The organism is Siccirubricoccus deserti, assembly GCF_014283215.1.
In the GTDB taxonomy this organism is placed as follows: Bacteria; Pseudomonadota; Alphaproteobacteria; order Acetobacterales; family Acetobacteraceae; genus Siccirubricoccus; species Siccirubricoccus deserti.
In genome coordinates this window covers 1-56,312 of the sequence record NZ_JACOMF010000010.1, presented here as the reverse complement: position 1 = coordinate 56,312, position 56,312 = coordinate 1, and the positions used below count along the sequence as shown (strand labels likewise).

Annotated in this window: 52 protein-coding genes (1 of these 52 running past the window's edge); 24 read left to right on the top strand and 28 right to left on the bottom strand. The window is 70.0% G+C overall.

Annotated elements, in window-relative coordinates:
- The 4 genes in view from rpoZ to H7965_RS10900 are tightly spaced (at most 28 nt apart) and all read left to right on the top strand, a layout consistent with a single transcriptional unit that may run on beyond the window.
- On the top strand, positions 1 to 177 hold the end of the coding sequence (gene rpoZ, locus H7965_RS10915; protein WP_186770609.1) for a DNA-directed RNA polymerase subunit omega. The gene continues 225 nt to the left of window position 1, outside the view; the window shows 177 of its 402 coding nt (coding positions 226-402); its start codon lies beyond the left edge, outside the window; its stop codon occupies positions 175 to 177.
- Between the two features lie 10 nt (positions 178 to 187).
- Positions 188 to 2,494, top strand: a complete 2,307-nt coding sequence (locus H7965_RS10910; RefSeq protein ID WP_390624561.1) for a RelA/SpoT family protein — start codon at positions 188 to 190, stop codon at positions 2,492 to 2,494.
- A complete protein-coding gene (gene acpS / locus H7965_RS10905; protein ID WP_186770607.1) occupies positions 2,491 to 2,916 on the top strand; it encodes a holo-ACP synthase in 426 nt (141 codons plus the stop codon). The genes H7965_RS10910 and acpS overlap by 4 nt, the downstream gene beginning before the upstream one ends.
- A 28-nt stretch (positions 2,917 to 2,944) precedes the next feature.
- Complete coding sequence (locus H7965_RS10900; RefSeq protein ID WP_186770606.1) at positions 2,945 to 3,685, top strand: SDR family oxidoreductase; 741 nt, start codon at positions 2,945 to 2,947, stop codon at positions 3,683 to 3,685.
- 113 nt (positions 3,686 to 3,798) lie between these two features.
- Here H7965_RS10900 and H7965_RS10895 read toward each other — a convergent pair whose 3' ends face one another.
- The gene (locus H7965_RS10895) at positions 3,799 to 4,557 is read right to left on the bottom strand and encodes a DsbA family oxidoreductase (RefSeq protein ID WP_222440564.1); all 759 of its coding nucleotides are present in this window, start codon (positions 4,555 to 4,557) and stop codon (positions 3,799 to 3,801) included.
- A gap of 20 nt (positions 4,558 to 4,577) precedes the next feature.
- Positions 4,578 to 5,273 (bottom strand): glutathione S-transferase family protein, encoded by a 696-nt coding sequence (locus tag H7965_RS10890; protein ID WP_186770605.1) that lies wholly within the window; start codon positions 5,271 to 5,273, stop codon positions 4,578 to 4,580.
- Between the two features lie 106 nt (positions 5,274 to 5,379).
- On the opposite strand from H7965_RS10890, the gene pobA reads away from it, so the two are divergent.
- Positions 5,380 to 6,576: a 4-hydroxybenzoate 3-monooxygenase gene (pobA, locus tag H7965_RS10885; protein ID WP_186770604.1), complete on the top strand. Its 1,197-nt coding sequence runs from the start codon at positions 5,380 to 5,382 to the stop codon at positions 6,574 to 6,576.
- On the opposite strand, the gene H7965_RS10880 is transcribed toward pobA, so the two are convergent.
- From H7965_RS10880 to H7965_RS10865, 4 genes are all read right to left on the bottom strand, one after another.
- Positions 6,531 to 7,595 (bottom strand): glycosyltransferase family 2 protein, encoded by a 1,065-nt coding sequence (locus H7965_RS10880; protein ID WP_186770603.1) that lies wholly within the window; start codon positions 7,593 to 7,595, stop codon positions 6,531 to 6,533. The two genes, pobA and H7965_RS10880, sit on opposite strands and share 46 nt — an antisense overlap.
- Positions 7,592 to 8,590 (bottom strand): glycosyltransferase family 2 protein, encoded by a 999-nt coding sequence (locus tag H7965_RS10875; RefSeq protein WP_229682577.1) that lies wholly within the window; start codon positions 8,588 to 8,590, stop codon positions 7,592 to 7,594. The genes H7965_RS10880 and H7965_RS10875 overlap by 4 nt, the downstream gene beginning before the upstream one ends.
- 24 nt (positions 8,591 to 8,614) lie before the next feature.
- The gene (locus H7965_RS10870; protein WP_186770602.1) at positions 8,615 to 10,123 is read right to left on the bottom strand and encodes an exopolysaccharide biosynthesis polyprenyl glycosylphosphotransferase; all 1,509 of its coding nucleotides are present in this window, start codon (positions 10,121 to 10,123) and stop codon (positions 8,615 to 8,617) included.
- A gap of 112 nt (positions 10,124 to 10,235) precedes the next feature.
- Positions 10,236 to 10,697, bottom strand: coding sequence for a GtrA family protein (locus H7965_RS10865; protein ID WP_186770601.1), 462 nt, complete (start codon positions 10,695 to 10,697; stop codon positions 10,236 to 10,238).
- A 346-nt stretch (positions 10,698 to 11,043) separates the two neighbouring features.
- Between H7965_RS10865 and H7965_RS10860 the strand changes: the two genes are divergently transcribed.
- The 17 genes from H7965_RS10860 (at position 11,044) to H7965_RS10780 (ending at position 33,222) form a co-directional block, all read left to right on the top strand.
- Positions 11,044 to 12,633, top strand: coding sequence for an ABC transporter substrate-binding protein (locus tag H7965_RS10860; protein ID WP_186770600.1), 1,590 nt, complete (start codon positions 11,044 to 11,046; stop codon positions 12,631 to 12,633).
- A 105-nt stretch (positions 12,634 to 12,738) separates the two neighbouring features.
- Positions 12,739 to 14,331 (top strand): ABC transporter substrate-binding protein, encoded by a 1,593-nt coding sequence (locus H7965_RS10855; RefSeq protein ID WP_186770599.1) that lies wholly within the window; start codon positions 12,739 to 12,741, stop codon positions 14,329 to 14,331.
- A gap of 7 nt (positions 14,332 to 14,338) precedes the next feature.
- Positions 14,339 to 15,919, top strand: a complete 1,581-nt coding sequence (locus H7965_RS10850; protein WP_186770598.1) for an ABC transporter substrate-binding protein — start codon at positions 14,339 to 14,341, stop codon at positions 15,917 to 15,919.
- Positions 15,919 to 17,496, top strand: coding sequence for an ABC transporter substrate-binding protein (locus H7965_RS10845; protein ID WP_315898686.1), 1,578 nt, complete (start codon positions 15,919 to 15,921; stop codon positions 17,494 to 17,496). Before H7965_RS10850 ends, H7965_RS10845 begins: the two co-directional genes overlap by 1 nt.
- Before the next feature lie 84 nt (positions 17,497 to 17,580).
- Entirely contained in the window at positions 17,581 to 19,155 is a 1,575-nt protein-coding gene (locus H7965_RS10840; protein WP_186770596.1) for an ABC transporter substrate-binding protein, read from the top strand.
- Between the two features lie 130 nt (positions 19,156 to 19,285).
- Positions 19,286 to 20,860 carry an ABC transporter substrate-binding protein gene (locus H7965_RS10835; protein WP_186770595.1) on the top strand — a complete coding sequence of 525 codons (1,575 nt, stop codon included), beginning with the start codon at positions 19,286 to 19,288 and terminating at the stop codon, positions 20,858 to 20,860.
- 179 nt (positions 20,861 to 21,039) lie between these two features.
- Entirely contained in the window at positions 21,040 to 22,641 is a 1,602-nt protein-coding gene (locus tag H7965_RS10830; protein ID WP_186770594.1) for an ABC transporter substrate-binding protein, read from the top strand.
- A 95-nt stretch (positions 22,642 to 22,736) separates the two neighbouring features.
- Positions 22,737 to 23,678: an ABC transporter permease gene (locus H7965_RS10825; RefSeq protein ID WP_186770593.1), complete on the top strand. Its 942-nt coding sequence runs from the start codon at positions 22,737 to 22,739 to the stop codon at positions 23,676 to 23,678.
- A complete protein-coding gene (locus H7965_RS10820; RefSeq protein WP_186770592.1) occupies positions 23,678 to 24,607 on the top strand; it encodes an ABC transporter permease in 930 nt (309 codons plus the stop codon). Before H7965_RS10825 ends, H7965_RS10820 begins: the two co-directional genes overlap by 1 nt.
- Positions 24,608 to 24,611: 4 nt before the next feature.
- The gene (locus H7965_RS10815) at positions 24,612 to 25,604 is read left to right on the top strand and encodes an ABC transporter ATP-binding protein (protein WP_186770591.1); all 993 of its coding nucleotides are present in this window, start codon (positions 24,612 to 24,614) and stop codon (positions 25,602 to 25,604) included.
- Positions 25,601 to 26,638, top strand: coding sequence for an ABC transporter ATP-binding protein (locus H7965_RS10810; RefSeq protein ID WP_186770590.1), 1,038 nt, complete (start codon positions 25,601 to 25,603; stop codon positions 26,636 to 26,638). The genes H7965_RS10815 and H7965_RS10810 overlap by 4 nt, the downstream gene beginning before the upstream one ends.
- A 95-nt stretch (positions 26,639 to 26,733) precedes the next feature.
- Positions 26,734 to 27,099, top strand: coding sequence for a hypothetical protein (locus H7965_RS10805; RefSeq protein WP_186770589.1), 366 nt, complete (start codon positions 26,734 to 26,736; stop codon positions 27,097 to 27,099).
- Positions 27,100 to 27,211: 112 nt separating this feature from the next.
- A complete protein-coding gene (locus tag H7965_RS10800) occupies positions 27,212 to 27,715 on the top strand; it encodes a (2Fe-2S)-binding protein (RefSeq protein WP_186770588.1) in 504 nt (167 codons plus the stop codon).
- Between the two features lie 123 nt (positions 27,716 to 27,838).
- A complete protein-coding gene (locus tag H7965_RS10795; protein WP_186770587.1) occupies positions 27,839 to 30,223 on the top strand; it encodes a xanthine dehydrogenase family protein molybdopterin-binding subunit in 2,385 nt (794 codons plus the stop codon).
- Positions 30,224 to 30,304: 81 nt separating this feature from the next.
- Positions 30,305 to 31,099, top strand: a complete 795-nt coding sequence (locus H7965_RS10790) for an FAD binding domain-containing protein (RefSeq protein ID WP_186770586.1) — start codon at positions 30,305 to 30,307, stop codon at positions 31,097 to 31,099.
- A 123-nt stretch (positions 31,100 to 31,222) separates the two neighbouring features.
- Positions 31,223 to 32,263: a TauD/TfdA family dioxygenase gene (locus H7965_RS10785; RefSeq protein ID WP_186770585.1), complete on the top strand. Its 1,041-nt coding sequence runs from the start codon at positions 31,223 to 31,225 to the stop codon at positions 32,261 to 32,263.
- Positions 32,263 to 33,222 (top strand): Bug family tripartite tricarboxylate transporter substrate binding protein, encoded by a 960-nt coding sequence (locus tag H7965_RS10780; protein ID WP_186770584.1) that lies wholly within the window; start codon positions 32,263 to 32,265, stop codon positions 33,220 to 33,222. The genes H7965_RS10785 and H7965_RS10780 overlap by 1 nt, the downstream gene beginning before the upstream one ends.
- Positions 33,223 to 33,242: 20 nt before the next feature.
- Here the strand turns inward: H7965_RS10780 and H7965_RS10775 are convergent, their stop codons facing one another.
- From H7965_RS10775 to H7965_RS10725, 11 genes are all read right to left on the bottom strand, one after another.
- A complete protein-coding gene (locus H7965_RS10775) occupies positions 33,243 to 35,231 on the bottom strand; it encodes a putative bifunctional diguanylate cyclase/phosphodiesterase (RefSeq protein WP_186770583.1) in 1,989 nt (662 codons plus the stop codon).
- Positions 35,232 to 35,694: 463 nt separating this feature from the next.
- On the bottom strand, positions 35,695 to 37,041 hold the full coding sequence (locus tag H7965_RS10770) for a class-II fumarase/aspartase family protein (RefSeq protein WP_186770582.1): 1,347 nt from the start codon (positions 37,039 to 37,041) through the stop codon (positions 35,695 to 35,697).
- Between the two features lie 5 nt (positions 37,042 to 37,046).
- The gene (pcaG, locus tag H7965_RS10765; protein WP_229682576.1) at positions 37,047 to 37,607 is read right to left on the bottom strand and encodes a protocatechuate 3,4-dioxygenase subunit alpha; all 561 of its coding nucleotides are present in this window, start codon (positions 37,605 to 37,607) and stop codon (positions 37,047 to 37,049) included.
- On the bottom strand, positions 37,604 to 38,317 hold the full coding sequence (gene pcaH, locus H7965_RS10760; protein WP_186770581.1) for a protocatechuate 3,4-dioxygenase subunit beta: 714 nt from the start codon (positions 38,315 to 38,317) through the stop codon (positions 37,604 to 37,606). The genes pcaG and pcaH overlap by 4 nt, the downstream gene beginning before the upstream one ends.
- Positions 38,314 to 39,471 carry a bifunctional 3-oxoadipate enol-lactonase/4-carboxymuconolactone decarboxylase PcaDC gene (pcaDC, locus tag H7965_RS10755; RefSeq protein ID WP_186770580.1) on the bottom strand — a complete coding sequence of 386 codons (1,158 nt, stop codon included), beginning with the start codon at positions 39,469 to 39,471 and terminating at the stop codon, positions 38,314 to 38,316. The genes pcaH and pcaDC overlap by 4 nt, the downstream gene beginning before the upstream one ends.
- A gap of 30 nt (positions 39,472 to 39,501) precedes the next feature.
- Entirely contained in the window at positions 39,502 to 40,710 is a 1,209-nt protein-coding gene (gene pcaF / locus H7965_RS10750) for a 3-oxoadipyl-CoA thiolase (protein WP_186770579.1), read from the bottom strand.
- Between the two features lie 63 nt (positions 40,711 to 40,773).
- Entirely contained in the window at positions 40,774 to 42,099 is a 1,326-nt protein-coding gene (locus H7965_RS10745) for a TRAP transporter large permease (RefSeq protein ID WP_186770578.1), read from the bottom strand.
- Positions 42,099 to 42,602 (bottom strand): TRAP transporter small permease, encoded by a 504-nt coding sequence (locus tag H7965_RS10740; RefSeq protein WP_186770577.1) that lies wholly within the window; start codon positions 42,600 to 42,602, stop codon positions 42,099 to 42,101. The genes H7965_RS10745 and H7965_RS10740 overlap by 1 nt, the downstream gene beginning before the upstream one ends.
- 10 nt (positions 42,603 to 42,612) lie before the next feature.
- Positions 42,613 to 43,659 (bottom strand): TRAP transporter substrate-binding protein, encoded by a 1,047-nt coding sequence (locus H7965_RS10735; RefSeq protein WP_186770576.1) that lies wholly within the window; start codon positions 43,657 to 43,659, stop codon positions 42,613 to 42,615.
- Between the two features lie 124 nt (positions 43,660 to 43,783).
- On the bottom strand, positions 43,784 to 44,410 hold the full coding sequence (locus tag H7965_RS10730) for a 2-dehydro-3-deoxy-6-phosphogalactonate aldolase (protein ID WP_186770575.1): 627 nt from the start codon (positions 44,408 to 44,410) through the stop codon (positions 43,784 to 43,786).
- A complete protein-coding gene (locus H7965_RS10725; RefSeq protein ID WP_186770574.1) occupies positions 44,407 to 45,291 on the bottom strand; it encodes a 2-dehydro-3-deoxygalactonokinase in 885 nt (294 codons plus the stop codon). The genes H7965_RS10730 and H7965_RS10725 overlap by 4 nt, the downstream gene beginning before the upstream one ends.
- A 200-nt stretch (positions 45,292 to 45,491) precedes the next feature.
- Between H7965_RS10725 and H7965_RS10720 the strand changes: the two genes are divergently transcribed.
- Positions 45,492 to 46,646, top strand: coding sequence for a lactonase family protein (locus H7965_RS10720; RefSeq protein WP_186770573.1), 1,155 nt, complete (start codon positions 45,492 to 45,494; stop codon positions 46,644 to 46,646).
- A 4-nt stretch (positions 46,647 to 46,650) separates the two neighbouring features.
- On the opposite strand, the gene H7965_RS10715 is transcribed toward H7965_RS10720, so the two are convergent.
- The gene (locus H7965_RS10715; RefSeq protein WP_186770572.1) at positions 46,651 to 46,815 is read right to left on the bottom strand and encodes a hypothetical protein; all 165 of its coding nucleotides are present in this window, start codon (positions 46,813 to 46,815) and stop codon (positions 46,651 to 46,653) included.
- 216 nt (positions 46,816 to 47,031) lie between these two features.
- Here H7965_RS10715 and H7965_RS10710 point away from each other — a divergent pair, with 216 nt between their 5' ends.
- A complete protein-coding gene (locus H7965_RS10710) occupies positions 47,032 to 48,228 on the top strand; it encodes an LLM class flavin-dependent oxidoreductase (RefSeq protein ID WP_186770571.1) in 1,197 nt (398 codons plus the stop codon).
- A gap of 350 nt (positions 48,229 to 48,578) precedes the next feature.
- Here the strand turns inward: H7965_RS10710 and H7965_RS10705 are convergent, their stop codons facing one another.
- From H7965_RS10705 to H7965_RS10665, 10 genes are all read right to left on the bottom strand, one after another.
- The gene (locus tag H7965_RS10705; protein WP_186770570.1) at positions 48,579 to 48,824 is read right to left on the bottom strand and encodes a hypothetical protein; all 246 of its coding nucleotides are present in this window, start codon (positions 48,822 to 48,824) and stop codon (positions 48,579 to 48,581) included.
- Positions 48,825 to 49,017: 193 nt separating this feature from the next.
- Complete coding sequence (locus H7965_RS10700) at positions 49,018 to 49,632, bottom strand: HAD hydrolase-like protein (RefSeq protein WP_186770569.1); 615 nt, start codon at positions 49,630 to 49,632, stop codon at positions 49,018 to 49,020.
- A gap of 131 nt (positions 49,633 to 49,763) precedes the next feature.
- Entirely contained in the window at positions 49,764 to 51,566 is a 1,803-nt protein-coding gene (locus tag H7965_RS10695) for an ABC transporter ATP-binding protein/permease (protein ID WP_186770568.1), read from the bottom strand.
- Positions 51,567 to 51,967: 401 nt separating this feature from the next.
- Positions 51,968 to 52,900, bottom strand: a complete 933-nt coding sequence (arsB, locus tag H7965_RS10690) for an ACR3 family arsenite efflux transporter (RefSeq protein WP_456308146.1) — start codon at positions 52,898 to 52,900, stop codon at positions 51,968 to 51,970.
- Entirely contained in the window at positions 52,858 to 53,052 is a 195-nt protein-coding gene (locus H7965_RS32265) for a hypothetical protein (protein WP_456308145.1), read from the bottom strand. The genes arsB and H7965_RS32265 overlap by 43 nt, the downstream gene beginning before the upstream one ends.
- Positions 53,049 to 53,441: an arsenate reductase (glutaredoxin) gene (gene arsC, locus H7965_RS10685; RefSeq protein ID WP_186770567.1), complete on the bottom strand. Its 393-nt coding sequence runs from the start codon at positions 53,439 to 53,441 to the stop codon at positions 53,049 to 53,051. The genes H7965_RS32265 and arsC overlap by 4 nt, the downstream gene beginning before the upstream one ends.
- Complete coding sequence (locus tag H7965_RS10680) at positions 53,438 to 53,785, bottom strand: ArsR/SmtB family transcription factor (RefSeq protein ID WP_186770566.1); 348 nt, start codon at positions 53,783 to 53,785, stop codon at positions 53,438 to 53,440. Before H7965_RS10680 ends, arsC begins: the two co-directional genes overlap by 4 nt.
- Before the next feature lie 76 nt (positions 53,786 to 53,861).
- Positions 53,862 to 54,833, bottom strand: a complete 972-nt coding sequence (locus H7965_RS10675) for a 2-hydroxyacid dehydrogenase (protein WP_222440562.1) — start codon at positions 54,831 to 54,833, stop codon at positions 53,862 to 53,864.
- 294 nt (positions 54,834 to 55,127) lie between these two features.
- The gene (locus tag H7965_RS10670; RefSeq protein ID WP_186770565.1) at positions 55,128 to 55,289 is read right to left on the bottom strand and encodes a hypothetical protein; all 162 of its coding nucleotides are present in this window, start codon (positions 55,287 to 55,289) and stop codon (positions 55,128 to 55,130) included.
- Positions 55,290 to 55,447: 158 nt separating this feature from the next.
- Positions 55,448 to 56,182, bottom strand: coding sequence for a response regulator (locus H7965_RS10665; RefSeq protein ID WP_315898687.1), 735 nt, complete (start codon positions 56,180 to 56,182; stop codon positions 55,448 to 55,450).
- Positions 56,183 to 56,312 lie beyond the last annotated feature (130 nt).

Genomic DNA, 56,312 nt, shown 5'->3' with positions numbered 1-56,312 from the left:
GAGCCGGAGCCGGCGGAGGAAGAGGTACTCGACCTCATCGCCACCGACGAGAACATCTTTGGCGTTATGGATGTGAATGAGGAGCTGCCGGCCGAGGCCGGCGGCCTCGACGACATGTCGCCCGACGATATCGAGGCGGCGATCGCCGCAGAGCTGGGCGGCGGCGCGCGTCGCTGAGGAGGGCGGATTGACCTCGCGCGACACCGGGCCGCTGCAGGCGCCGGTGCCGCGCGCACCGGAAGGAGTTGCCGCCGGGCTGGCGCCGCCACCTGTTCCCGGCATTGCCGAGGCGGGCGCGCTTGCCCAGCGCGTGAGGGCCTACGATCCGCGCGTCGATATCGCATTGATCGAGCGCGCCGGCATATTCGCCGCCGAGGCGCATGCCTCCATCGGGCAGACGCGCGAGAACGGCGAGCCCTATATCACCCACCCCCTCGCCGTTGCCGGCATCCTGGCCGATTACCGGCTGGACAGCGCCACCATCATCACCGCGCTGCTGCATGACGTGGCCGAGGACACCGCCGTCGGCCTCAAGGAGATCGAGCGGCAATTCGGCGCCGAGGTGGCGCGGCTGGTTGACGGCGTCACCAAGCTGACCCGGATCGAGCTGCAATCGGAAGGCACCAAGCAGGCGGAGAACCTCCGCAAGCTGGTGCTGGCGATGAGCGAGGACATCCGCGTCCTGCTGGTCAAGCTGGCCGACCGGCTGCACAACATGCGCACCCTGCATTTCGTGCCGAAGCCGGAGAAGCGACGGAAGACGGCGCGCGAGACGCTGGAGATCTTCACCCCGCTGGCCGAGCGCATCGGCATGGATGCGCTGAAAACCGAGCTGGAAACCCTCTCCTTCCAGGAGCTGCACCCGGAGGCGCGGCAGACCATCGCGGCGCGGCTGACCTTCCTGCGCGGCCAGGGTGCGGATCTGATCCGCGAGATCGAGCAGGATCTGAAGCGGGTGCTGGCGGCGCATGGCATCCAGGCGCTGGACGTGACGGGGCGGGAGAAGTCGCCCTATTCCATCTGGCGCAAGATGCAGAAGAAGAACGTGGCCTTCGAGGCGCTCTCGGACGTCATGGCCTTCCGCGTCCTGGTCGAGGACCGTGCCTCCTGCTACGCCGCGCTCGGCGCGGTGCACGATGCCTATCGGGTAGTTCCCGGCCGGTTCAAGGACTACATCAGCACGCCGAAGACCAACGGCTACCAATCCCTGCACACCGGGGTGACGGTGCCGGAACGGCGCAACGCCAAGATCGAGGTGCAGATCCGCACGCGGGAGATGCATGAGGTCGCCGAATACGGCGTCGCCGCGCACTGGATCTACAAGCAGGGGCCGGAGGTCGCCGCCGGCGGCAGCGCGCGGCGCTACCCGTGGGTGCGGGCGCTGCTCGACATCCTGGAGAATGCCGAGGGCGCGCAGGAATTCCTCGACCACACCAAGCTCGAGCTGCATCGCGACCTGGTCTTCTGCTTCTCGCCCAAGGGCGACCTGATCGAGCTGCCGCGCGGCGCGACGCCGGTGGATTTCGCCTATGAGGTCCACAGTCAGGTCGGCGACACCTGTGTCGGCGCCAGGGTCAACGGCAAGATCGTCCCGCTGCGCCACCAGCTGGAGAATGGCGATCAGGTCGAGATCATCACCGCCCGCGGCGGCCAGCCGAACCCGGGCTGGGAACGCTTTGTCGTCACCGGCAAGGCGCGCGCCCGCATCCGCCGCTTCGTTCATGCAAGGCAGCGCGAGGAGCATCAGCAATCCGGCCGCGCCGCCATCGCCAAGGCGTTCCGCCAGGAAGGGCTGGACTTCACCGAGAAGCTGCTGGAAGGCGCGCTGAAAGCTCTGAAGCAGCCGGGTTTGGACGAGCTGTTCCTGGCGGTCGGCTCCGGCTCCCTGGCGCCGCGCGAGGTGGTGCATGCGGCGGTGCCGGAGTTGCGCATCCCGCCACGCGCCAGCGATGCGCTGCCGCTGGCCCGGCCGCGCGGCCGGATCGGCGCCGGCCCGCTGCTCGGCAGGCTGGACCGGCCGGGCGACCGGTCGCGGTCGCTCGGCCACGGCGGCATTCCGATCACCGGCCTGGTCAGCGGCATGCCGTATCATTTCGCCGGCTGCTGCCATCCGCTGCCGGGCGAGCGGATCATCGGCATCGTCACCACTGGCAAGGGCGTGACCATCCACGCCGCGAATTGCCACACATTGGAGAATTTCGCGGCGACGCCGGAACGCTTTCTGGACGTCGACTGGGACGAGACGGTGGGCGGCGGCCGCATAGGCCGGATCCTGGTCGAGACCCGCACCCGCCAATCGGCGCTGGCGGCGCTGACCGAATCCGTGGCGCAGCAGGATGGCATCGTGACCGGGCTGAAAGTGCAGAACCGCGACGCGGAGTCTTTGGAGGTGGCGTTGGATGTGGAGGTCACCGACCTCCGCCACCTGGAGCGCATCATGGCCGCGCTGCGCGCCCCGGCCGACAATCTTCGGGTGGAACGCGCACGCGGATGATCCTTGGCATCGGCAACGACACGGTCGACATCCGCCGCATCGAGCAGACCATCGCCCGCCACGGCGAGCGGTTCATCAGCCGCGTCTTCACCCCGCTGGAGCGCGCCAAGGCGGAGCGACGGACCGAACGCATCCGCGCCGCCACCTACGCCAAGCGCTTCGCGGCGAAGGAGGCGGCGTCAAAGGCGCTCGGCACCGGCTTCCGGGCCGGCGTCTTCTTCCGCGACCTCGGCGTGGTAAACCTGAAGAGCGGCCAGCCGACCCTGCAACTCACCGGCGGCGCCGCGGCACGGCTGGCCCGGCTGGTGCCTGCGGGGTATGAAGCGCGCATCGATCTGACGATGACCGATGAATACCCCTATGCCAGCGCAGTGGTGATCATCTCCGCGGTGCCGCTGGCCGCGGCTTCGGACGCCGCCTAATCTCCTCCCGGAACACGGGAGGCATGCCATGAACGCACTCGATCTCAGGGGCCGCGTCGCGGTCGTCACCGGTGGCGCCCGCGGCATCGGCCTCGCCATTGCCGAGCGCGCCACCGCCAGCGGTGCCCGGGTCGCCCTCTGGGATGTGGACCTCGCCGAGGCGCAAGCCGTCGCCGCCCGGCTCGGCGGCTTCGCCGCCAGGGTGGACGTGACCGATGAGGAGGCGATCGCCGCCGCCCTCGGTGCCACCGAGGCGGCGCTCGGGCCGGTCGACATATTGGTGGCGAATGCCGGCATCACCGGGCCGAACGCGCCGGTCGAAGCCTATCCGGTCGCCGCCTGGAAGCAGGTGATCGACATCGACCTGACCGGCGTCTTTCTCTGCTGCCGCGCCGTGGTGCCGGGGATGCGGGCGCGCAATTACGGCCGGATCGTCAACATCGCCTCCATCGCCGGCAAGGAGGGCAACCCCAATGCGGCGGCCTATTCCGCGGCCAAGGCGGGGGTGATCGGCCTGACCAAGTCGCTGGGCAAGGAATTGGCGACGACCGATGTGCGGGTGAATTGCGTGACCCCGGCGGCGGCCAGGACCGACATCTTCAAGCAGATGACCGAGCAGCAGATCAGCTACATGCTGTCGAAGATCCCGGCCGGCCGCTTCGCCCAGGTGGAGGAGATCGCCGCCCTGGTCTGCTGGCTGGCCAGCGCCGATTGCAGCTTCTCGACGGGCGGCGTCTTCGACGTCTCGGGCGGCCGGGCGACGTATTAGGCCCCTCCTCGTCATGGCCGGAGTTGATCCAGACATCCCCCAACGCCCGCTTTCGCTGGTTATCCGGATGCACGGGCCAAGCCCGTGCACGACGGGGAGGGGAGAGGCGTAGCCTACGCCGCCTTGGCGCGCTCCCGCAGGATCGCCAGGCCGCGGCGGAAAGCCTCAGCCATCTGCTCGGGTGGCATGGCGCCGCTGAACACCACATGGCCTTCCAGTGCGAAGGTCGGTACGCCGGAGAGGCCCGCGCGGCGGAAGCCGGCATCCTCCTGCCGGACCTCGGCCTCGCCGGCGTCGGTGGCGAGGACGCTGGCGGCCTCGGCCGCATCCAGCCCGGCCCCGCCGGCGATCTCCGCCAGCACGGCGTGGCTGCCGATGTCGCGGCCATTGTGGAAATAGGCCTGGAACAGCGCCTCCACCACCGCATCCTGCATCGCCGGGCCGTGCTCTCCGGCAAGGCGGATCAGCCGGTGGGCATCGATGGTGTTCGGCGTGCGCAGCATCAGCGCATGGCGGAACTCCAGCCCCGCGGCCTGGCCGGCGGCGGCGACCCGGGCATCCGCCTCCGCCGAGCGCTCGGCGCTGCCGAACTTCGCCGCGCGGTAGGACGCCCGCTCCACCCCCTCGCGGGGCATGTCGGGGTTGAGCTGGAACGGCCGCCAATGGATCTCGAACCGCTCGCCCTCCACCGCCAGCAGGGCCAGCGCGCCCTCCAGGTTACGCTTGCCGACCCAGCACCAGGGGCAGATGGCGTCGGAGATGATGTCGATGCGGGACGGCGCCCGCGCCAGCGGCAGCGCCATCGTGGTCTCCGCCGGCACCGCGCAGCCGTCCGGGCCGCATGCCGCGCCCGCTTCCGTCCGGTCGTCCATCGCCGTTCTCCTGCTTTGCGTCAAACCTCGTGCCCCGGGGCGCGGCCCGCAAGCCCGTCGAACAGATCGAGCATCCGGCCGCGCCAGCCATGCACCGGGTCATCCGCCTCCAGCAGCCGGAAAGGGCTGACGCAGCGGGCCCATTGGAAGGCGCCGAAGACGATGTAGTCGGCGTAGCCAGGGGTGGCGCCGGCCAGCCAGGGCTGGCCGCGCAGGGTCAGCCGCACCGGCTGCAGCGCCTTGCGGAACTCCGGTAGCAGCGCCTCCCGCTCCGCCACCCAGGCTTCCAGCGTGGTGCCGAAGCGCTTCTCGCGGCTTTCGCGGAAATAGGGCCGGTGCTCCGGCTTGATGACGTCGAGGATGTCGCGCACCACCATGCGGGCGATCCAGGGGTGCAGCACGCTGTCGGCCCAGGAGTTGACGAAGCGCGTCACCGCCTGGCCGGCGGCGGCGCCGAACAGGCTGGGCCGGTCCGGGTAGCGTTCCTCCAGCCAGCAGGCGATGGCCCAGGAATCCGACACCACCGTGCCGTCCTCGACCAGCACCGGCACCAGCCCCTGGCCGGAGAAGGCGATGGTCTCGGTCTCGGTGAAGCGCCAGGGGATGGTCTCCACCTCCAGCCCCTTGTGCGCCAGGGCGAGGCGAGTGCGCCAGCAGAAAGGGCTGAAGCGCAGCGCCGGATCGGCACCGGCGAGGTCGTACATCATGCGGGCCATGGCAGGGTCCTCCGGCGGCAATCCTGGCCTGCCGCCGGCAGCGGCGCAAACCCTTGCTGTCCGGTACCAAAGCGGCAGAGTGAGGCGGGAGATGGGAACCAGGGCGATGCGGACGCAGGTGGGAATCGTGGGTGCCGGCCCGGCGGGGCTGCTGCTGGCGCATCTGCTGCACCTTGCCGGGATCGAGAGCGTGGTGCTGGAGAGCCGCTCCCGCGCCTATGTCGAGGAACGGGTCCGCGCCGGGTTGCTGGAACAGGGCACGGTCGACGTGCTGACCGAGACCGGCGTCGGCGACCGGCTGCACCGGGAGGGGCTGCCGCACTCCGGGATCGAACTGCGCTTCGACGGCCAGGGCCACCGCATCGATCTGCAGGGGCTGACCGGCAGGCGGGTGACCATCTACGGCCAGCAGGAGGTGGTGAAGGACCTCATCGCCGCCCGGCTTTCCCATGGCGGGCCGTTGCTGTTCGAGGTGGCGGACACCGCGGTGCACGATGCCGATACCGAGCATCCCAGCATCTCCTTCCTGCATGACGGCCAGGCGCGGGTGCTGCGCTGCGATGTCATCGCCGGCTGCGACGGCTTCCACGGCATCTGCCGCGACAGCATCCCCGCCGGCGTGCTGCGCGCCTATGAGCGGGTCTACCCCTTCGCCTGGCTCGGCATCCTCGCCGCCGCGCGGCCGGCCTCGCATGAGCTGATCTACGCCCGGCACGAGCGCGGCTTCGCCCTCGCCACCATGCGCAGCGAGACGCTGGCGCGGCACTACCTGCAATGCCGGCCGGATGAGGATATCGCTGCCTGGTCGGATGACCGGATCTGGGCGGAGCTGCATGCGCGGATGGCCCGGCGCGACGGGGTGGCGCAGGTGCAGGAAGGTCCGATCCTGCAGAAGGGCATCACCGGCATGCGCAGCTTCGTGGTGGAGCCGATGCGCCACGGCAGGCTGTTCCTGGCCGGCGACGCGGCGCATATCGTGCCGCCGACCGGCGCCAAGGGGATGAATCTCGCGGTCGCCGACATCCGCGTCCTGGCGCGGGCGCTGGAGGCGTTCTGCCACGGCCGCGGCAGCGCGCTGCTGGATGCCTATTCGACCACCGCCCTGGCCCGGGTGTGGAAGGCGCAGCGCTTCTCCTGGTGGATGACGTCGATGCTGCACCGCTTCGACGGCGACGACGGTTTCGAGCACAGGCTGCAGCTTGCCGAACTGGATTACGTCTGCCGTTCGCCGGCCGCCTCGCTGACCCTGGCGGAGAATTACGTCGGGCTGCCGCTGTCCCTCGGTGCTTCCTGGGCAGCCTGAGCCTTGGGCAGCGCTGCCAGCACCTCCGCCCGCAGCCGGGCGCCGAGGCTGCCGCGATGCGCCGCGTCATTGCGCCGCAGGTAGTCGCGCGCCGCCGGGGTGAGGATGTCGAGGCCGCCCTGCTCGGCGCGGTATCGCCGCGCCAACCGCAGCGCCGCCGGCCCGGCCCGCAACCCCTGCGCCAGCACGCCGTTGCGGGCGCCCTTCACCTGATAGGCCAGAAAGCGCGGCAGCAGCGCCAGCGCCGCATCGCCGTACTTCAGCCCGATGTAGATCCGGTTGCGGACGAAGTGGAACCAGCGGGTGCCGGACCAGGCGAAGCGGTGCTCGCCGGAGACCTTGTGGCGCACCGTGATGTCGCCGCGGTAGCGGATGCGGCGCCCGCGGTTGATGGCGCGGAGCGCGAAGTCGAACTCCTCCCAGCAGAAGAACAGCCGGTCGTCGTAACCGCCCACCGCCTCGAAATCCTGCCGGCGGATCGCATGGCCGGCGCCGACGAAGGTGCAGGCGTCGAAGCTCTCGCCGGCGCGCGGCAGCAGGGGGGCGGGGTAGCCCCAGGAGGAGAGGTCGTCGGCCCCTGTCGCATGCACCAGGATGCGGCAGCCGATGGCGGCGAGGTCCGGCGCCGCCTCCAGCGCCCGCACCGCCTCGGCCAGGGTCGTCGTGGTGGCGAATTCGGCGTCGTTGTCGAGGGCGAAGACCACCCGGCCACGGCCGAGCGCGGTCGCCCGGTTGCGCCCGCCGGCGACGCCCCAATTGCGGTCCAGCCGCACCAGCGTGGCATCGGCGGCGCCTTCCACCGCCTGGGCCAGCAGGGCGAGGTTCTCCGGCCGGCTGCCCTGGTCGGCGATCCAGACGTGCCGGCTCACCCCCCGCTGCGCCCGCGCCGAGGCGATGGCCTCGATCGTCTCCTCCGCCCGGTCCAGCGCGAGGATCACCACATCCGCGGCGTACGCCGCGGCGGCGGGTCCGGCGGCGCCGGCGACATGGGTGGGCGGGGGGTAGGGCGGCAGGCTCATGCGGGGCTGTCGAAATCGGGGCCGGGGATGGCGAGGTAGGCAATCCGCTTGGCCTCCTGCCGGCCGCGGGTGACGGTATCGAGGATCAGCCCGCAGGCGAAGGCGAGGAAGGACAGCAGCGCCAGCCCGGTCGAGAGCACCGCGGTCGGCAGCCGCGGCACCAGCCCGGTTTCCAGGAAGGTCCGCAGCAGCGGCACCGCCAGCAGCACCGCGACCGCCAGCATCGCGGCGCCGGAGATGGAGAAGAACATCAATGGCCGCTCCCGCTGCACCAGGATGATGATGGTCCGCAGGATGCGGAAGCCGTCCCGGTAGGTGTTCAGCTTGCTGGCCGAGCCGGCCGGGCGTTCCTTGTAGATGCTCCGCACCTCGCCCACCGGCATCTTCAGCTCCAGCGCATGGACGGTGAACTCGGTCTCCGTCTCGAAGCCGGAGGCCAATGCCGGGAAGCTCTTCACGAAGCGGCGGGAGAAGACGCGGTAGCCCGAGAGCATGTCGCTGATCCGGTCGCCGAATACCCGCCGGACCATGCCGGTCAGCACCGCATTGCCGAGCTGGTGGCCGGGGCGGTAGGCGGCCGCCGCCGCCTCCTCCGGCGTGACCCGAACGCCGGTCACCATGTCCAGGCGCTCGGCGAACAGCCGGCGCAGCATCTCCGGCGCGGCGGCGGCGTCATAGGTGTCATCGCCATCGACCAGGACATAGGCATCGGCCTCGATGTCGGCGAACATGCGGCGGACCACATGGCCCTTGCCCTGCAGCTGCTCGCTGCGCACCACAGCGCCGGCCGCGCGTGCCACCGCCACCGTCTCGTCCTTCGAGTTATTGTCGTAGACATGGATCGCCGTGCCCGGCAGCGCCGCCCGGAAGGCGGCGATGACGCGCGGAATCGCCACCGCCTCGTTGTAGCAGGGGATCAGGACGGCGATTCGGGGCGAGGCCCCCAGCCCCGCGGGCAGCGGTCCAGGGCGGGCCTCGGCGTGGGTGTCGGGCACAAGTCTCTCCTGCGGGCATCCGGGTCAGCAGGCGTTGCGCATCCGCGCCACCGCCAGCAGGGTCCGCACGAGGATCGTGAAATCGAGCCAGGGCGACCAGGTCTCGATATACTCCAGATCGCTTTCGACTCGACGAATTAGTTTCTCCTCGGTCTCGGTCGGGCCGCGCCAGCCGCGAACCTGGGCGAGGCCGGTCAGCCCCGGCTTCACCTTGTGCCGGGCGGCGTAGCGGGCGACCACCTGCTCGAACGGCCGGCCGCCGGCGCGAGTGCCCGGGGCGTGCGGCCGCGGACCGATGAAGGACATCTCGCCCTTCAGCACGTTGAACACCTGCGGCAACTCATCCAGCGAGGTGCGCCGCAGGATGGCGCCGATCCGGGTCACCCGGGGATCGCCACTCACCACCTGGCGGACCGCTTCGTGATCGGTCGCCTCGACATACATTGTGCGGAATTTCAGCACGTAGAAGTCGCGGTTGTTGAAGCCGGTGCGGCGCTGGCGGAACAGCACCGGCCCCGGGCTGTCGAGCCGGATGGCCAGCGCGATCAGCGCCATCGGCAGCGCCGCGACGGCGATGGCGCCGATCGCCAGCGTATAGTCCTCGACCGCCTTCACCACCGCCGCCCAGCCGCTGATCGGCCGGTCGGCCAGCCGCAGCAGGCGTAGCCGCTCCGCCTCGCCGCCGCAACGATACGCCAGCAGGTCGGGCGCCAGCCGGACATCGACCGGATAGTCGCCGAGCACCCGCATGACTGCGGCAACCCGGTCCTCGTCGGTCCAGGGCAAGGCGAGGATCACCTGGTCCACCACGCCGCGGCGGATCAGGCTGCAGAGGGTATCCAGCCCGCCGAGATGGGGCAGGCCGCCCCAGTCACTGGCCGGCGCGGCCATGTGGGGTGCGCGATCATCGGCAAGGCCGATCAACCGTAAGGCGGCATCCGGCTGCTGCCGGACCGCCGCGGCGAAGCGGGCAGCCTGCGGTCCGCTGCCCACCAGCACGGCGCGTTGCTGGGCGCGGCCGGCGACCGCGCGCAGCCCCCAGCCGGCGGCGGCCCGTCCGGCCAGCAGCGGCGGTGCCGCCAAGCCGACCCACAGCGCTGCCATCACCGGGCGGAAATTGCTGCCGGCGCCGAGCGCGGCGGCCGCCAGGATCATCCCGCCGACGCCCACTACCAGCGCGGTCAGCGCCGCCATTCCGGCCCGGCGGCCGCCGAGCAGCCGGGCAGGGCCATAGGCGCCGATGGCGGCGCCGACGCAGGGCACCAGCAGGGCAACGAAGCCGATCAGCTCAGGCGAGGGCGGTCCGCGCCGCAGCGGCACCGTATGCAGGACCAGCCCGCCCAGCGCCGTTGCCGCCATATCGAGCGCGGCGACCAGGCTGGCGACCACGGCCGGCGGCAGGGGGCCGGCGAAGCGCCAGCCTGGCCCGCGGCGTTTCGCAGCCGTCCGCCCGCCACTGGCAAAGCCGGCCCAGCCGGCATCGCCGACGGCGGGAACCAGCTGCGCGTCCTTGCTACCGGGGTCACTGGGCATCAGACCATCCATGCGAAGTGCACCACGGAGGGACGCCGCCGGGTTGGCGTCCTGGGGATCAGGGTGAGGCTAGGGCGCAGGACGTCGGACATGGCACCCGTCGGCATGATCATCAGATGGCGAGCGGGCGGCGCTGGCCGCCCGGGGTGAAGACGTAGCGCCGGCTGAGCAGGAAATTGCCTGCCAGGCCGGCCAGCGAACCTGCGGCGACCCCGAGCACCGGGTTCGCTGCGACCAGCGGCACGGTCGTCATCAGTGCGGCGTAGGTGCCATAGTTGCAGAGGAATCCAACGAGATTCACCACGAGGAACATCGCCCAGCGCCGCGCCACCGCATCGCGCGGGGCCGCGCGATAGGTCCAGGCGCGGTTCAGCGCGAAGGTCGTGCTCGCTGCGGTGACATAGGATAAGATCCGGCCAAGCCAGGGGCCGAGGCCCAGGGCAAGGCCGGCAGTCAGCACCGCGGCATCCACCATGAAGCCAACGACACCGACCGCACCGAAGCGGCAAAATTCGCCGGCGAGCCGCGCAAGCGGCCGCTCAGGCTGGGCGGCGGGGGAGGAAACGACGGTCATGCAGGGCATCCTGGTAGGCCATTGTCTACGCGGACGCTGCGGCGCAAACAAACCACGGCGTGGTGACGACACCGCATCCGGCATGGCTCCGCGGCAGCGGCGCGGTCACGTTCCTCGGCGCATGGCGCCGCGGCATCGGAAATGCGCCCAGAGCTTCCGGAACGGATCGGTTGTGGCATGCGGCAAGGGCTCCTCTTCATGGTCATCATGCGCCGGAGTTGTGACCGTGTTGCGGCAAGCACGCCGTAAGGCAGTGCCGCCGCAGCGATCGGGCTGTCACCTCTTGCGTTTCGCGGGTGGATGGGGTTCCCCTGCGCCGGCTTCACCAACACGGGAACGGTTACCCATGCAACGTCGCAGCCTTCTCCTCGGCGCCGCCGGGGTTGCCGCAACCCCGCTGGCGTTGCCGGGCCTCGCTCAGTCGCCGGGCAGCCGGGTGCTGAAGTTCATCCCGCAGTCGGATGTCGCGGTGATCGATCCAATCATCACCACCGCCTATGTCACGCGGCACCACGCCTTCCTGCTGTACGACACGCTTTATGGCCTGGATGCCGACTTCAAGCCGCAACCGCAGATGGCCGAGGGCCATGTGGTGGAGGATGGCGGAAGGCGGGTCACCATCACCCTCCGCCCCGGCCTCCGCTTCACCGATGGCGAGCCGGTGCGGGCGAAGGATTGCGTCGCCTCGATCAAGCGCTGGGCGCAGCGCGACGCGCTTGGCCAGGCGCTGATGGCGGCGACCGACGAGATCGTGGCGAATGACGATCGCAGCTTCACCTTCCGGCTGAAGCGCCCCTTCGCCCTGTTGCTGGACGCGCTGGCCAAGCCGAGTTCGCCGGTGCCCTTCATCATGCCGGAGCGGATCGCCCGGACCGACGCCAATACGGCGATCCGCGAGATCGTCGGCTCCGGCCCCTTCCGCTTCAAGGCGGATGAGCGGATCGCCGGCAGCCGTCTGGTCTATGAGCGCAACCCGGACTATCGCCCGCGCGAATCCGGCACCCCGTCCTGGACCGCCGGGCCGAAGCAGGTGCATGTCGACCGGGTGGAATGGCAGGTGATCCCCGACGCCTCCACCGCCGCCGGCGCGCTGCAATCCGGCGAGATGGACTGGTGGGAGCAGCCGACCGCCGATCTGCTGCCGCTGCTCCGCCGCAACCGGAACCTGAATGTCGAGATCTACGACCCGACCGGGCTGCTCGGCCTCTGCCGCTTCAACCACCTGCACCCGCCCTTCAACAACCCGGCGATCCGCCGCGCCCTGCTCGGCGCGGTGCAGCAGGCGGACTACATGTCGGCGGTCATCGGCACCGACCCGTCCAACTACCGCGAGGGTGTCGGCTTCTTCCCGCCGGACACGCCGATGGCGAACACCGTCGGGCTGGAGGCGCTGACCAGTCCGCGCGACCTCGACAAGGTCAAGCGCGACCTGGCCGCCGCCGGCTACAAGGGTGAGAAGGTGGTGCTCATCGCCGCCTCCGACTTCCCCTCGCTGAACGCCATGGCGCAGGTCGGGCGCGACATGCTGGTGCGGGCCGGCATGAACGTCGACTATGTCTCGACCGACTGGGGCAGTGTTGTGCAGCGCCGGGCCAGCCGCGAGCCGCCGGAGAAGGGCGGGTGGAGCGTCTTCTTCACCTTCTTCACCGGGCTCGACTTCTTCAGTCCGGCGACGCATCTCGGCCTGCGCGGCAACGGGCTGAACAGCTGGTTCGGCTGGCCGACCATGCCGAAGCTTGAGGAATTACGGAACGCCTGGCTCGAGGCGCCCGACGTCGAGGCGCAGAAGAAGCTTGCCGCCGAGATCCAGGCCGAGGCCTTCCGCGAGGTGCCCTACCTGCCGGTTGGCCAGTATTTCCAGCCCTGGGCCTATCGCCGCAATGTCAGCAACGTGCTCGGCGGCCTGCCGCTGTTCTGGAACGTGACCAAGACATGACCGGGAGCTGACCGGCGCGCACCGGGCGCGGCTGCTTGCGGCGGCGTCCGGGCTGGGCTTCACTCCCCGCAATGGTCACCGCAGCGTGGCCTCGGGGAGAGCATCATGGACCGTCGAGACCTGCTGCGCGGCGCTGCCGCTGCCGGCACCGTCCTGGCCTTGCCGCGCGCCGCGCTGGCCCAGCCGGCGGCGGCGCGGGTCCTGCGGTTCATTCCGCAGTCCGACCTCGGCATCCTCGACCCGATCGTCACCACCGCCTATGTCAGCCGGCACCACGGCTTCATGGTGTTCGACACGCTCTACGGCATGGATGCCGATTTCCGCATCCAGCCGCAGATGGCCGGGGGGCATCGCATCGAGGAAGATGGCCGGCGTTGGACCATCACTCTGCGCCCCGGCCTGCAATTCCATGATGGCGAGCCGGTGCGGGCGAAGGATTGCATCGCCTCGATCCGCCGCTGGGCTGGGCGGCACCCGCTGGGCCAGGAACTGCTCGCCCGGCTCGACGAGATGTCGGCGGCGGACGATCGTAGCCTGGTCTTTCGGCTGAAGCGGCCGTTCCCGCTGCTGGCCGAGGCGCTCGGCAGCCTGGTCACCCCCTGCTGCTTCATCATGCCGGAACGGCTGGCGCAGACCGACCCGGCCCGACAGGTGCCGGAGATGGTCGGCAGCGGCCCGTTCCGCTTCAAGGCGGATGAGCGGGTGCAGGGCAGCCGCTTCGTCTACGAGAAATTTGCCGGCTATCTGCCGCGCGAGGAGGGCACGGCAAGCTGGACCGCCGGACCGAAGCGGGTGAACCTCGACCGGGTCGAATGGATCGTCACGCCGGATTCCTCCACCGCCGCGGCGGCGCTGCAGAATGGCGAGACGGATTGGTGGGAGGTGCCGACCTCCGATCTGCTGCCGCTGTTGCGGCGCAATCGCAACATCGCCATCGACCTGCCGAACCCGACCGGGCTGGTCGGCTGGGGCCGGTTCAACCACCTGCACCCGCCCTTCGACAATCCGCGCATCCGCCGGGCGCTGATGGGGGCGGTCAGCCAAGCCGACTACATGACCGCCGTCACCGGCACCGACCGTAGCCTGTGGCGCGAGAATGTCGGCTTCTTTCCGCCGGAGACGCCGATGGCCAGCGACGTCGGGCTCGAGGTGCTGAAGGGTCCGCGCGACTTCGACAAGGTGAAGCGGGAGATCGAGGCGGCAGGCTACAAGGGCGAGAAGGTGGTGCTGCTGGCGGCGACCGATTTCCCGACCTTGAACGCGCTCGGCCAGGTCGGCAACGACATGCTGCGGCGGGCCGGGATGAACGTCGATTTCGTGGCGACCGACTGGGGCAGCGTCGTTGCCCGCCGCGCCAGCCGGGAGCCGCCGGAGAAAGGCGGCTGGAGCATCTTCTTCAACTTCTGGACCGGGCTCGACGTCATCAACCCTGGCGTCAACCAGCCGATCCGCGGCAATGGCGGCGACGGCTGGTGGGGCTGGGCGACCTCGCCGCGGCTGGAGACGTTGCGGCAGGGTTGGTTCGACGCTGCCGATCTGCCCAGGCAACAGGCGATCGCGCGCGAGATGCAGCAGCTTGCCTTCGAGGAGGCGCCGACCCTGCCGCTCGGCCAGTATTTCCAATCGACGGCCTATCGCCGCAGTCTGGCGGATGTTCCAAAAGGGATGCCATTGTTCTGGTCCCTGAAAAAGGTGTGATGCCACCATGCAAAGACGCACCCTCCTCGCCGGCGCCACGGTCGCCGCGCTGCCAGGCATTGCCATCGGGCAACCAGCGCAGGCGCGCGTGCTGCGCATGGTGCCGCAGGCGAACCTGACCAGCATCGACCCGATCTGGACCACCGCGAACATCACGCGGAACCATGGGTTCATGGTCTATGACACGCTGTTCGGCCTGGATGCGCAGTTCCGCCCGCAGCCACAGATGGCGGCGGGGCATCTGGCGGAGGAAGACGGCCGGCGCGTCACCATCACCTTGCGCGAGGGGCTGAAATTCCATGACGGCGCGCCGGTGCGGGCGGCGGATTGCGCCGCCAGCATCCAGCGTTGGATGAAGCGCAACCCGACCGGCCAGAAGCTCGAAGCCGTGCTCGACGCGATCGAGGCGCCGGACGACCGGCGCCTGGTGTTCCGCCTGAAGCGCCCCTTCCCGATGCTGGTGCATGGGCTCGCCTCGCCGACCAACCCGGTCTGCTTCATCATGCCGGAGCGGGTGGCGAAGACCGATCCCTTCCAGCAGATCCGCGACCCCACCGGCAGCGGCCCGTTCCGCTTCAAGCAGGACGAGTTCAACTCCGGCAGCCTCATCGTCTATGAGCGCAACCCGGACTACGTGCCGGTGCCGCAGGGCGAGCCGAGCCTGACCGCCGGGCCGAAGGTGGTGCATTTCGACCGGGTGGAATGGCGCATCATCACCGATGCCGCGACCTCGGCGGCCGCCCTGCAGCAGGGCGAGATCGACTGGTTCGAGCAGCCGCCGCCGGAGATCCAGCAGCTTCTCCGCCGCAACCGGCAGGTTGTCATCGAGCCGATCGATCCTCTGCCGCTGACCGGCATCCTCCGCTTCAACCACCTGCACCCGCCCTTCAGCGACAAGCGGCTGCGCCAGGCGATCCTGCCGGCGGTCGACCAGTCCGACTACATGGCGGCGGTCGTCGGGACTGATCCGGCGATGATCCGCACCGGCGTCGGCTTCTTCACGCCGGGCACGCCGATGGCGAGCGATGTCGGCCTCGGGCCGCTGACCAGCCCGCGCAGCGTCGACCGCGCCCGCGCGCTGCTGAAGGAGGCCGGCTACACCGACCAGCCGATGCGGCTGATCGGCCCGACCGACATCCTTGCTCCCTCGGCGATGACCCAGGTGGGCGCCGACATGTTCCGCCGGCTCGGGATGAACGTCGATGTCGCGCTGAGCGACTGGGGTACCGTGGTGCAGCGCCGCACCAGCCGCGAGCCGCTGGAGAAGGGCGGCTGGAGTGTGCTCTACACCTCCTTCTCCTCTTTCGAATTCCTCGACCCTGCCGGGCATACGCCGTTGCGCGGCAACGGCACTGCGGCTTGGCCAGGTTGGCCGAGCATCCCGCGGATCGAGGAACTGCGCGATGCCTGGTTCGATGCCCCCGATGTCGCGGCGCAGCAGCGCATCTGCCGCGACATCCAGACGGTGGCGATGGAGGAACTGCCCTACATCCCGGTCGGCGCCTACATGGCGATGACCGCGCTGCGGCGGAACCTCACGGGCCGGGTGCCCGGCTTCGCCATCTATTGGGGGCTGCGGAGGGCATGATGCGACGTCGTGGATTGCTGGGCGGCGCGGCGGCTGCCGCGGCGCTGGTGCGCCTGGCTCTGGCGCAGCGCGGCCGGGTGCTGCGCTTCGTCCCGCAGGCGGATCTCTCGGCACTCGACCCGATCTGGACGACGTCCAACGTCACCCGGAACATGGGCTACATGGTCTATGACACGCTCTACGGCAGCGACGCGGAGTTCCGCCCGCGGCCGCAGATGGCGGCGGGCCATGTCGAGGAGGAGGACGGCCGCCGCGTTACCATCACCCTGCGCGAGGGCTTGCGCTTCCATGATGGCGCGCCCGTGCTGGCGCGCGATGCGGCGGCCAGCGTCACCCGCTGGATGCGCCGCCACGCCATGGGCCAGAAGCTGGCGCCGCTGGTCGAGGAGATTTCGGCGCCGGACGACCGGCGGTTGCAATTCCGCCTGAAGCGTGCCTTTCCGCTGCTGATCGAGGCGCTGGCCTCGCCGGTCGCGCCGCCCTGCTTCATCATGCCGGAGCGGCTGGCGAAGACCGATCCCTTCACCCAGCTCCGTGAGGTGATGGGCAGCGGCCCCTATCGCTTCCTGGCCGATGAGTTCGTCTCCGGCAGCGGCGCCGCCTTCGCCCGCAACGAGGTCTACAGCCCGACCCCGGTGGCCGCCAGCGGCTACACCGCAGGGCCGAAGCTGGCGCATTTCGACCGGGTGGAGTGGAAGATCATCCCGGATGCCGCCACCGCTTCGGCGGCGATGCAGGCCGGCGAGATCGACTGGTACGAGCAGCCGCCGCCGGAGATCCAGCAGCTTCTCCGCCGCAACCGCGGCATCGCCATCGAGCCGATCGACCCGCTGCCGATGATGGCGCTGATGCGCTTCAACCACCTGCAGCCGCCCTTCGACAAGGCGGCGATGCGCCGCGCCCTGCTGCCGGCGATCGATCAGGAGAGCTTCATGCAGGCGGCGGTCGGCACCGACCCTGCGCTCTACCAGACCGATGCCGGCTTCTTCACCCCCGGCGGGCCGATGGCGAGCGATGTCGGGCTGGAGCCGCTGCGCGGCCCACGCAGCCTCGACCGTGCCCGCGCCCTGCTGAAGGAGGCGGGGTACACCAACCAGCAGATCCGGCTGCTGGGGCCGACCGACATATTGGTGCCCTCGGCGCTGACCCAGATGGCGCTCGATCTGTTCCGCCGGCTCGGCGTCAACCTCGATGCGGCGCTGACCGACTGGGGCACGGTGGTGCAGCGGCGCACCAGCAAGGAGCCGTTGGAGCGCGGCGGCTGGAGTGTTTCCATGTACGCCTTCAGCTCGATGGATTTCCTGACCCCGGCGACCAACCCGACATTGCGCGCCAATGGCGCCGGCGCCTGGTTCGGCTGGCCGGACATCCCGCGCCTCGAAGCCCTGCGTGACGCCTGGTTCGAGGCGCCGACCCTCGATCAGCGGAAGGCGCTGGCGCGGGAGATGCAGGTGCTGGCGATGCAGGAACTGCCCTACATCCCGGTCGGTGCCTACCGCTCGCAGACCGCGGTGCGCCGCGACCTGGTGGACCGGGTGCGTGGGTTGGCGATCTTCTGGAACATCCGCCGGGCATGAGCGGGGCGGCATGGCGGTGCCGCGCCTGGCCCCGCCATGCCGCCGGCTTCATCCTTCGCCCGGCCATACGGAGGCTCTGAGACCATGCAGCGCCGCACCCTGTTCGGCCTCGCCGCCGCCACCGCCCTGCCGGCCCCGGCCTTTGCCCAGGGCAGTGCCGCGCGCACCCTGCGCGTGGTGCCGCAGGCCAACCTCACCAGCCTTGATCCGGTCTGGACCACCGCGGTGGTCACCCGCAACCACGCCTTCCTGATCTACGACCAGCTCTGCGCCCAGGACGCTAAGGGCGAGATCAGGCCGCAGATGGTGGAGGGCTGGACCACCGAGGCAGATGGCCTCACTTGGAATTTCACCCTGCGCCAGGGCTTGCGCTTTCATGACGGGGAGAAGGTACTGGCGAAGGATTGCGTCGCCAGCATCAAGCGATGGGCGCGGCGCGACCCCTTCATGCAGGTGCTGCAGCCCAGTGTCGCCGAGGTCGAGGCGCTGGATGACCGCCGCTTCCGCTTCCGGCTGCACAAGCCGGTGCCGCTGTTGACCATGGCGCTCGGCCAGACCCAGTTCCCCTGCTTCATCATGCCGGAGCGGATCGCCAGCACCGACGCCTTCCAGCAGGTGCGGGAGGCGGTGGGCAGCGGGCCGTTCCGCTTCCTTGCGGACGAATGGAATCCCGGTCAGCGCGCCCTCTGGGCCAAATTCGATGGCTACGTGCCGCGGCAGGAGCCGGTGGACGGTCTGGCCGGTGGCCGCGCGCCGCGTCTCGACCGGGTCGAGTGGACCATCATCCCGGATTCCGCCACCGCCGCGAATGCCATGGTCACCGGCGAGCAGGATTACTGGGAATATCCGCTGCACGATCTGCTGCCGCTGCTGCGACGGAACCGCGAGCTGGTGGTGCAGCAACGGTTGCTGGACGGCACCTATGGCATCTGCCGCTTCAACCACCTGCACCCGCCGTTCAACAACCCCGGCATCCGCCGTGCCGTCGCCATGGCGGTGGATCAGCGCGACTACATGCGCGCCGTGGCCGGCAATGAGCGCGACGGCTGGGAGGCCTGCGAGGGCGTCTTCACCTGCGGCACCGCGCTGGCGACCGAAGCCGGCAGCGACATCCTCAAGGTACGGAACATCGACCGCGCCCGCGCCGTGCTGAAGGACGTCGGCTATGCCGGCGAGAAGGTGGTGCTGGTGGCACCCGGCGACTATCCGCAGATCAACGCACTGTCGATGGTCACCGCCGACCTGCTGACCCGGCTCGGGATGAACCTGGAACTGGTCGCCGCCGACTGGGGCACGCTGGTGCAGCGGCGGGTCAGCAAGGAGCCGGTGGAACGAGGCGGCTGGAGCATCATCCACACCACCTCCTCCGGCCAGTCGCTGGCACTGCCGGTGTTTCACCTGTTCCTCCGCGCCAACGGCAGCAACGCCTGGTTCGGCTGGCCGGAGGATGCCGAGATCGAGCGGCTGCGCCAGGCCTGGATCGAGGCGCCCGACGCCGCCGGGCAGAAGCAGGTCGGCGATGCGCTGAACCGCCGCGCCATGGAGGTGCTGCCCTACATCCCGCTCGGCTTCTACTGGCAGCCCTCGGCCTGGCGGCGCAATGTCACCGGGGTGTTCCGCGCACCGGCGACGGTATTCTGGAACCTCGCCAAGGGCTGATCCGAGGCCGTCGGAGGCGCTCGTGGAGCCAAGGTCACCGTCGCGGCCGCATCCGGTTGCGCCGCGCCCCGGGCTGGGGCAAGCACGCCCCGCGCCCGGGATCTGCGGGTCGCCCGGAGGGGAAAGCCTGATGCACCGTCGGAGCCTGTTGCAGGGCAGCGCCCTGGCGCTTGCGGCACCGCGCCTTGCGGCCGCGCAGAGCAGCGCCCGCACCCTGCGCTTCGTGCCGGCGGGCAGCCTCGGCACCATCGACCCGGTCGCGGCCACCACCACCGTGACCCGCAACCACGGGCTGATGGTCTATGACACGCTGTTCGGGTTGGGAAAGGATTTCCGGCCGAAGCCGCAGATGGCGGCGCAGCACGAGGTCTCGGCCGATGGCCTGGCCCATAGCATCACCCTGCGGCCGGAACTGCGCTTCCACGACGGCGAGCCGGTGCGGGCGCGGGACTGCATCGCCTCCATCGCCCGCTGGTCGAAGCGCGACATGCTTGGCCAACGGCTGGACGCGCTGCTGCAGGAAATGCGGGCGCCGGCCGACGACCGCATCGAGATCCTCCTGAAGAAGCCCTGGCCCGGCCTGGCCTGGGCGCTGGGCAAGCCCGCCGCCAACATCTGCGCCATCATGCCGGAGCGGCTGGCGAGGACCGACCCCGTCACCCCGGTCACCGAGGCCATCGGCAGCGGGCCCTTCCGCTTCCGTCAGGCGGAGTGGGTGCCGGGCAGCTTCGTGGTCTATGAGCGTAACACGCATTACGTGCCGCGCGACGAGCCGGCGGATTTCCTGGCCGGCGGCAAGCCGGTGCATTTCGACCGCGTCGAATGGCGCATCCTGCCCGACCCGGCCGCCGCCGCCGCGGCGCTGCAGGCGAATGAGATCGACTGGTGGGAGACCCCGCTGGCGGATCTGCTGCCAGTGCTGCGAGGCAGCCGCGACATCGCCATCGAGGTGGTGAACGGCGCCGGTGCGCTCGGCATGTTGCGGTTCAACCACCTGCACCCGCCGTTCGACAACCCGGCCGTCCGCCGCGCCATCCTCCCGGCGATCGAGCAGCGCGCCTTCATGGCGGCGGCGCTCGGCGAGGACCAGGCGCAGTGGCAGGTGCCGGCCGGCGCCTTCACCCCGGGCACCCCGCTGGCGAATGATGCGGGGCTCGAGGTGCTGACCGGACCGCGCGACCCGGAGGCGGCGAAGCGGGCGCTGGCCGCTGCCGGCTACCGCAACCGGAAGGTGGTGATCCTCTCGCCGGGCGATTTCCCCACCCTCGGCGCGCTGGCCGCGGTCGCTGCCGACACGCTGCGGCGGATCGGCATGAATGTCGACCTGCAGGTGATGGACTGGGGCACGCTGGTGCAGCGCCGCGCGAAGAAGGACCCGCCGGAGCAGGGCGGCTGGAACATCTTCTGCACCACCTGGGAGGGGTTCGAGGTCTCGGTGCCCGGCAGCCACCAGCCGCTGCGCGGCAATGCGGGTTGGATCGGCTGGGCCACCAGCCCGCGCCGGGAGGCGCTGCGCGAGGCCTGGTTCGAGGCCGCCGACCTGCCCGCGGCCAAGCGCATTGCCGAGGAGATGCAGCGGCTGGTCTGGGAGGAGGTGCCCTTCGTGCCGCTAGGCCTGCTCCGGCCGCCAATGGCCTACCGGCGCAGCCTCAGCGGGCTGGTCACCGGCGGGCCGCCGTTGTTCTGGGGCGTGCGGCGGGGCTGAGGCCGGCGCGCCGCGGGCTGGCACGCTGCGTGCAAGCCCGGCGGCGAGGCCGACGCCTTGGCGGTGCCAGCCATGATGTGGAATGGTCAACGCTGGCGCAATGCTCAAGGCTGAGGCAGGTTGATGGCTAACCGGGCGCGCGGAACGCTGCCCGGCTGGGAGCTGGGGGCAAAACAACGATGGATCGCAGGAATCTCCTGAAGGCGGCGGCCGCGGCCGGCGCACTCGGCGCCACGGCGGGCATGCCGGCGCCGGCACTGTCCCAGGGCACGGCGGCACGCACCCTGCGTTTCGTTCCCCAGGCCAATCTGGCGAATTTCGACCCCATCTGGGGCACCCAGTACGTTGTCCGCAACGCCTCGGCGATGGTGTGGGACACGCTCTACGGCGTCGACGAGAAGCTCGAGCCGCAACCGCAGATGGTCGAGGGCGACACCGTTTCCTCCGACGGCCTCACCTGGACGATCAAGCTGCGCGACGGGTTGCGCTTCCATGACGGCGAGAAGGTGCTGGCGAAGGACGTGGTCGCCAGCATCACCCGCTGGATGCCGCGCGACCCGATGGGCCAGATGCTGAAGGCCATCCAGAACGAGCTGGTGGCGGCGGATGACCGCACCGTGCGCTGGGTGCTGAAGAGCCCCTATCCGAAGCTGCGCTTCGCCCTCGCCAAGGTCGGCACGCCCTGCTGCTTTATCATGCCGGAGCGGATCGCCAGGACCGACAGCTTCACCCAGATCAGCGAGTATGTCGGCAGCGGCCCGATGCGCTTCGTGCGCAACGAATGGGTGCCGGGCGCCAAGGCGGTGTTCCAGAAATTCGATGGCTACGTGCCGCGCAGCGATGCCGGCACCTGGCTGGCGGGCGCCAAGCGCATGATGGTGGACCGGGTGGAGTGGCTGATCATGCCGGATGCGGCGACGGCCTCGGCGGCGCTGCAGAACGGCGAGATCGACTGGTGGGAGAATCCGATCACCGATCTGGTGCCGACTCTGAAGCGCAACCGGAACATCGCTGTCGACATCGCCGATCCGCTCGGCAACATCGGCAGCTTCCGGATGAACCACCTCCACCCGCCGTTCAACAATGTCGGCGTCCGTCGCGCGGTGCTGATGGCGATGAGCCAGGAAGACTACATGCGGGCGCTCGTGGGCGACGACACCGACCTGTGGAAAGCGCTGCCGGGCTACTTCACCCCGGGCACGCCGCTCTACTCGGAGGAAGGCGGCGAGATCCTGAAGGGGCCGCGCAACATCGACGCGGCGAAGAAGCTGCTGGCCGAGAGCGGCTACAAGGGCGAGCCGGTGATCTGCGTGGTGGCGCAGGACCAGTCGATCACCAAGGCGTTCGGCGACGTGACTGCCGACCTGCTGAAGCGGCTCGGCATGAATGTCGATTTCATCGCCACCGACTGGGGCACGGTCGGCCAGCGCCGCGCCATGAAGAACCCGCCCGGCCAGGGCGGCTGGTCGATGTTCCACACCTGGCACGCCGGCGCCGATTGCGTAAACCCGGCGAGCTACAACGCCATCCGCGCCACAGGCGAGAATGCATGGTTCGGCTGGCCCTCCGCCCCGGCGGTGGATGCCGCCATCAGCGAATGGTTCGCCGCGCCGGACCTCGCTTCGGAGAAGGCGGCGATCGGCAAGGTCAATCGCCTGGCGCTGGAGAACGTGGTCTATGCGCCGACCGGCTTCTTCCTCGGCTACCAGGCTTGGCGGCGCAACGTTACCGGCATTCAGAAGGGCCCGCTGCCGTTCTTCTGGGGCGTCGCGAAAGCATGAGCGCGCCGCTGCGCCCCGAGCAGCATCCGTCCGAGCGGCACCGGACCATCCGGCCCGGCACCATGCATCGGCCGGCCATGTGAAGGCACATTGATATGTTCGCCTATATTGTCCGTCGCGTCCTGGCCACCATTCCGGTCATGGCCATTGTCGCGCTCTTTGTCTTCTCGCTGCTCTACATAGCGCCCGGTGATCCGGCGGCGGTGATCGCCGGCGACCAGGCGACGCCGCAGGACGTGGAGCGCATCCGCGAATCCCTCGGCCTCGACCGGCCCTTCCTGGTGCGCTTCGGCGAATGGCTGTTCCGCATCCTGCAAGGCGACATGGGCGTCTCGATTTTCACCAACCTGCCGGTGACGACGATGATCCAGCAGCGGATCGAACCGACCCTGTCGCTGATGGTCCTGACCCTCTGCCTTGCGGTCAGCATCGCCGTGCCGATGGGCGTGGTGGCGGCCTGGAAGCAGGGGACCTGGATCGACCGCGCGGTAATGGGCTTCGCGGTGCTCGGCTTCTCTGTGCCGGTCTTCGTCGTCGGCTATGTGCTGGCCTATGTCTTCGCGCTGGAACTCGACTGGCTGCCGGTGCAGGGCTACACTGCCTTCTCCAACGGCTTCTTCCCCTGGCTGGAGAACCTCATCCTGCCGGCCATCGCGCTGGGCGGCGTCTACATCGCGCTGATTGCCCGGATCACCCGGGCAACGATGCTGGAAGTGCTGCAGCAGGACTACATCCGCACCGCCCGGGCCAAGGGCGCCGGCCAGCGCAGCATCCTGTTCCTGCACGCGCTGAAGAACGCCGCGGTGCCGATCGTCACCGTCATCGGCATCGGCGTGGCGCTGCTGATCGGCGGCGCGGTCGTCACCGAAAGCGTCTTCGCCATTCCCGGCCTGGGCCGGCTGACGGTGGATGCGATCCTGCGGCGGGACTACCCGGTGATCCAGGGCGTCATCCTGCTGTTCAGCTTCGTCTACGTCCTGGTCAACCTGGCGATCGACCTGCTGTACACCCTGTTCGACCCGAGGATCCGCTACTGATGGCTTCAGCGACCGTAGTTGCCCCGGCTGCGCTGACGTCGCGGGACGTCGCCGCCGCCCCCCCGATGCCGGATGTGCTGCCGCCGGTGAAGCCGCGCCGCGGCTTCCTCGGTTTCCTCCGGCGCAACCCGACCATTGTTGCCGGCGCCGGACTGCTGCTGGTGATGCTGGCGATCGCGATCTTCGCACCGCTGCTCTTCACCACCGACCCGACCGCGCTGGCGCCGGCGCGGCGGACCCGCGAGCCTTCCGCAATGTACTGGTTCGGCACCGACATGCTGGGGCGGGACGTCTACTCCCGCGTGCTCTACGGCACCCGGGTGTCGCTGCTGGTCGGCTTCTCCGTGGCGTTGCTCTCCTCGGTCATCGGGTTGACCATCGGCCTCATCTCCGGCTTCGTCCGCTGGGCGGACAGCATCATCATGCGGATCATGGACGGGATGATGTCCATCCCGCCGATCCTGCTGGCGATCGCGCTGATGGCGCTGACCCGCGGCAGCGTGCAGAACGTCATCATCGCCATCACCATCGCGGAGATCCCCCGCGTCTCCCGGCTGGTGCGCGGCGTGGTGCTGTCGCTCAGGGAACAACCCTATGTCGATGCGGCGGTCGCAGCCGGCACCCGCACGCCGGTGATCATCTGGCGGCACATCCTGCCCAACACCCTGGCGCCGATCACCGTGCAGGCCACCTACATCTGCGCCAGCGCGATGATCGTCGAGGCCATCCTCTCCTTCATCGGCGCCGGCACGCCGCCGATCATCCCCTCCTGGGGGAACATCATGGCGGAGGGCAGGGCGCTGTGGCAGGTGAAGCCCTACATCGTCTTCTTCCCGGCGATCTTCCTGTCCATCACCGTGCTGGCGGTGAACCTGCTGGGCGACGGGCTGCGCGACGCGCTCGATCCCCGCATGGCGAAGAGGCTTTAACCGCATGGCGCTTCTCGAGGTCGACAACCTGCAGACCCATTTCCGCACGCCGGACGGGGTCAACCGCGCGGTGGACGGCGTGTCCTTCTCGGTCAATGCCGGGGAGACGCTGGCCATCGTGGGCGAGAGCGGCTGCGGCAAATCCGTCACCGCCATGTCCATCCTGCGGCTCATCCCCGAGCCGCCGGGCAAGATCGCCGGCGCCATCCGCTTCGAGGGGCGCAACCTGCTCGAGCTCTCGGACCGCGAGATGCGCGGCATCCGCGGCAACGAGATCAGCATGATCTTCCAGGAGCCGATGACCTCGCTGAACCCGGTGCTGACCGTGGGGCGGCAAATCGGCGAGACGCTGAGGCTGCACCAGGGGCTGAACGCCAAGGAGGCCGAGGAGAAGGCGGTCGAGATGCTGACCCTGGTCGGCATCCCAGAGCCGGCGCGGCGGGTGCGGGAATATCCGCACCAGCTTTCGGGCGGCATGCGGCAGCGGGTGATGATCGCCATCGCGCTCGCCTGCAACCCGAAGCTGCTGATCGCCGATGAGCCGACGACCGCCCTCGACGTCACCATCCAGGCGCAGATCCTGGAGCTGATGCGCGACCTGAAGCACCGCGTCGGCGCCGCCATCGTGCTGATCACCCACGACCTCGGCGTGGTGGCCGAGGTGGCGGAACGGGTGGTCGTGATGTACGCCGGGCGCAAGGTGGAGGAGGCGGCGGTCGGGCCGCTGTTCCGCACCCCGCGCCACCCCTACACCCAGGGGCTGCTGGGCTCGATGCCGAAGCTCGGCTCCTCGCTGCATGGGGAGGAGACACGGCTGGCCGAGATCCCCGGCCTGGTGCCGAGCCTGAAGCAGAAGATCCCCGGCTGCGTCTTCGCCAGCCGCTGCCCGCACAGCACCGAGCTCTGCATCCAGGTGGCACCGGCGCTGGAGGAGAAGGCGCCGGGCCATGTCGCGGCCTGCCACTACGCCATGAAGGAAGGGGCCCTCGCGGCATGACCGCCCTCCTCGAAGTCACCGAGCTGAAGAAGCATTTCCCGATCCGCGGCGGCTTCTTCGGCGGCACCACCGGCCATGTCTATGCCGTCGACGGCATCTCCTTCCACATCGAGCGGGGCGAGACCCTGGCGCTGGTGGGCGAGAGCGGCTGCGGCAAATCCACCGTCGGCAAGGCCATCCTGCGGCTGTTCGACATCACCGCCGGCCAGGTGGTGCTGGACGGCAAGCGGATCGACGACATGACGGCCGCCACCCTGCGGCCGCTGCGGCGGCGGGTGCAGGTGGTGTTCCAGGATCCCTTCAGCTCACTCAACCCGCGCATGCGGGTCCGCGACATCCTGGCCGAGCCGATCCGCAATTTCGGCCTCGCGCGGGACGCACGGGATCTCGAAGAACGGGTCGCCAAGCTGATGGACACGGTCCGGCTGCCGCGCGACGCGGTGAACCGCTGGCCGCACGAGTTCTCCGGCGGCCAGCGCCAGCGCATCGGCATTGCCCGGGCACTGGCGGCGGAGCCCGACCTGATCGTCTGCGACGAGGCGGTCTCGGCGCTCGACGTCTCGGTAAAGGCGCAGATCGTCAACCTGTTGCAGGATCTGCAGCAGGAGCTTGGCCTCGCCCTGCTGTTCATCAGCCATGACCTCGCCATCGTCGAGCACATGACGCATCGCGTCGCCGTCATGTACCTCGGCAAGATCGTCGAGGTGGCGCCGAAGCGCAGCCTCTTCGCCGCGCCGAAGCACCCCTATACCGAGGCCCTGCTGTCCGCCGTGCCGGTGCCGATGCCCGGGGCGCAGCGGGAACGCATCATCCTGCGCGGGGATGTGCCGAGCCCGATCAACCCGCCCAAGGGCTGCCGCTTCCACACCCGCTGCCCCTATGTCTTCGACCGCTGCCGGACGGAGGAGCCGAAGCTCGCCGCGCCGCGCACCGCGATGGCCCCCGGCCATGTCGCCGCCTGCCACCTGCACGACCGGCCGGACTCCGAGAACCCGCTGGCCGTCGCCAAGGGCGAGGCGGTGATCCCGGTCTGAGGGACGCAGCGGCTTCCGGGGCTGCCGCATTCCGGGCAGCATCGGCGGCGAATCGCGGAGAGGGCCATGGCAGACCAGACCGGACGGGGCCGGGCGTGACCGAGCCGGTCATGCTGGAGGTGCGGGAACGCCGGAGCCGCTTCGGCCGCATCGTCAAATGGGCTTTCCTGCTGTTTCACCTGGCGATGCTGCTCGGCATCCTCGGCACCTGTGCCCTGGTCGGCACCTATGTCACCGGGCCGGACCCGGAGGTGGCGATGGGGGCGGGGCTGTTCGGCGCCCAGACCCTGGCCCTGCTCTGGACCCTCTGGCCGCTTGGCACGGTGGTGCTGGGGGTGCTGGTGCTGATGACGCGCGGCCGCAAGCGGCTGATCCCGGCGCCTTCCGCCGCCCCGCCGCCAGCTCGCCTCACCCCGCACCGGCCCGGCGGCAGCGTGCCGCCGACCGGACCGCGGCCCTGATCCGCCGGATGCCCCGTCCTGACGCTTGACGGAAGCCGGGGGCGGGGCGACCTTTCCGAAGATGCGCGGCATCTTGGTCGCGCCGCTGCACGCAATTCTGGGGAGGCGCGGGATGCCGCAAGTCACGCTCACCGTGAACGGTAAGACCAGTACGGTTGAAGTGGAGGGCCGCACGCTCCTCGTGGAGCTGCTGCGGGAGAAGCTGCGCCTCACCGGCACCCATGTCGGCTGCGACACCAGCCAATGCGGCGCCTGCGTGGTGCATGTGGATGGCGACAGCGTGAAATCCTGCACCATGCTGGCGCTGCAGGCCGATGGCGCGACCGTCACCACCATCGAGGGGCTGGCGAAGCCGGACGGCACCTTGCACCCGATGCAGGAGGCCTTCCGCGAGTACCACGCCCTGCAATGCGGCTTCTGCACCCCGGGCATGGTGATGTCGGCCATCGACCTGGTGCAGAAGCACCCGCAGGGCCTCTCCGAGAAGGAGATCCGCGAGGGGCTGGAAGGCAATCTCTGCCGCTGCACCGGCTACCACAACATCGTCAAGGCGATCGCCGCGGCACAGGATGTGATGCACGGCCGCCGCAGCGAGTTGCAGCCCGCGGCGGAATAGCCGCGGTCGGGCGCGCCGCCGTGGCGGCGTGCCCCAACGGCCGCAAAGGCCGGAGGATCATAAGGGTCCGGAAGCCGTGCGGGCGGGTCCGCCCCGGCCGGACCGGGTGGGGAGGCCAGAACGATGAATGCGGTGACACCCTTCGAGGGCATTGGCGCCAGCGTGAAGCGCAAGGAGGACCTGCGCTTCCTCTCCGGCCGCGGCCAGTACACGGATGACATCAACCGGCCGGGCCAGGCCTATGCCTATATCCTGCGCAGCCCGCATGCCCATGCCCGGATCGTCGTATTGGATACCGCGGCGGCGGCGGCTATGCCCGGGGTGGTGGCGATCTACACCGGCGCTGACACGGCCGCCCTCGGCAGCATTCCCTGTGGCTGGCAGATCCACAATAAGGACGGCTCGCCGATGGCGGAGCCGCGGCACCCGATGCTGGCCGAGGGCAAGGTCCGCCATGTCGGCGACCAGGTCGCGGTGGTCATCGCCGAGAGCCGCGGCCAGGCCAAGGATGCCGCCGAGGCGATCCAGGTGGAATACGAGGTGCTGCCGGCCGCCGCTACCATGGCGGCGGCGCAGGCGCCCGGCGCCGCGGCGATTCATGACGGGGTCGCCGGCAACCTCTGCTACGACTGGCATATCGGCGACAAGGCGGTGAACGACGCCGCCTTCGCCGCCGCCGCCAAGGTGGTGGAGTTCGAGACCACCAACAACCGGCTGATCGCCAACGCCATGGAGCCACGCGCGGCGATCGGTGAGTTCGACAGCACCAGCGGCGACTACACGCTCTACACCACCAGCCAGAACCCGCATGTGATCCGGCTGCTGATGGGCGCCTTCGTCCTGCAGATTCCGGAATCGAAGCTGCGCGTGGTCGCACCCGATGTCGGCGGTGGCTTCGGCTCCAAGATCTACCATTATGCCGAGGAGGCGATCGTCACCTGGGCCGCCGGCAAGCTCGGCCGCCCGGTGAAATGGACCTGCGAGCGCACTGAGAGCTTCATGTCGGATGCGCATGGCCGCGACCATGTGACGAAATGCGCCCTGGCACTGGATGCGAACGGCAAATTCCTCGGCCTCCGGGTGCATACCGAGGCCAATATGGGCGCCTATCTCTCCACCTTCGCGCCCTGCGTGCCAACCTACCTCTACGCCACCCTGCTGGCCGGGGTGTACACCACGCCGACCATCTACTGCGAGGTGAAGGCGGTTTTCACCAACACCGTCCCGGTAGATGCCTATCGCGGTGCCGGGCGGCCGGAGGCGACCTATCTGCTGGAGCGGTTGGTCGATATCGCCGCTGCCGAGACCGGGATCGACCGCGTCGAGATCCGCCGCCGCAACTTCATCCCGACCGATGCCTTCCCCTACCAGACCCCGGTCGCGCTGCAGTACGACAGCGGCGACTACACCGCGACCCTGGATGCCGCCCTGGCCGCGAGTGACTGGGCTGGCTTCGAGGCGCGCCGCCAGGCCGCCGCGGCGAAGGGCAAGCTGCGCGGCATCGGCTGCTCGACCTATCTGGAGGCTTGTGGCATCGCGCCCTCCGCCGTCGTCGGCTCGCTCGGCGCACGGGCGGGGCTTTATGAGGTCGGCACCATCCGGGTGCATCCGACCGGCAGCGTCACCGTGCTCACCGGCGCGCACAGCCACGGCCAGGGGCATGAAACGACCTTCGCCCAGCTCGTCGCCGACCGGCTCGGCGTGCCGGTGGCGCAGGTGGATGTGGTGCATGGCGACACCGCCAAGGTGCCCTTCGGCATGGGCACCTATGGCAGCCGCAGCCTCGCGGTCGGCGGCAGCGCCATGGTCAAGGCGATGGACAAGATCATTGCCAAGGGCAAGAAGATCGCCGCTCATCTAATGGAAGCCTCGGTCGAGGACATTGAATTCGACCGCGGCACCTTCCGCGTCGCCGGCACCGACCGCACCAAGGCACTGGCTGAGATCAGCCTCGCCGCCTATGTGCCGCATAACTACCCGATCGAGGAGATCGAGCCCGGTCTAGAAGAGACCGCCTTCTACGATCCGAAGAACTTCACCTACCCCGGCGGCTGCCACATCGCCGAGGTGGAGATCGACCCGGACACCGGCCATGTCACGGTGATGAAATTCACCGCCGTTGACGATGTCGGCCGGGTGATCAATCCAATGATCGTCGAAGGCCAGGTGCAGGGCGGCGTCGCCCAGGGCATCGGCCAGGCGCTGCTGGAGGCTGCGGTCTACGACAGCGACGGCCAGCTACTGTCCGGCTCGATGATGGACTACTGCCTGCCGCGGGCGGAGGACCTGCCCCCGGTCGGGGTGGCGACCCACACGACCCTCTGCACCCACAACCCGCTAGGGGTGAAGGGCTGCGGCGAGGTGGGCGCCATCGGCTCCCCTCCGGCGGTGATGAACGCCGTGGTGGATGCGTTGAAGGGCTACGGCGTGCGGCATGTCGAGATGCCCGCGACGCCGCAGAAGATCTGGGGCATCATCCATGCCGGACAGAGGCTGGCCGCCGAATAGCTGACACCGGCCAGCCGGCCGCCGGAGGGCCTTGGCCCGGAGGCGCCCATCGGCTGGTGCATGATCGAGGGGAGTTCAGAGATGTATGATTTCGCCTACCACAAGCCGACCTCCGTCGCGGATGCGGTGAAGATTCTCTCCGCCGACCCCGATGCGCGGCCGATCTCCGGCGGCCAGACCCTGCTGCCGGCGCTGAAGCACCGGCTCAACAAGCCGACCGCCGTGGTCGACCTCTCCGGCATCGCCGAGCTGAAGGGTGTGAAGCGGCAAGGCGACAAGCTCGTCATCGGCGCGCTGACGAAGCACATGGACGTGGCCAACAGCCCCGAGGTGCAGGCGGCGATCCCCGCGCTGGCGCAGCTTGCCAGCGGCATCGGCGACATCCAGGTGCGCAATCGCGGCACCATTGGCGGCAGCGTCGCTAACAACGACCCGGCGGCGGATTACCCCGCGGCGGTGCTGGCGCTGGACGCGACGGTGGTGACCGACAAGCGCCGCATCGCCGCGGACGATTTCTTCCAGGGCATGTTCACCACGGCGCTGGAGCCGGGCGAGCTGCTTATCGCGGTGGAATTCCCCATTCCCGAGAAGGCCGGCTACGCCAAGATGCGCAACCCGGCCAGCCGCTACGTCATGGCCGGTGCCTTCGTGGCCAAGACCAAGTCCGGCATCCGCGTGGTGATCAACGGCGCCGGCCCCGGCGTCTTCCGCCAGGCGGATATGGAAAAGGCTCTCACTGCCAACTGGTCGGCTGATTCCGTCGGTGCGGTGAAGCAGAGTGCCGATGGCCTCAACGGCGACATCCATGGCAGCGCCGAATACCGCGCCCATCTCGTCACCGTCATGGCCAAGCGGGCGGTCACCGCGGCCGGCTGAGACCCGAGGCTCCCTCCCCCGGTGGGGGAGGGAGCAAGCCCTTGCCATCGCGCAGCATTTGGCGCGACCATCCCGGCAATCGCCTCGGGTACCACCGAAGGCGGATGATCGGGAGGAATCAGGATGGCCGGGGAACCCCGCCGCACGCCCATCACCGAACCCGCCGCCTGGACCCGTGCGGAGATGGAAGCGGATTCGCGTTGGCGCCTGCCGCTGACACCGCTGCACATCGCGGCCCTCGACCGCGCCCTTGCCGGGGTGAAGGCGCGTGGCCTCGAGTTCCCGCAGGTGACCCGGGCGGATTTCCCGCTGCCGGAATGGGCGGGGTTGCTGGCCGATGTCCGGGCGCAGCTCACCACCGGGCGCGGCGTCGCGGTGCTGCAGGGCCTGCCGGTGGAACGCTACTCCGAAGCCGAGGCGCGGCTGCTGTTCTGGGGTATCGGCACCCACCTCGGCGAGGCCATCACCCAGAACGCCGCCTCGGAACTGATCGCCGGGGTCTACGACCGCGGCCTGCCTTACGCCGGAGATGTGCGCGCCTATCAGGTGAATGCCGAGCTGTCGATGCATTGCGACAACTCCGACCTGGTCGGCCTGTTCTGCCTGCGCCAGGCGAAATCCGGCGGGGCGACGCTGCTGACCAGCGCGCTGTCGATCTACAACCGCATCCTGGCCGAGCATCCTGAATACCTGCCCCTGCTGCATGTCGGCTTCCCCTACGACCGCAAGGGCGAGGAAGGGCCAGGCGAGCCGGCGGTCAGCGGTCCCATTCCGGTCTTCGCCACGGCGGCGGACGGCACCGTCAGCGCCCGCTACGCCCGCTCCTACATCACCCGAGGCGAGCGCCGCACCGGCATCCCGCTCAGCCCGCAGGGCAAGGCGGCGCTCGACTTCCTCGACCGGGTCGCGCTCGACCCGGCGCTGCTGCTGGAGTTCCACCTCAGGCCGGGCGACATCGAATTTGCCAATAACTACACTGTCTTCCACGCCCGCCGCGGCTACGAGGACCACCCCGAGCCGGACCGCAGGCGGCACATGCTGCGGCTCTGGCTGCAGGATGATTCCGCACGGCGGATCGAGAACGAGACGCTGCGCTTCGGCTTCACCCGCTTCGGCAACCATGGCCGCACCGCGCGCCAGATTCTCGCCCAGAGGGCGGCGTGATGCGCCGGCGCGGGATCCTCGGCCTCGCCGGCGCCGCACTGGCCCGGCCGGCGCTGGCGCAGGAGGTGCGGAGCATCCGCATGGTGGTGCCCTATCCGCCGGGCGGCGCCAGTGACGTCATCGCCCGGCTGCTGGCGCAGCCTTTGGGCGAGCTGCTGAACCAGACCGTGGTGGTGGAGAACCGCCCTGGCGCCAATGGCGGCATCGCCGCCGAGCTGGTGGCCCGCAGCGCGCCCGACGGCACCACCCTGCTGATGGGCAACGCCGGGCCGAATGCGCTGAACCAGGCGCTCTATGGCCGCCGGCTCAACTACGATTCGGTGGCCGATTTCACACCGATCTCGTTGGTCTCCTCGGTGCCGATGGTGATGGGGCTGCATCCCGGCTTCCCGGAGCGGAACCTGCAGGAGCTGATCGCCCATGCACGGGCCAAGCCGGGGGAGGTGAACTACGCCACCGGCGGCATCGGCTCGGCGCCGCACCTTACCCTGGCGCAGCTTGGCACCCTGGCCGGGATCAACTGGGTGAACGTCGCCTTCCGGGGCGGGCAGCTGTCGATCACCGCAGTCGTCGCCGGACAGATCCCGGTCATCATGGACACCGCGCCGGTGGTGCTGCCGCAGGTGCGGGATGGGCGGATCCGCGGCATCGCGGTGACCTCGATCGAGCGGGTGCCGCAGGCGCCGGAACTGCCGACCATCGCCGAGCAGGGCTTCCCCGGCTTCGAGGCGACGAGCTGGGGCGGCATCCTCGGTCCGGCGCGGCTGCCGGCGCCGGTGGTGGCGCGGCTGCATGGCGCGGTGCTGCGGGCCATGGCGCTGCCGGACATACGCGCGGCGATGGAGCGCCAGGGCATCGCGCCGCGCACCAGCACGCCGGCCGAATTCGCGGCGCATATCGCCGCCGAGGTGGCGCGCTGGACCGAGGTGGTGCGGGTCGCCGATATCAAGCCGGAGTAGCGCTGGAACTTGATCCGGGCCTAGGTATGGTGCCGGCCGTTCCGCAGCAGCGAGGGCATCGCCTGCAGGATCAGCGCGGGCACCGCCTCGGCCGGCACCGGGCGGCCGAACAGCCAGCCCTGGCCGCTGTCGCAGCCAAGCCCGACCAGGGCTTCCACCTGGGCGGGCTCCTCCACCCCTTCGGCGACCGTCTGCAGCAGCAGGCTGCGGCCGAGGCCGATCACCGCGGCGACGATCTTGTAGCTGTCGGCGTCGCGCGTCATCGCGCGGACGAAGCTTGCATCGATCTTCAGCTTGGCAAAGGGCAGCGCATGCAGCCGGGCGAGGCTGGAATAGCCGGTGCCGAAATCATCCAGCGCGAGGCGGACGCCGAGCGCCGCCAGGCTGTCAGCCAGCTCCCGCGCCAGGTCGAAATTCTCGATCAGCATGCTCTCGGTCAGCTCGATCTCCAGCCGATGCGGCGGCAGCCGGGTCTCCTCCAGCACCGCCCGCACCGTCTCGCCCAGCGCGGGGCTCTGCAGCAGCAGGGCGGAGACGTTCACCGCGACGGGCAATTCCTGCGGCCAGGCAGCGGCTTCGCGACAGGCGCGGCGCAGCAGGTTCTCGGTGAGTTCGGCGATCAGGCCGAGGTCCTCGGCCAGGGCAATGAACTCCGTCGGCGGCACCATGCCCCGCGTCGGATGCGGCCAGCGGGCCAGCATCTCGAAGCCCAGGAGCTGGCGGGTGGCCAAGTCCACCACTGGCTGGAAATGCGGTACCAGCTCGTCGCGGCCGATGGCGCAGCGCAGCTCTGCCTCGAACCGGACACGCTGCTGCAGGCAGGTATCGATGCCGGCATCGAAGATGCGGAAGCACCCCCGGCCCGCCGCCTTGGCCCGGGCCAGCGCCCGGGCGGCGTGGCGCATCAGCGTCTCGGGCAGGTGGATGTCCCAGGTGGTCAGCGCGATCCCGATGCTGCAGCCGAGCCGAAGGGTGCCGCTGTCCAATGCAAAGGGCCGGTCTAGCGCCGCCACCAGCCGGCCGGCGAGACCGGCGGCCGCGTCCCGGCCATCGCCCCTCAAGGTGGCAAGCACAGCGAATTCATCGCCACCGACCCGCGCCACGGTATCCGCGGCCAGGGCAACGCCGCGCAGCCGCTGCGCGACCTCCTGCAGCAGCGCGTCGCCGGCTGCGCGGCCATGCAGGTCATTCGCTGTCCCGAAGCGATCGAGATTGACCAGCAGCAGTGCCACCGTGCCGTCTTGGTCGGGGCGGTGCATCACCCCCGCGACCACCTCCAACATTCGACGACGGTTGGGCAGCCTGGTGAGCGCATCATGGGTGGCGAGGAATTCCGCGCGGCATTCCGCGACCCGACGCTGGCAGGTGCGGCGCCAGGCCACGAAGACCGGCAGCAGCCCGGCCAGCAGCATCAGCCCGGCGATGCCGAATTCGATGAACAGGAAGGCGCGGTGGTACAGCTCGTGTTTCGCGGACTGGTCCAGATAGACTTCGGCGACACCAATCTGCTCGCCGCCCCGCCAGGTCGGCACATAGGCCTCGGTGTAGTAGCCGGGGCGATCCGGCGGGTGGCCATGGCCGGCATGCACCTGCGCGCCGCCCGTGAGCAGCCGATTTGCCGCCTCGCTGCTGCCGAGGTGCGCGGCGAGCGACTCCTGCTGCCCGCGCAGCGCATGAGGGTTATCGGAGACGAAGACCAACTCACCCGATCGGTTGAACAATTGGAAGCGGTAGACGTCGCCGCCGCGCTGCGCCTGGGCCAGGGCGGCCCGTGCGCCTGCCGAGGGTTCCTCGCCCGCCAGCAGCAACGGCAGTTCCTCGCCCAACGCATGATCCAGGGCCTGTGCCCAGGCCCGCCCCGCCGCCTCCGCATCGGCCCGCAGCACCCAAGCCGCGGCGCGCTCATTCAGCAGTGCCCCGCCGATAGCCAGGAGCAGTACGGCAAGGGTCAGGGCAAGCAGCAGGTATGCGTCCTTTGTGGAAAGGCTGCGCCGCATAGGGCTAGACATGGAGGCAGCCCACATCCGGCTGCTCGCCGTTGTGGCAGGGCTGGTATCTTGCATGATTGTTCTTCTATGAACTTGAGCCAATTCAGCCCAAAAATTGCATTCATGACATTAAAACAATCGTGCGCTTTAGTTTTGTGAGCCAAAAATAGTCGAAATTGCAACGTTTGGCGGGGTAGTTTCACATTGGTTGGAAACGGACTGCATGGAACTGCCCTGGAGCCACATGCTTCAAGAGCACGACGACAGACTGACCGGTATGGTCAGCCCGAAGGCGCTCCATGGCTTTGAAGGCTGCAGCTTTCGCCTGCCGGAACCCTGCGCCACAAGGCATGACCCAGCCGCTGGCCAGGCGGCACATCGCCGGCGCGGGCACCAGAACCTATTCGGGGCGATATCGAATCGGTAGTTTGTTACTTAAAAGTAGCAAATTGGGTGCTGTCGCCCAACCCATAGCCTTCCGCCACTATTGCTGCCGCGCCAACACCCGGTCGACGAAGGCGCCCGCCTCGCCAAGATAGCCGGCCGGGTCGGTCAGCCGGGTCAGTGCCTCGGGCGGCAGCTTCGCCGCCACCCTGGCGTCGCGCCCGAGCGCCTCGGCCAGCGGCACACCCTTGGCCAGCGCCAGGTCGCAGGCGTGGTTGACGACGTGATGCGCTTCGCCACGGCCGAGCACGGGCGCGAGGCCCATCATCACAGCCTCGGCCATGATCAGCCCGCTGGTGCTGTCGAGATTGCGGCGCATCCGTGCGGTGTCCACCACCAGCCCCTCGGCCAGCACCCGCGTTGCGGCCAGAGCGCCGTGCGCCAGCAGGAAGGCCTGGCCCACCGCCAGCGGCTCGGCCTGCCAGGGGCCGGTGCCACGTTCCTGGTCATGCGCCATCGCCGCCAGCATTTGCGGCACCAGCGCATGCACGCCGCGGCTCTGGGCGATGATGTATTCGCAGGAGATCGGGTTGCGCTTCTGCGGCATGGTGGAGGAGCCGCCGCGGCCTTGCTGGTAGGGCTCCGCTACCTCGGCCACCTCGGTCTGCATCAGCAGGATGACGTCGGTCGCGACCTTCGACAGCGCACCGCAAAGCAGGCCGAGGACGCTCACCGTCTCGGCGAAGCCGTCCCGCGCCACATGCCAGGTGATGTCCGGCACGGCGAGCCCCAGCTCACGTCCCAACGCCGTCTGCACCGCCAGCCCCTGGTCGCCGAGGGAGGCCAGCGTCCCCGCCGCGCCGCCGAATTGCAGCTTCAGCACCCGCGGCCGCAGCTGCGCCAGCCGCTCCGCCATGGTCAGCAGCGGGCTGAGCCAGACTGCCACCTTGTACCCGAAGGTGACCGGCAGTGCGTGCTGCAGATGGGTGCGCCCGGCCATGACGGTGCCGCGATGCGCCGCCGCCATCCGGGCGAAGCCGGCGTTCACCGCCGCCAACTCGGCCTCGATCAGCACCAGCCCGTCGCGGAGCTGCAGCACGACCGCGGTGTCCATGATGTCCTGGGTGGTGGCGCCCCAATGGGTCCAGCGACCGGCCTCTTCCCCTGCCAGCGCGGAGAGCTGTTTCACCAGCCCGACCACCGGATAGCCGGTGTTGCGGGTGGCGGAGGCCAGCGCCGGCAGGTCCAGGCGGGAGGCGTCGGCGGCGGCGGTGATGGCCGTGGCGGCCTCGGCCGGGATGATGCCGAGCCCGGCCTGGGCCCGGGCCAGCGCCGCCTCCACATCCAGCATGCGTTGCAGGAAGACCATCTCGCCCATCACGGCGCGCATGGCGTCGGTGCCGTAGAGGGCGCCGAGGACGGGGCTGTCGGCAGGGTTCACGGGCATATCGGTCAGACTTCCAGGAAGACGGTCTCGCGCTCACCCTGCAGCCGGATGTCGAGGCGCCACACCCCGGCGCCCTCCGGCTGTGCGATCAGGGTGGCGCGGCGGATGGGCGGTACGGCGGAGAGCACCGGATCCTGCTCGTTCAGCGCCTCGCCGGCGAAGTAGAGGCGGGTGACGAGGTGGTGCAGCAGGCCGCGGGCAAAGAGGGTCAGCGCCACATGCGGCGCCTGGAAGGCATTGCCGGCGGCGCGCACCGGACCGGGCTTCAAAGTGGTGAAGCGGAACATGCCGTCGTCGTCGGTGGCGCAGCGGCCGAAGCCGTTGAACGCGCCCTCGTAGCTGCCGGCGGGATCGGCCTGCCACAGCTCCACCATCATGTCAGGGCAGGGGGCGCCGTCACCATCGGTGATGCGGCCGGTCAGGATGATGCGCTCGCCAGCCACCTCGGCATTCGGACCATCGGCGCGCAGCAGGTCGGCCCAGGCGGGAAAGTCGATCAGGTGCCAGAACGGGCCCGCGGTCTGCGAGGCGGTGGCGGTCAGGCCGAAGCGTGGCTCATCGGTCACGCGGGGTTCTCCATCGGCGTTGCCGCGCGGCCGCGCAGCACGATGTCGAAGCGGTAGCCCAGCGCGTATTCCGGCTCGGCGATGTCGAGGTCGAAGCGCGCCACCAGCCGGTCCCGCGCCGCCGCATCCGGTATCGCCATGAACACCGGGTCGATTGGCAGCAGCGGGTCGCCGGGGAAATACATCTGGGTGACCAGCCGCTGGGCGAAGCCGGCGCCGAAGACCGAGTAGTGGATGTGCACCGGCCGCCAGGCATTGTGGTGGTTGCGCCAGGGATAGGCGCCGGGGCGGATGGTGGTGAAGCGGTACCAACCCTCGGCATCGGTGAAGATCCGGCCCTCGCCCTTGAAATTGGGATCGAGCGGCGCGTCATGCCGGTCGCGCTCATGGTTGTAGCGGCCGGCGGCATTGGCCTGCCAGATCTCGACCATGGTGCCGCGCAGCGGGCGGCCATCCTCGTCCAGTACCCGGCCGGCGACGATGATGCGCTCGCCCTGCGCCTCCCACCCTGGCCCCTTCGCCAGCTCCGCGTGGGAGGGGTAGAGCCCGGCCGACATTCGTGGTGCGCTGGTTTCGGTCAGGGTGGCGGCGATGCGCAGCGGCGGCTGCTTCGGGTGGCGCTTGTGGGTGCTGCCATAGGCCGGCGCGTCGAGTGGCGGCTGGCTGCCGGGGGCGGCCGGGCGGTAACCTGGCTGGTCGGACGTGGTCATGGCACCCCTTCCATCTCGCGCAGGGTTTCCTTGGCGATGCGCAACGCGGTATTGGCCGCCGGCACCCCACCATAGGCGGCGACCGCCAGCAGCACCTCGCCGATCTCCTCCGCCGTCACCCCGGTGTTGCGGGTGGCGCGGACATGCAGCCTGAACTCCTCATGATGGCCGAGGGCGGCCAGCATGCCGAGGCAGAGCAGGCTGCGGTCGCGCCAGGAGAGGCCCGGGCGGGTCCAGACCCTGCCCCAGACGCCTTCCAGGATGAATTCGCGGAACGGCGCATCGAGCGGCGTCATCCCCGCCTCGGAGCGCTCCACATGCGCATCGCCGAGAATCCGGCGGCGCATCTCCATGCCGGCCGCAGCGGCATCGGCCGGCAGGGCCGTGACCGCATCGAGATGCCCGAGCACCGCCCGCGTCATCGCCTCGGCGCGCTCCAGGTTGGGGATATGCGCCGCCTCGGCGATCACCACCAGCTTGCTGCCGGGGATCGCCGCCTGGATCGCCTTCGCCGCCTCCGGCGTGGTGGAGGGGTCGCGGTCGCCGACCACCACCGTGGTCGGGCAATGGATCCGGCCCAGCAGCTCGTCGCCCTTCACCTCGCGCAGCGCCGCAGCGCAGCCGAGCCAGCCTGCCGGATCGGTGCTGAGCAGCATTCGCCGCAACCCACGGGAGGAAGCCAGCGACTGGTCCAGCACCCAGCGGGACATGGTCATCTCGGCGATAGCGGCGATGCCCTTGGCCGCGACGATGTCCATCCTTTCCTGCCAGGCGGCCGCGCCGCCGAAGTCGAGGGCGGTGTCGCAGGGCAGCAGCGACAGCACGCGGTGCGGTGCCAGCGCCGCGATGCGCATGGCGATATGCCCGCCGATCGAGACGCCGCCGACATGCGCCTTGTCCACGCCGAGCGAATCGAGTAGCGCCAAGCCGTCCCGCGCCAGCCGCTCCATGCTGTAGGGGCCGGGCGGCGCATCGGTCAGCCCATGGCCCCGCATGTCCATGCGGATGACGCGGTAGCGCTTCGCCAGCGCCTCCGCCTGCGGGTCCCACATGTTCAGCGTGGCGCCGAGGGAGTGCAGCAGCAGCACCGCGGGGGCCTTCGCCGGCCCCCGTGCATCGGCATGCACGCTGATGTCACCAAGCTGGTAGAACATGGCGGCACTTCCCTCCCGGCGGTGTTGGCTTCAGACGCGTTCGATCACCATGGCGATACCCTGGCCGACGCCGATGCACATGGTCGCCAGAGCGTAGCGGGCCTTGCGGTTTTGCAACTCCTGCACCGCGGTCTGCACCAGCCGGGCGCCGGACATGCCGAGCGGATGGCCGAGGGCGATGGCGCCGCCATTCGGGTTCACATGCTCGGCGTCGTCCGGCAGGCCGAGGTCGCGGGTCACCGCCAGCGCCTGCGCCGCGAAGGCCTCGTTCAGCTCGATGACATCGATCTCGGAGAGCTTGAGACCGGCCTTTTCCAGCACCCGCCGGGTCGCCGGCGAGGGGCCGAAGCCCATGATGCGCGGCGCGACGCCGGCGGTCGCCACAGCGACGATGCGGGCGCGCGGCGTCAGCCCATTGGCCCGGGCCGCCGCCTCGCTGGCCACCAGCAATGCCGCGGCGCCGTCGTTGACGCCCGAGGCATTGCCGGCGGTGACGCTGCCGCCTTCGCGGCGGAACGGCGTCGGCAGCTTCGCCAGTGCTTCCAGCGTGGTGTCGGGGCGGAGGTGCTCGTCCTGCTCGACCCGGACCGGGTCGCCTTTGCGGCGAGGAATTTCCACCGCGACGATCTCCTGGGCAAAGCGGCCGCTGGCCTGCGCCTTGCCTGCGCGCTGCTGGCTGCGCCAGGCGAAGGCGTCCTGGTCGGCGCGGCTAATCTGGAAATCCTGCGCCACATTCTCCGCAGTCTCCGGCATGGAATCGACGCCATGCGCCGATTTCATCTTCGGGTTGACGAAGCGCCAGCCGATGGTGGTGTCGTAGATCTCCGGCGCCCGGCCGAAGGCCTCGGCCTGCTTGCCCTGGACATAGGGCGCGCGGGTCATGCTCTCGACTCCGCCGGCGATCATCAGCTCGGCCTCGCCGGCCTTGATGGCGCGGCCGGCGATGCCGACGGCGTCCATGCCGGAGCCGCAGAGCCGGTTGACGGTGCTGCCGCCGATGGAGTCGGGCAGCCCGGCCAGCAGCAGCGCCATGCGGGCGACGTTGCGGTTGTCCTCACCGGCCTGGTTGGCGCAGCCGAAGATCACATCCTCCACCGCGGCCCAGTCGACGCCGGGGTTGCGCGCCATCAGCGCCTTGAGCGGGACGGCGCCGAGGTCGTCGGTGCGGACCGGGGCCAAGCCGCCGGCGTAGCGCCCGATCGGCGTGCGAACGGCGTCGCAGATGAAGGCTTCGGCCATGGCGGCATCTCCCAAGCAGGCGTTTGGCCGGACAGTCGCTCGCCGGCGCGGGCGGGTCAACACTCAGCTCAGCAGCCGCACCAGCCACAGGCTGAGCCCCGGAAACGCCACGCAAATCGCCAGCCGGATCAGGTCCATCCCGAGAAAGGGCAACACCCCGCGGTAGGTGCGGGCGATCGGCACGTCGCGCGCCAGGGAGGCGATGACGAAGACATTCAGCCCGATCGGCGGCGCGGTCAGCCCGATGCCGACCACCACCAGCACCAGTATGCCAAACCAGATCGCCGTCTCCTCCGGGCTGGCAAGGCCGAAATCCAGTGCCGTCACCACCGGGAAGAAGATCGGCAGGGTCAGCAGGATCATCGCCAACTCATCCATCACCGCGCCGAGGATGATGTAGGTAAACAGCAGCAGCGCCAGCACGCCGAGCGGCGGGACATCCTGCTCGCCGATCCAGAGCGCGAGCAGCTCCGGCGCCGAGGTCAGGGCAAGGAATGCGTTGAACACCTCGGCGCCGAGCAGGATGACGAAGATCATCGCCGTGGTCTCGGCGGTGGCCAGCAGCGCCTCCCGCACCTGCCGCGGCTTCAGCGTGCCGCGCAGCACGCCGACCGCGAGGGTCGCGACGCAGCCGATGGCGGCGCTTTCGGTCGGGGTGAAGACGCCGCCATAGATGCCGCCGACCACCACCACGGCGATCAGCAGCACCGGGATGGCGTTCAGCATCGCCACCTGCATCTCCGGTCCGGCCGGCCGGGCGGCGGCAGGCGCCAGGGAAGGGCGCCAGCGCGCTACCAGCGCGATCGCCAGGATGTAGAGCAGCATCGCCAGCACGCCGGGCACCAGTGCCGCCATGAACAGCTTGGCGATGTTCTGTTCCGTGCTGATGGCATAGACCACCAGGATCACGCTCGGCGGGATCAGGATGCCGAGGGTGCCGCCCACCGCGATGGTGCCGGTGGCGAGGCCGGGGTCGTAGCCGTAGCGCCGCAACTCCGGCAGCGCCGCCCGGCCGAAGGTGGCGGTGGTGGCGACGCTGCTGCCGCAGACCGCGCCGAAGCAGGCGCAGGCGCCGATCACGCTCATCGCCATGCCGCCGGGCCGGTGGCCGACCAGCGCATTCGCCGCGGCGAAGAGGTCGCGCGCCAGCCCGCCGCGCTCCGCCAGCGCGCCCATCAGGATGAACAGCGGAATGACCGAGAGGGTGTAGTTGGCAAACAGGTGCCAGGGCGTGGTCTTCAGGTAGTTCAGCAGGATCGCGGTATCGACGATCCACATGTAGCCGCCGGCGCCGACCAGCAGCATCGCCAGCCCGACCGGGCAGCGCAGCGCGATCAGCCCGAGCAGCGCCGCGAAGCCGGTCGCCGCCAGCAGGAATTCAGGCGCCATCAGCCCTGCGTTCCCTTGGATCCCCGCGCCAGCCGCAGCGCCCAGTACCCCGCCGCCAGCGCCGTCGCGGCGAAGCCCAAGGCGCCGAGCCCGACCGCCCACCAGCTCGGAAGGCCAAGCACCATGGTGGTGGTGCCGCTGCGCCAGGTCTCCCGCGCGCCGACCAGCAGCCGTTCCGCCAGCACCGCCGCCACCGCCATCCAGACCAGGGTCCAGAATGCATCCATCGCCCGGGTCACGCCGCGCGGCAGCCAGCCCGTGAAGCTGTCCACCAGGATGTTGGTCCGCCGCAGCGTGCCATGGGCGAGGAAGCCCATCACCGCGATGCCGGAGCCAAGCGAGACCAGCTCGAAATCCCCCGGCACCGGCTGGCTGGTGATCCAGCGCTGCGTCACCGACCAGGTGGCGAGCAGCGCTGTCGCCAGCAGCACCGTACCGCCGGCCAGCGCCAGCGCCAGGCCGAGCCGGGCGATGGGGCCTGTCGGCGCGCGATCGTCGTCCACCGGCGCGGAGTCAGGTGACGCCGGCGCCGTGCTTCGCCATCAGCGCCCTGGCCTCTGCGAGCAGTGCCGGCGCGTCCAGCCCGCGCTCCCGGCCCTGGGCCAGCCAGCCATCCACCACCGGCTTCGTCGCCTCCATCCAGCGAGCCTTCTCTGCCTCGGTGATGGTGATGACCTGGTTGCCGCGGCGGCGCACATCGGCCTCCACCATCGGGTTGCGCTCGTCCCAGGGGACAGCGGCCATGCGAGCGGCGGCGGCGCCGCTGTTGGCATCCAGCACGGCGCGCAGCTCGGGCGCCAAGCCCTCGTACTTCGCCTTGTTCATGGCGAGGATGAAGGTGGCGATGTAGAGCGTCGGGCTGCCAGGGACCTCGGTGTGGTGCTTCACCATCTCCTGGAGCTTGATGGAGGGCACCACCTCCCACGGCACCACCGCGCCGTCGATCACCCCCTGGCTCAGCGCCTCCGGCACCTGCGGCACCGGCATGCCGACCGGGGCGGCACCCAGCGCCCGCAGCGCCTCGCCGTTCAGCCGGGAGGGGAAGCGCAGCTTCAGGCCGCGCAAATCCTCCATCGTCCGCACCTCGCGCCGGCTGTGGATCAGCCCCTCGCCGTGGCCCCAGACGCAGAGCGGATGGACCTCCCGGAATTCCTCCCGCAGGTGCTTGTCGGCGAATTCCTGGATGGCGAGGCAGTTCACGATCGCCCGCTTGTGCGAGACGAAGGGCAGCTCGAACACCTCGATGCGTGGGAAGCGGCCGGGGGTGTTGCCGGGCAGGGTCCAGATGATGTCGGCGACGCCGTCCCGTGCCTGGTCGAACAGCTGCGGCGGCGCGCCGCCGAGCTGCATGGAGGGAAAGATCTGGATGCGCAGGCGATTGCCGCTCTCGCTGGCGATCTTCTGCGCCCAGGGCTGCAGGAAGTAGCGGTGCACGTTGGAGACGGCGGGCAGGAAGTGGTGCAGCCGCAAGGTCACCTCCTGCGCTGCGGCGCCGCGGCCGAGCAGCAGCGCGGGGGAGGCCAGCAGGGCAAGGCGCGGCAGGTGGCGGCGAGGCAGCATCGGGCGTTCCCCCAGGCATTCTGAGACGCATTATCGTTACGGCTCGGGCGACCGTGGCGGTGGTTTCACCCGAAACCGGTGCGCCGCGCCAGAGGTTTCGCGCGGCACCGCCCCGGCGCGGCGCTCAACCGAGCGCGGCCCGCAGCGCCCGCGCCCGTTGCCCGACCACCGCCGCCGCATCGCCCGGCTTGTAGAGCGCCGAGCCGATTCCGAAGCCGGCCGCCCCGGCGGCGCGCCAGGCCGGGATGCTCTCCGCCGCCATGCCGCCGACCGGCACCACCGCGGTGCCCTTCGGCAGCACCGCCAGCAGCGCCTTCAGCACGGCAGGGGAGGCAGCCTCGGCCGGGAACAGCTTCAGCGCATCGGCCCCGGCTTCCAGCAGCGCGAAAGCCTCCGCCGGGGTGAAGAAGCCGGGGGCGGTGAACATGCGGCGGGTTTTCGCGACGTGCACCAGCAGCGGGTCGGCGTGCGGCGTCACCAACAGCCGGCCGCCAGCGCCGGCCACCTCGCCGACCTGCGCCGCGGTCATCACCGTGCCGGCCCCGACCAGGGCGCGGTCGGCGAAATGCCGGGCGAGGCGGCGGATGCTCTCGACCGGCTCCGGCGAGTTCAGCGGCACCTCGAGGATGGTGACGCCGGCCTCGACCAGCGCCTCCCCCACCGGCACCGCCTCATCCGGGGTGATGCCGCGGAGGATGGCGATGAGGGGACAGCGGGCGAGCCAATCCGCCAGGGTCTTGGGCTCGGTCATTGCAGCGTCTCCGCGATCATCGCCAGGCCGCGCGCGGCGATGTCGGGGTCGTGCCGCCGGTGCGTCAGGCCGAATTCCTCGAAGGCCAGCGCATAGAGGCGGCAGAGGGTTTCAGCCCCCGCCAGGTGCACGGGTCCTGCCGGGGCGCCATCCTCCACCACGGCGCGGACCTCATGACCGATGAGCAGGCCGGAGAGGTAGTCGTCGGTCTCCGCCGCCGCCAGCTCGCCCAGCAGCCCGAGGGCGCGGGTGCCGAAGACCTGGTGTAGCAGCCCGCCGCCCTGCCGGGCCCGCCGGACGCCACGCAGGAAGGCCGCGTCGCTGCCCGGGCCGGGCTCGACAAGGCGACCGAGAATGCTGTGCTCCAGCAGCACGGCGCGCAGCTCGCCGGTCATCTGGGTGGTGAAGCGGGTGATCCTTCCGCCCTCCAGCCGCGCCCATTTGCTGTGGGTGCCGGGCAGGCAGAGCAGCGCCGGGGCGGGGCCGAGTTCGGCCAGCAGGCCGACCAGCTTGGTCTCCTCGCCACGCATCACATCCGGCACGCCGGCGGCGTCGCGGGAGGTGAGGCCGGGGACCAGCAACAGGCGGGCATCGGGGTGGGGGATCGGGGTGAGGGCGGCGGCGATCTCGGCCGGGCCGGCCGGGCAGGGCAGATAGGGCGCCTCCACCCAGCCTTGCCGGCTGCCGACCATGCCGCAGAGCAGCACCAGGGCTTCCCCCTGCGCCAGCCAGGGGCCGATGGCGGCCTGCAGGGCGGCGGGGAAGCCGCCCAAGGGGATCGTCAGGATGCCGCCCGCGCTCTCCACCCGGTCGAGGATGGCGCCGCCGGCGGCGAGCCGATAGGCGCGGAAGGAGGAGGTACCCCAGTCGATGCCGATCATCGGGAGAGGCTAGCAGGAGGCGCTGCCCCCTGCACCCCCGCCAGGGGCGCTCTGGGCCGGCATGAGTGTGTCAGGTCCCAATCGTGGCCGATGGGGCCTCATGCCCATCACGGAACAATGATCGCCCACATCCCTGCCACAACGGCCCCCTACCGCCGACACTCCCAGGCCGGGCACTGCCCCAATGGGAGGAATGAGCAATGAAACACCTGCTGCTCGCTGGCGCGGCGCTGCTCGGCCTGGCCGGCACTGCCCCAGCGCAACTCGTGCTTTCGGCCAATGACAACAAGGTGGTGCTGGACAACGGCAGTACCCGCACGGTGCGCGACCCGGCGCCGGACACAATCTCGGTTATCGACCTTTTGGCCAACCCGCCGGCCGTCCGCGCCGAGATCGAGGTGCCGGCCAGCGTCGTCGGCCCGCCGGTTTCGGTCGCCGTCACCCCGGACGAGCGCCTCGCCCTGGTCACCGCCAACCAGCGGCGGGACCCGGGCGATCCCTCGAAGCTCGTCCCCGGCAATACCATGGCGGTGATCGACCTGACCGCCAACCCGCCGCGCGTCGCCGCCACCGTGCCGACCGGCGCCGCTCCGGCCGGGGTTTCGATCAACCGCGCCGGCACCATGGCGCTGGTCGCCAACCGGGCGGAGGGCACGGTCAGCATCTACCGCATCGCCAATGGTCAGGTGACTCCGGCCGGCAAGGTGGAGATCGGCCCGGTTTCCTCCGAGGTCAGCCACGTGCAATTCACCCCGGACGGCCGGCACGCCCTGGTCACCCGCTACGGCGACCATTCGGTCAGCCTGCTGCGGATCGAGGGCGACCGGGTGGTGAAGCTGGACCGGGAGATCACCACGGGCGTCCGCCCCTATGGGCTGGCGATCACCGCCGATGGCCGCTGGGCGGTGGTGGCGAATATCGGCCGCGGCACCGGCGATGCCGATACCGTCAGCCTCATCGACCTGCAGCGCGAGCCCTTCCGCATCGTCGACACCATTTCGGTCGGCCAGACGCCGGAAGGCATCATGGTCAGCCCGGACAACCGGCATGTGGCAGTGACGGTGATGAACGGCTCCAACAAGCCGGCCGGCTCGCCCTTCCATGGACCCGGCATGGTCCGGCTGCTGCGGATCGACAATGGCCGGCTGAGCCTGGTGTCGGAGGCGCGGGTCGGCACCTGGTCGCAGGGCGCCGCCTTCTCCAACGACGGCAGGACGCTGCTGGTTGGCAACATGGTGGAGAAGGACATCTCCGTGCTGCGCGTCGCCGAAGACGGCAAGCTGACCGATACCGGCACCCGCATCCGCGTCGGCGGCGGCTCGGCCGCGCTGCGTACGGCCGAACGGCCGCGCTGAGCGGTCAGGCGCCGGGGCTCGCCGGCGCGATCCGGCCGGCGCGCCCCAGCCGCGGCTCCAGGCTGCGCAGGATTGCCTCGCTGCGGCGGCGCAGCAGCCACCAGCGAAGCCGGCGGAGGAGGCTGCGGCGGGCCGGGGCGGCGGTGGCGGGGGTGATCGTGGCGGCCATGGCGGGTTCCTCCGGTCTTGATGCCGAGACCTTGCCGCCACGCCGCCGCGGCCGCCGTGCGCTGGAACACAACCCGTGCCGGCGACCAGTCAACCGGGCGCCTGCCCCGACCCGACACAATGCCGAGCCGGCGGTTCACGCCCCGGGTTTCCACCCGGGGCGATCGCAGGCTAGCCTGCTACCGGAATTGGTCCCAACCAAGAAAGGCGGTTCTCCATGGCCCATCGCGGCTTGCGCTTCGGCATCTTCCTGGCGCCGTTCCACCGTGTGGGCGACAACCCGACCCTCGCCCTTGGCCGCGACCTGGAACTGGTCTCCTGGCTCGACAGCCTCGGCTACGACGAGGCATGGATCGGCGAGCATCATTCCGCCGGCTGGGAGATCATCGCCTCGCCGGAGATCTTCATCGGCGCGGCGGCGGAGCGGACCAAGCACATCATGCTCGGCTCCGGCGTCACCTCGCTGCCCTACCACCACCCCTTCCTGGTCGCCCAGCGCTTCGTCCAGCTCGACCACATGACGCGCGGCCGGGCGATGCTCGGCTGCGGCCCAGGTGCGCTGGTCTCCGACGCCTACATGATGGGCATCAAGGCCGAGGATCAGCGGCGGATGATGGATGAGAGCCTCGGCGCCATCATGCAGCTGCTGGCCTGCGAGGAACCGGTGTCGATGAAGACCGACTGGTTCGAGCTGAACCAGGCCCGGCTGCATCTGGCCCCCTACACCTATCCGCACTTCCCGATCGCGGTGGCCAGCGCCACCACCCCCTCCGGCGTGCTCACCGCTGGCAAGTACGGGGTCGGCCTGTTGTCGCTGGGTGCCGGCCTCCCTGGCGGCAATGCCAAGCTGGCGGAATACTGGCGCCAGGGCGAGGCGGAGGCGGAGAAGCACGGCAAGCGCTTCGACCGCGACGGCTGGCGCCTCGTCGTCAACATGCATTGCGCCGAGGAGGATGAGCGCGCCTTCCGCGACGTCGCCCGCGGCGAGCGGACCGAGACGCTGGCCTATTTCAGCGAGACCCTGGGTCGCCCGCCGATGCGCAGCGAGGACCCGCTCGGCGACGGGCTGAAGGCCGGCACCACGCTGGTCGGCTCGCCGGAGACCATCGCCAAGGGCATCGAGCGGCTGCTCGCCTATACCGAGGGCGGCGCCGGCGGCGTGCTGTTCCGCGCCCATGAATGGGCCAATCGCGAGGATACGCTGCGCAGCTTCGAACTCTTCGCCCGCTGGGTCATGCCGCGCTTCCAGGGCTCGCTGCGGATGCCGGCCGAAAGCCGCGAATGGTGCAGCGAGAACCGCAGCGGCATCTTCGGCCCGAGCATGGGCGCGCTGCGCAAGGCCTTCGAGGATGCCGGGCAGGAGGTGCCGGACCATATGCGGCTGAGGCTGCATACCGGTAAGGTCGATCTCTAGCAGGCTGCGGGAAGCGCGGGCAGCGCTCGTGACCGCCACCGCCTCGTCATGGCCGGGTTTGGCCCGGCCATCCCTGACCGGCTGGATTTGCTGAATATCCGGGCGCGCGGGTCAGGCCCGCCCATGACGGAAACAGGGGCGCCGCCATTTACTCCGCAGCATGCCAGGGACTGTCGGCTCCAGAGCCGGTTAGCGGCGGAGATACCGGATGAGTGCCGCGATCCCGAGGACGAGAAGAACGAGCAGCATGAGCCCAAGCAGGCCCATGCCGCCCATCATCCAGTGCATCCCCTCCATCCCGCCATGCATCATCCGCGGTCTTCCGAACTCCAGGCTGGCGCCCTTTCCGGTCAGCGGCCAGGCGGGGTTGCCGGGGTCGGTATACCCGCCCGTTCCTCAAGCTGCCGGAGGCGGGTGTCCATCGCGGCCATCCGCTGCATCATCGGGCAGCCACCCGCCATGATGCCGCCCTGACCCTGCATCATCGGCATCTGCTGCATCGTGCCGCCTTGGGGCTGCTGCGTGCCCTGGGCAAAGGCGCCCGCCGTTGCCAGAGCTCCCGCCAGGGCGGCAGCCGGAACGATGAACCTGCGCATGCGGTCTCCTCCCTTGTTGTGGTAGGAGAAACGCCCCTCCCACATGGGAGGGTTCCAGATGGCAAGGGCATAATTCCGGGGTTCCCCCTGGCCTCCGCCACGGACCGGCTCAGGCGCCAACGGCCCCGAGGCGACGCCGGGTTGCATGCGCAGCGTTCCTCCCCTCACCAAAGGGCTTCGGAAGCCTTGCGGTTCAGCCTAAGCGCGCGGTGATGTCTGCGGGCGTGGCGAAGACTTCGGCTGGAGACTGGGCCAGCAGCGCGGCGGGGCTGGCATAGCCCCAGAGCACGGCGCCGAAGGCGAAGCCGGCCTTGGCCGCCGCCTCGGCGTCGCGCTGCTCATCGCCGATGTAGAGCGCCGGCGCCACCCCGGCTTGGCGCGCCAGGCGGCGCAGCTTCGCCGGCTTGCCGAACAGCCCGGCGCCGCAGCCCCAATGCGCGATCCGCGCCGCCGTCTCCGGCCCGAGCGCGGCCCGGATATTCGCCTCGCTGTCTGAGCTGACGATGCCGAGGGTGAGCCCCGCCGCCTGCAGCCGCGCCAGCATCTGCGGTACCTCCGGGAACAGCGGAATTACCGCCTCCGCCTTCAGCTTCCGCATGTGCATGGCGATGAGCGGCAGCTTCCAGGACGGCACCTGCAGCCGCCGGAGGATTTCGCGGCTGTCGCAATGGCGCAGCGCGTCCCGTTCCGCGGCATTGACGCGGCGGAAGCCGAAGCGGTCGGCGACGCTGTTCAGCACCCCGGCGAACCAGGGGAAGCTGTCTGCCAGCGTCCCATCGACATCGAAGACCACCAGCCGATACCGCATGTCCATCCATCATCTGGCGCCATGGCGAGTCTCCTGTCGCGCCAGCGAAGGAGAAGCCCCCGGCTTCCCCGCCGTCGCCTTGAAGGCCCCCGCCCAAACCCCGGCCGGGATCTGGGGGCTGACCCCGGCACTTACCCCATGGCCGCCAGCGCCAACACCCGCCCGTGCCCCAAATGGACCCGCCGCGGCAACGCCTCGGCCGGGATCAGCCGCCGCCCCTCCAGCCGCAGGACCCGGTGGTGGAAGGCCGCCAGCCCCGGGCGATGGCCGATCGAGAGTACCGCCGTCCCGGCCAGTTCCGCCTGGAACAGCCGCATCAGCGCCGCCTCGCTGGCCTCATCCAGCGCCGAGGTCGCCTCGTCCAGCAGCACCCAGCGCGGCGCGTGCAGCAGCAGCCGGGCGAAGCCGAGCCTTTGCTGTTCGCCTAGCGACAGCACCCGGTCCCAGCGTCCCGCCTCATCCAGCCGCGGTGCCAGCGCCGGCAGGCCGCAGCGGAGCAGCGCGGCGCGCACCGCGGCCTCGGTGAAGCTCCCGGGGCCGGCCGGGTAGCACACCGCCTCCCGCAGCGTGCCCAGCGGCAGGTAGGGGCGCTGCGGCAGCAGCATCAGCCCGGCGGAGGCGGACGGCCGGCGGATGACGCCCTCGCCCCAGGGCCAGAGACCGGCGGCGGCACGGAACAGGGTGGATTTGCCGGCGCCACTCGGGCCCTGGACCAGCACCCTCTCGCCCGGGCGGATGGTCGCCTCGGCGCCCTCGACCAGCACCGCGCCGCAGGGGGCGCGCAGGGTCAGGTCGGTGAAGGCGAGCACCGGAACCTCCCCCGGCACCACCTCCTCCACGACGATCCCGCCGGCTTCGCCCAGCGCCGCGGCGGCATCCAGGCTATCCTCCAGCGCCACGATCCGCTCGACATGGCTGCGCCAATCGGCGAGCCGCGGCCATTGCTCCTGGAACCAGGAGAGCGCGCCGGTGACCGAGACGAAGGCCTGGGCGAGTTGCACCAGCGCACCCAGGGTCAGGGCGCCGGCGAAGTAGCGCGGGCTGGCCAGCAGTAGTGGCAGCACCGCGGCGACCATGCCGTAGCCGGAGCCGAGCCACATCAACTGCCGCTCCCGCCGCAGCAGCCTGTGCATCACCTCCACCACCTGGCCGAAGCTGCGGCGGAGGCCGCGCGCCTCATCCGCCGCGCCGCCGCTCAGCGCCACCGCCTCGGCATTCTCGCGCAGCCGCAGCAGGGCGAAGCGATGGTCGGATTCCGCCTGGTTCCGGGCGATGTTGATCCCGACCATCGGCCGCCCGATCGCCCAGGTGAGAAGGCTGCCAATGATGGCATAGGCGATGGCAACGAAGACCAGGCTGCCGGGTACCGCGACCCCGCCGACCTGGACGATGCCCGACAGCATCCACAGCACGCTGGCGAAGGAGACCAGGGTGAGCAGCGCATTCAGCAGCGCGGTGGCGAGGTCGACGGCCATCGCCGTCGCCCAGCGGGTGTTCTCGCTGATCCGCTGGTCCGGGTTGTCGGCGGCATCCGGCAGCAGGCCCATGCGGTAGTGGCCTGCATTGTGCAGCCAGCGGTCCTGCAGATGCTGCACCAGCCAGCGGCGCCAGCGCAGCGACAGCATCTGCCGGGCCCAGAGCTGGGCGACGGCGGCCGCCATGCTGAGCCCGGCGAGCAGCAGGAACAGCCAGACATGGCCGCCGAGGGCAGCGTCGCTGCGGCGTTCGAGGGCGTTGAAGAAGTCGCGGTGCCAGAGGTTGACGCGGAGCAGGATGGCGATCTGCGCCACCGTCAGCGCCAGGGTGGCGGCGGTCAGCCCCCAGGCGACGGCTCGTTCCTCCGAGGTGTACCAGCCGCGCGCCATGCGCCAGGTGCGGCGGAAGGGATTCTGGTTCGGGGTGGGGCAGGGGGTGTCCGGTCTGGTGTGGGCCAAGGCGGGCACTCCCTTGCAACGACAATCAGAAGGAAGGCAGTATACAAAAATGCGTGAGGCCACAACTGGATTGTGGCCAGATTGGGGCAAGCTCACGGCAGTGTTGCCGAGGCGTCGCAGCGTGTCGGTGCGTTGGGACACAGGGGGAGAGCTGTGCGTCACAGGCCAGGGCAGGGCCTTTGGCGCGGCGCCCCTGCTCAGGCTGGGGCGGCAGGCGGCTAGGGAAGCGAGTGCCCGTACCCAAAGCGGGCCGCCAAGGCGTCAGCGCCCCGGAGCGTCAGGCTGCCCTGCAAGCGGCAGGCTGCAGCGGATTGGCGTTCGGCCATGACCGCAATCCGCTGCAGCCGATCGACGCGGCGTCCAGGCGCGACCGGAAGGCGGCTGCCTGGCCTCAAGGGCTGCTAGGCAGGGCGGCGCGGAAAGGCCCCGCGTTCGTACCAGCCGCGCGACCGCCGGACGATGTGCACGACGGAGAGCATGACCGGCACTTCCACCAGCACGCCGACGACCGTGGCCAGCGCCGCGCCCGACTGGAAGCCGAACAGGGCGATGGCCGTCGCCACCGCCAGTTCGAAGAAATTACTGGCGCCGATCAGCGCCGAAGGCCCTGCCACGCACCACGCGACGCCGAGACGGCGGTTCAGCCAGTAGGCCAGCCCGGCATTGAGGTAGACCTGGATCAGGATCGGCACCGCCAGCATGGCGATGACGGCGGGCTGGCGCAGGATCTGCTCGCCCTGCAGGCCGAACAGCAGCACCAGGGTCAACAGCAGCGCCGAGAGCGACAGCGGCGCCAGACGGCGCAAGGTCCGGCCGAGCGCCGCCGGCCCGCCCTTGGCCAGCAGCCCGCGCCGCCAGAGCTGCGCCACGACCACCGGCACCACGATATAGAGCACGACCGAGAGCAGCAGCGTATCCCAGGGCACCGTGATCGAGGACAGGCCGAGCAGCAGCGCCACGATCGGCGCGAAAGCGAAGATCATGATCGTGTCGTTCAGTGCGACCTGCGACAGGGTGAAATGCGGTTCGCCCTCCACCAGGTTCGACCAGACGAAGACCATCGCCGTGCAGGGCGCCGCCGCCAGCAGGATCAGCCCAGCCATGTAGCCGTCGATCATCCCGGCCGGCAGATGGGGCCGGAACAGCAGGCCGATGAACAGCCAGCCCAGCAGCGCCATCGAAAACGGCTTGACCAGCCAGTTGATTCCGACCGTCGTGGCGATGCCGCGCCAATGGTGGCCGACCTGCCCCAGCGCCGCCAGGTCGATCTTCAGCAGCATGGGGACGATCATCAGCCAGACCAGCACGGCAACCGGCAGGTTGACCTCCGCCACTGTTCCGTGCCAAGCGCCTGGAACAGGTCCGGCATGGCCTGCCCGAGGCCGATGCCGGCGATGATGCAGAGCGCGACCCAGAGGGTGAGATAGCGCTCGAACAGTCCGAGGGCCGGCGCCTGGTCCGGCGCGGCGGTGGCGGCCTCGCTCATGCCGGGAGCTTCGCGGCCAGCGTGCCGTCCGCCGGCGAGGCGGGGAGGATGTCCCACACTGTCTCCGACGGGCGGCAGAGCCGCGCGCCGAGGGGCGTGACGACGATCGGACGGTTGATGAGGATGGGGTGCGCCGTCATCGCATCCAGCAGCGCGTCATCCGTCAGCGCCGGATCATCCAGCTTCAGCGCGTCATAGGGCGTGCCCTTCCGGCGCAGCACCTCGCGCACCGGGATGCCCATGCGGCGGATCAGCTCGGCCAACTCGGCCCTAGCCGGTGGGGTCTTCAGATACTCGATGACCCGCGGTTCCGCCCCGCTCTCGCGGATCAGGGCAAGGACGTTGCGCGAGGCGCTGCAGGCCGGGTTGTGGTAGATGGTGACCGTCATGCGGTGGTTCCTTCCTTGGCGTCGTTGCAGGCCGCTGCGCTGAGGCCGCAGGCCGCGGGATCGCCCTGGCAGCAGTTCTCCGTCAGGTAGCTGACCAGCGCGGTCATGGCCGGGAACTCCGCCTGGTAGATCAGCGACCGCCCCTCCCGCCTGAAGCTGACCAGGCCGGCCTGCCGGAGCTGGTTCAGGTGGAAGGACAGGGTCGCCGAGGGCAGGCCCAGCCGCCCGCCGATCTGGCCGGCCGGCATCCCCTCCGGTCCCGCCTGCACCAGCAGGCGGAAGGCATCAAGGCGGGACTCCTGGGCAAGCGCCGAGAGGGCGGCGATGGCGGCTGATTTCTCCACGCCTCTAAAATAATGGAAATATATAGGCGATCAAGTACCGGAGAGGCTTCCCTCTCCGGTGCCTGGGAAACCCGGTTCAGCCCGCCAGTTCGGGAATGACCCAGAGTGGCTTCTCGCCCCGCGCCACCCGCTGGCAGTTGTCGAAGGCGTTGCGGAAGCGGGCCTGCTGATTGTCCCAGGTGGGGCCGGCGAAATGCGGCGTCAGGATCACATTCGGCAGGCGGAACAGCGGGTTGTCGGCCGGCGGCGGCTCCTGGTCGAAGACGTCGAGGCCGGCGCCGGCGATGCCGCCATCCGACAGTGCCGCGGTCAGCGCCACCTCATCGATCACCGGGCCGCGGCAGGTGTTGATGATGTAGGCGGTCGGCTTCATCAGCTTCAGTTCCGCGGCGCCAATCATGTGCTTGCTGGCCGGGGTCAGCGGCACATGCAGCGAGACGATGTCGGAGTTGCGCAGGATCTCGTTCAGCAGCTTGAAGCGGACCGAGAGCGCGTCCTCCTCGGCCTCGGAGACGCGGCGGATGTCGTAGTAGTGCACCGTCATGCCGAAGGCATTGGCCAGCCGCGCCACCTTCTTGCCGATGGCGCCGAGCCCGACGATGCCGAGCACCTTGTCCCGCAGCTCATAGAGCTTCGTCTGGCTCGGGTCGTTGCCGCGCCAACGGCCGGAGGCGACGTTCTCATGCTGCCAGACCAGGCGGCGGCAGGTCGCCAGCATCAGCATGATGGCGTGTTCGGACACCGCCGTGCTGTTGGCGCCGCCATTGTTGCAGACCGGCACCCCGGCGCCGCGCGCGGCTTCGATGTCCACCGTGTCGTAGCCGGCCGAGAGCAGCTGGAACAGCTTGATGTGCGGCGCCGCGGCGTAGAATTCGGCGTCGATCGCCTTGTTGCCGAAGCCGACCAGGAAATCCGCCGTCGGCACCGCGGCCTTGAACTCCGGGCTGCCGAAGGGAGCGATCACCAGCTCGAAGCCCGCGGGCGCCAATTCGCGGGCGATCTCGGCAGCGCTGAGGGCGCTGTCCATCATGACGATGCGGGGGGCCATGCTTCCTCCTTTGGCCGACCGATTCAGGCCACCGCGGCATATGCCGCGGCGCCCACCGGACGGTGTGCGTCCCCGCACCACGCGGGGTTCAGAATTCCCGCAGATTGTCCCGGAATCGCACATGCGCATAGGCACGCCGCGTCAGGCCGCGGCGTTGCAGCGCCGGGAAGCCCATCCGCCACCTCGGCCAGGCTGCGGCGGCTGCCGTCGTTCATCGAGAACAGGAGCCGTCACCGCCCACCTCCTCGGTGGCTAAGGTGGGGAGGATGTCGATGCGGCTGGTGGCGGCGGCCATCAAGGTGCGGTGATGGCGGGGGCCTGCCGCGGCACCGCCAGGCCGCGCTTCAGGCAGATCTCGCGCGAGCCGCCATAGGCGTCGCCGACATGGCTGCTGTCCCCGATCAGGATCCAGTCGAAGCAGGGGCGTTCCGGCCGCCGCGCCAGATCGCAGAACATCTCCGGTACCATCCAGGCGCGGCCGATGGCCGGTGAAGGGCTCCGCCCAGGCCCGTGCGGAGGAGTCCTGGAGGAACCAGCCAAGGTGAGAGGGTTTGGGGATCCACCCGCTCCATGCTTGGGATGGCATAGCCGGGCATGCACCATGCCAGCGGCGGTCAGCGCCCGGGCACCACCCGCGCCAGCTCCGCCAGCAGCACCGCGCGCTCCAGCGGCTTGCTCAGATGCCCGTCCATGCCCGCGGCGCGGCTGGCGGCAATGTCCTCCGGCATCGCATAGGCGGTGAGCGCGATGACCGGCACGCGCCCGGCCGCGCCCTGCAACCCGCGGATCAGCATGGTGGCGGCATGGCCGTCCATCTCCGGCATGCCGACATCCATCAGCACCGCATCGGGCGGCGGGCCGCGGCGCAGCGCCTCGACCGCCGAGGCGCCATCCGCTGCCTCCGTCACCACATGCCCCTCCGACTCCAGCAGCGCGCGGGCCACCATTTGGTTGGGACGGACGTCATCCACGACCAGCAGGCGCAGCGGCCGCGCCGGGGCGGCGGGCGGCGGCGGCGCCTCCAGCCGCGCCGGCGGCAGCGGCAAGGTCGCGGAGAAGGCACTGCCCCGCCCATCCGGCCCCGCCGCGTGCTGCATCGTTCCCCCCATGGCGCGGGCGAGGGCGGTGCAGATCGCCAGGCCGAGCCCCGTGCCCTCGCCGGCGGCGCTTGCCCGCCGGCTCTGCATGAACTCGCCGAACAGGGTGTCGCGCAGCTCGGGCGGCACGCCAGGGCCGGTGTCGGTGACGGTGAGGCGCAGCGCACCCGCCGGCGCCCGGGACGCGCGCAGCGTGACCTCGCCGCCCGCCGGCGTGAATTTCACCGCATTGCTCAGCAGGTTGAGGAGAATTTGCGTAAGAGGGGCAAAACCTGTGGTGGTCAGGCGGGCTGGCAGCGCTGCCGGACCAAGTCGGGCAAGTACGGGATGCTGGCTTGGCCTGGGATGCCGAGCCTGGCGCCGAGGTAATCCCAGAAGCTGA

Bases quoted from the DNA above. Each gene is read 5' to 3' on its own strand.
- H7965_RS10810 (WP_186770590.1), top strand. From the start codon at position 25,601: ATGACCGCCCTCCTCGAAGTCACCGAGCTGAAGAAGCATTTCCCGATC.
- H7965_RS10675 (WP_222440562.1), bottom strand. From the start codon at position 54,833: ATGGCCCCCCGCATCGTCATGATGGACAGCGCCCTCAGCGCTGCCGAG.
- pcaDC (WP_186770580.1), bottom strand. From the start codon at position 39,471: ATGTTCTACCAGCTTGGTGACATCAGCGTGCATGCCGATGCACGGGGG.
- H7965_RS10850 (WP_186770598.1), top strand. From the start codon at position 14,339: ATGCAAAGACGCACCCTCCTCGCCGGCGCCACGGTCGCCGCGCTGCCA.
- H7965_RS10840 (WP_186770596.1), top strand. From the start codon at position 17,581: ATGCAGCGCCGCACCCTGTTCGGCCTCGCCGCCGCCACCGCCCTGCCG.
- H7965_RS10715 (WP_186770572.1), bottom strand. From the start codon at position 46,815: ATGGCCGCCACGATCACCCCCGCCACCGCCGCCCCGGCCCGCCGCAGC.
- H7965_RS10880 (WP_186770603.1), bottom strand. From the start codon at position 7,595: ATGAGCCTGCCGCCCTACCCCCCGCCCACCCATGTCGCCGGCGCCGCC.
- H7965_RS10725 (WP_186770574.1), bottom strand. From the start codon at position 45,291: ATGATCGGCATCGACTGGGGTACCTCCTCCTTCCGCGCCTATCGGCTC.
- H7965_RS10835 (WP_186770595.1), top strand. From the start codon at position 19,286: ATGCACCGTCGGAGCCTGTTGCAGGGCAGCGCCCTGGCGCTTGCGGCA.
- H7965_RS10775 (WP_186770583.1), bottom strand. From the start codon at position 35,231: ATGTCTAGCCCTATGCGGCGCAGCCTTTCCACAAAGGACGCATACCTG.
- H7965_RS10820 (WP_186770592.1), top strand. From the start codon at position 23,678: ATGGCTTCAGCGACCGTAGTTGCCCCGGCTGCGCTGACGTCGCGGGAC.
- H7965_RS10830 (WP_186770594.1), top strand. From the start codon at position 21,040: ATGGATCGCAGGAATCTCCTGAAGGCGGCGGCCGCGGCCGGCGCACTC.
- acpS (WP_186770607.1), top strand. From the start codon at position 2,491: ATGATCCTTGGCATCGGCAACGACACGGTCGACATCCGCCGCATCGAG.
- H7965_RS10900 (WP_186770606.1), top strand. From the start codon at position 2,945: ATGAACGCACTCGATCTCAGGGGCCGCGTCGCGGTCGTCACCGGTGGC.
- H7965_RS10730 (WP_186770575.1), bottom strand. From the start codon at position 44,410: ATGACCGAGCCCAAGACCCTGGCGGATTGGCTCGCCCGCTGTCCCCTC.
- H7965_RS10745 (WP_186770578.1), bottom strand. From the start codon at position 42,099: ATGGCGCCTGAATTCCTGCTGGCGGCGACCGGCTTCGCGGCGCTGCTC.
- pcaH (WP_186770581.1), bottom strand. From the start codon at position 38,317: ATGACCACGTCCGACCAGCCAGGTTACCGCCCGGCCGCCCCCGGCAGC.
- H7965_RS32265 (WP_456308145.1), bottom strand. From the start codon at position 53,052: ATGAGCGAGGCCGCCACCGCCGCGCCGGACCAGGCGCCGGCCCTCGGA.
- H7965_RS10710 (WP_186770571.1), top strand. From the start codon at position 47,032: ATGGCCCATCGCGGCTTGCGCTTCGGCATCTTCCTGGCGCCGTTCCAC.
- H7965_RS10855 (WP_186770599.1), top strand. From the start codon at position 12,739: ATGGACCGTCGAGACCTGCTGCGCGGCGCTGCCGCTGCCGGCACCGTC.
- H7965_RS10890 (WP_186770605.1), bottom strand. From the start codon at position 5,273: ATGGCCCGCATGATGTACGACCTCGCCGGTGCCGATCCGGCGCTGCGC.
- H7965_RS10870 (WP_186770602.1), bottom strand. From the start codon at position 10,123: ATGCCCAGTGACCCCGGTAGCAAGGACGCGCAGCTGGTTCCCGCCGTC.
- H7965_RS10770 (WP_186770582.1), bottom strand. From the start codon at position 37,041: ATGCCCGTGAACCCTGCCGACAGCCCCGTCCTCGGCGCCCTCTACGGC.
- H7965_RS10790 (WP_186770586.1), top strand. From the start codon at position 30,305: ATGTATGATTTCGCCTACCACAAGCCGACCTCCGTCGCGGATGCGGTG.
- H7965_RS10815 (WP_186770591.1), top strand. From the start codon at position 24,612: ATGGCGCTTCTCGAGGTCGACAACCTGCAGACCCATTTCCGCACGCCG.
- H7965_RS10895 (WP_222440564.1), bottom strand. From the start codon at position 4,557: ATGGACGACCGGACGGAAGCGGGCGCGGCATGCGGCCCGGACGGCTGC.
- pcaF (WP_186770579.1), bottom strand. From the start codon at position 40,710: ATGGCCGAAGCCTTCATCTGCGACGCCGTTCGCACGCCGATCGGGCGC.
- H7965_RS10700 (WP_186770569.1), bottom strand. From the start codon at position 49,632: ATGCGGTATCGGCTGGTGGTCTTCGATGTCGATGGGACGCTGGCAGAC.
- H7965_RS10860 (WP_186770600.1), top strand. From the start codon at position 11,044: ATGCAACGTCGCAGCCTTCTCCTCGGCGCCGCCGGGGTTGCCGCAACC.
- pobA (WP_186770604.1), top strand. From the start codon at position 5,380: ATGCGGACGCAGGTGGGAATCGTGGGTGCCGGCCCGGCGGGGCTGCTG.
- H7965_RS10845 (WP_315898686.1), top strand. From the start codon at position 15,919: ATGCGACGTCGTGGATTGCTGGGCGGCGCGGCGGCTGCCGCGGCGCTG.
- H7965_RS10705 (WP_186770570.1), bottom strand. From the start codon at position 48,824: ATGCGCAGGTTCATCGTTCCGGCTGCCGCCCTGGCGGGAGCTCTGGCA.
- H7965_RS10780 (WP_186770584.1), top strand. From the start codon at position 32,263: ATGCGCCGGCGCGGGATCCTCGGCCTCGCCGGCGCCGCACTGGCCCGG.
- arsC (WP_186770567.1), bottom strand. From the start codon at position 53,441: ATGACGGTCACCATCTACCACAACCCGGCCTGCAGCGCCTCGCGCAAC.
- H7965_RS10670 (WP_186770565.1), bottom strand. From the start codon at position 55,289: ATGTTCTGCGATCTGGCGCGGCGGCCGGAACGCCCCTGCTTCGACTGG.
- H7965_RS10785 (WP_186770585.1), top strand. From the start codon at position 31,223: ATGGCCGGGGAACCCCGCCGCACGCCCATCACCGAACCCGCCGCCTGG.
- H7965_RS10735 (WP_186770576.1), bottom strand. From the start codon at position 43,659: ATGCTGCCTCGCCGCCACCTGCCGCGCCTTGCCCTGCTGGCCTCCCCC.
- H7965_RS10825 (WP_186770593.1), top strand. From the start codon at position 22,737: ATGTTCGCCTATATTGTCCGTCGCGTCCTGGCCACCATTCCGGTCATG.
- H7965_RS10800 (WP_186770588.1), top strand. From the start codon at position 27,212: ATGCCGCAAGTCACGCTCACCGTGAACGGTAAGACCAGTACGGTTGAA.
- H7965_RS10795 (WP_186770587.1), top strand. From the start codon at position 27,839: ATGAATGCGGTGACACCCTTCGAGGGCATTGGCGCCAGCGTGAAGCGC.
- H7965_RS10865 (WP_186770601.1), bottom strand. From the start codon at position 10,697: ATGACCGTCGTTTCCTCCCCCGCCGCCCAGCCTGAGCGGCCGCTTGCG.
- H7965_RS10720 (WP_186770573.1), top strand. From the start codon at position 45,492: ATGAAACACCTGCTGCTCGCTGGCGCGGCGCTGCTCGGCCTGGCCGGC.